54 protein-coding genes and 1 rRNA gene (1 of these 55 running past the window's edge) are annotated in these 56,558 nt (G+C 65.4%); 32 read left to right on the forward strand and 23 right to left on the reverse strand.

The window, feature by feature from the left end:
- Positions 1-274: 274 nt before the first annotated feature.
- From rrf to J7I84_RS19525, 10 genes are all read left to right on the forward strand, one after another.
- Positions 275-391, forward strand: a 5S ribosomal RNA gene (gene rrf, locus J7I84_RS19480).
- A 143-nt stretch (positions 392-534) separates the two neighbouring features.
- Positions 535-1,389, forward strand: coding sequence for a phosphotransferase (locus tag J7I84_RS19485; protein ID WP_214946168.1), 855 nt, complete (start codon positions 535-537; stop codon positions 1,387-1,389).
- Between the two features lie 199 nt (positions 1,390-1,588).
- Positions 1,589-2,347 (forward strand): LamB/YcsF family protein, encoded by a 759-nt coding sequence (locus J7I84_RS19490; RefSeq protein WP_214946169.1) that lies wholly within the window; start codon positions 1,589-1,591, stop codon positions 2,345-2,347.
- 2 nt (positions 2,348-2,349) lie between these two features.
- The gene (locus J7I84_RS19495; RefSeq protein WP_214946170.1) at positions 2,350-4,023 is read left to right on the forward strand and encodes a 5-oxoprolinase/urea amidolyase family protein; all 1,674 of its coding nucleotides are present in this window, start codon (positions 2,350-2,352) and stop codon (positions 4,021-4,023) included.
- Positions 4,016-5,764, forward strand: a complete 1,749-nt coding sequence (locus J7I84_RS19500) for a biotin carboxylase N-terminal domain-containing protein (protein WP_214946171.1) — start codon at positions 4,016-4,018, stop codon at positions 5,762-5,764. The genes J7I84_RS19495 and J7I84_RS19500 overlap by 8 nt, the downstream gene beginning before the upstream one ends.
- A gap of 49 nt (positions 5,765-5,813) precedes the next feature.
- The gene (locus J7I84_RS19505) at positions 5,814-6,491 is read left to right on the forward strand and encodes a GntR family transcriptional regulator (protein ID WP_214946172.1); all 678 of its coding nucleotides are present in this window, start codon (positions 5,814-5,816) and stop codon (positions 6,489-6,491) included.
- 211 nt (positions 6,492-6,702) lie between these two features.
- The gene (locus J7I84_RS19510; protein ID WP_159632746.1) at positions 6,703-7,416 is read left to right on the forward strand and encodes a DUF969 domain-containing protein; all 714 of its coding nucleotides are present in this window, start codon (positions 6,703-6,705) and stop codon (positions 7,414-7,416) included.
- Complete coding sequence (locus J7I84_RS19515; RefSeq protein WP_214946173.1) at positions 7,413-8,384, forward strand: DUF979 domain-containing protein; 972 nt, start codon at positions 7,413-7,415, stop codon at positions 8,382-8,384. The genes J7I84_RS19510 and J7I84_RS19515 overlap by 4 nt, the downstream gene beginning before the upstream one ends.
- Positions 8,385-8,405: 21 nt before the next feature.
- The gene (locus J7I84_RS19520; protein WP_214946174.1) at positions 8,406-9,485 is read left to right on the forward strand and encodes a DUF2891 family protein; all 1,080 of its coding nucleotides are present in this window, start codon (positions 8,406-8,408) and stop codon (positions 9,483-9,485) included.
- A 174-nt stretch (positions 9,486-9,659) separates the two neighbouring features.
- Positions 9,660-9,923, forward strand: a complete 264-nt coding sequence (locus J7I84_RS19525) for a hypothetical protein (RefSeq protein ID WP_214946175.1) — start codon at positions 9,660-9,662, stop codon at positions 9,921-9,923.
- A 130-nt stretch (positions 9,924-10,053) separates the two neighbouring features.
- Here the strand turns inward: J7I84_RS19525 and J7I84_RS19530 are convergent, their stop codons facing one another.
- The 3 genes from J7I84_RS19530 to J7I84_RS19540 form a co-directional block, all read right to left on the reverse strand.
- Positions 10,054-12,882, reverse strand: a complete 2,829-nt coding sequence (locus tag J7I84_RS19530; protein WP_214946176.1) for an FAD-binding and (Fe-S)-binding domain-containing protein — start codon at positions 12,880-12,882, stop codon at positions 10,054-10,056.
- An 18-nt stretch (positions 12,883-12,900) separates the two neighbouring features.
- The gene (locus J7I84_RS19535; protein WP_214946177.1) at positions 12,901-13,653 is read right to left on the reverse strand and encodes an FCD domain-containing protein; all 753 of its coding nucleotides are present in this window, start codon (positions 13,651-13,653) and stop codon (positions 12,901-12,903) included.
- Positions 13,654-13,722: 69 nt separating this feature from the next.
- Positions 13,723-15,468, reverse strand: coding sequence for an L-lactate permease (locus J7I84_RS19540; RefSeq protein ID WP_214946178.1), 1,746 nt, complete (start codon positions 15,466-15,468; stop codon positions 13,723-13,725).
- 193 nt (positions 15,469-15,661) lie between these two features.
- Here J7I84_RS19540 and J7I84_RS19545 point away from each other — a divergent pair, with 193 nt between their 5' ends.
- The 5 genes from J7I84_RS19545 to ppsA all read left to right on the forward strand — a co-directional run bounded on the left by J7I84_RS19545 (position 15,662) and on the right by ppsA (position 22,049).
- Positions 15,662-16,465: a (Fe-S)-binding protein gene (locus J7I84_RS19545; RefSeq protein ID WP_214946179.1), complete on the forward strand. Its 804-nt coding sequence runs from the start codon at positions 15,662-15,664 to the stop codon at positions 16,463-16,465.
- Positions 16,462-18,012: a LutB/LldF family L-lactate oxidation iron-sulfur protein gene (locus J7I84_RS19550; RefSeq protein ID WP_214946180.1), complete on the forward strand. Its 1,551-nt coding sequence runs from the start codon at positions 16,462-16,464 to the stop codon at positions 18,010-18,012. The genes J7I84_RS19545 and J7I84_RS19550 overlap by 4 nt, the downstream gene beginning before the upstream one ends.
- The gene (locus J7I84_RS19555) at positions 18,009-18,644 is read left to right on the forward strand and encodes a lactate utilization protein C (protein ID WP_214946181.1); all 636 of its coding nucleotides are present in this window, start codon (positions 18,009-18,011) and stop codon (positions 18,642-18,644) included. Before J7I84_RS19550 ends, J7I84_RS19555 begins: the two co-directional genes overlap by 4 nt.
- 9 nt (positions 18,645-18,653) lie before the next feature.
- Positions 18,654-19,472, forward strand: coding sequence for a pyruvate, water dikinase regulatory protein (locus J7I84_RS19560; protein ID WP_214946182.1), 819 nt, complete (start codon positions 18,654-18,656; stop codon positions 19,470-19,472).
- A 147-nt stretch (positions 19,473-19,619) separates the two neighbouring features.
- Positions 19,620-22,049 carry a phosphoenolpyruvate synthase gene (gene ppsA, locus J7I84_RS19565; RefSeq protein WP_214946183.1) on the forward strand — a complete coding sequence of 810 codons (2,430 nt, stop codon included), beginning with the start codon at positions 19,620-19,622 and terminating at the stop codon, positions 22,047-22,049.
- A gap of 113 nt (positions 22,050-22,162) precedes the next feature.
- Here the strand turns inward: ppsA and J7I84_RS19570 are convergent, their stop codons facing one another.
- Together J7I84_RS19570 and J7I84_RS19575 are read right to left on the reverse strand one after the other, a co-directional pair.
- Positions 22,163-22,669: a DinB family protein gene (locus J7I84_RS19570; RefSeq protein ID WP_214946184.1), complete on the reverse strand. Its 507-nt coding sequence runs from the start codon at positions 22,667-22,669 to the stop codon at positions 22,163-22,165.
- Between the two features lie 41 nt (positions 22,670-22,710).
- Positions 22,711-23,601 carry a potassium channel family protein gene (locus J7I84_RS19575; RefSeq protein WP_214946185.1) on the reverse strand — a complete coding sequence of 297 codons (891 nt, stop codon included), beginning with the start codon at positions 23,599-23,601 and terminating at the stop codon, positions 22,711-22,713.
- Between the two features lie 51 nt (positions 23,602-23,652).
- Between J7I84_RS19575 and J7I84_RS19580 the strand changes: the two genes are divergently transcribed.
- The 10 genes from J7I84_RS19580 to J7I84_RS19625 all read left to right on the forward strand — a co-directional run bounded on the left by J7I84_RS19580 (position 23,653) and on the right by J7I84_RS19625 (position 34,078).
- Positions 23,653-24,165, forward strand: coding sequence for a GNAT family N-acetyltransferase (locus J7I84_RS19580; RefSeq protein WP_214946186.1), 513 nt, complete (start codon positions 23,653-23,655; stop codon positions 24,163-24,165).
- Positions 24,162-24,836 carry a DUF1214 domain-containing protein gene (locus tag J7I84_RS21945; RefSeq protein ID WP_214946187.1) on the forward strand — a complete coding sequence of 225 codons (675 nt, stop codon included), beginning with the start codon at positions 24,162-24,164 and terminating at the stop codon, positions 24,834-24,836. Before J7I84_RS19580 ends, J7I84_RS21945 begins: the two co-directional genes overlap by 4 nt.
- Positions 24,833-25,405 (forward strand): DUF1254 domain-containing protein, encoded by a 573-nt coding sequence (locus J7I84_RS19590; protein ID WP_214946188.1) that lies wholly within the window; start codon positions 24,833-24,835, stop codon positions 25,403-25,405. The genes J7I84_RS21945 and J7I84_RS19590 overlap by 4 nt, the downstream gene beginning before the upstream one ends.
- Before the next feature lie 127 nt (positions 25,406-25,532).
- Positions 25,533-26,342, forward strand: coding sequence for a slipin family protein (locus J7I84_RS19595; RefSeq protein WP_214946189.1), 810 nt, complete (start codon positions 25,533-25,535; stop codon positions 26,340-26,342).
- Between the two features lie 167 nt (positions 26,343-26,509).
- Positions 26,510-27,895: an OFA family MFS transporter gene (locus J7I84_RS19600; RefSeq protein WP_214946190.1), complete on the forward strand. Its 1,386-nt coding sequence runs from the start codon at positions 26,510-26,512 to the stop codon at positions 27,893-27,895.
- A 1-nt stretch (position 27,896) separates the two neighbouring features.
- Positions 27,897-28,043 carry a hypothetical protein gene (locus J7I84_RS19605; protein ID WP_214946191.1) on the forward strand — a complete coding sequence of 49 codons (147 nt, stop codon included), beginning with the start codon at positions 27,897-27,899 and terminating at the stop codon, positions 28,041-28,043.
- A gap of 500 nt (positions 28,044-28,543) precedes the next feature.
- Positions 28,544-29,413, forward strand: coding sequence for a DUF1295 domain-containing protein (locus J7I84_RS19610; protein WP_214946192.1), 870 nt, complete (start codon positions 28,544-28,546; stop codon positions 29,411-29,413).
- 527 nt (positions 29,414-29,940) lie between these two features.
- A complete protein-coding gene (locus tag J7I84_RS19615) occupies positions 29,941-30,867 on the forward strand; it encodes a hypothetical protein (RefSeq protein ID WP_214946193.1) in 927 nt (308 codons plus the stop codon).
- Positions 30,864-32,744 carry a hypothetical protein gene (locus tag J7I84_RS19620; RefSeq protein WP_214946194.1) on the forward strand — a complete coding sequence of 627 codons (1,881 nt, stop codon included), beginning with the start codon at positions 30,864-30,866 and terminating at the stop codon, positions 32,742-32,744. The genes J7I84_RS19615 and J7I84_RS19620 overlap by 4 nt, the downstream gene beginning before the upstream one ends.
- A gap of 470 nt (positions 32,745-33,214) precedes the next feature.
- Complete coding sequence (locus J7I84_RS19625; RefSeq protein WP_214946195.1) at positions 33,215-34,078, forward strand: DUF1524 domain-containing protein; 864 nt, start codon at positions 33,215-33,217, stop codon at positions 34,076-34,078.
- Between the two features lie 183 nt (positions 34,079-34,261).
- Here J7I84_RS19625 and J7I84_RS19630 read toward each other — a convergent pair whose 3' ends face one another.
- Complete coding sequence (locus tag J7I84_RS19630) at positions 34,262-34,663, reverse strand: hypothetical protein (RefSeq protein WP_214946196.1); 402 nt, start codon at positions 34,661-34,663, stop codon at positions 34,262-34,264.
- Between the two features lie 241 nt (positions 34,664-34,904).
- On the opposite strand from J7I84_RS19630, the gene J7I84_RS19635 reads away from it, so the two are divergent.
- Both J7I84_RS19635 and J7I84_RS19640 read left to right on the forward strand, forming a co-directional pair.
- Positions 34,905-35,339, forward strand: a complete 435-nt coding sequence (locus J7I84_RS19635) for an SRPBCC family protein (RefSeq protein ID WP_214946197.1) — start codon at positions 34,905-34,907, stop codon at positions 35,337-35,339.
- A gap of 75 nt (positions 35,340-35,414) precedes the next feature.
- The gene (locus tag J7I84_RS19640; RefSeq protein ID WP_214946198.1) at positions 35,415-35,681 is read left to right on the forward strand and encodes a hypothetical protein; all 267 of its coding nucleotides are present in this window, start codon (positions 35,415-35,417) and stop codon (positions 35,679-35,681) included.
- A gap of 41 nt (positions 35,682-35,722) precedes the next feature.
- Here J7I84_RS19640 and J7I84_RS19645 read toward each other — a convergent pair whose 3' ends face one another.
- From J7I84_RS19645 to J7I84_RS19660, 4 genes are all read right to left on the reverse strand, one after another.
- Positions 35,723-36,121: a nuclear transport factor 2 family protein gene (locus tag J7I84_RS19645; RefSeq protein ID WP_214946199.1), complete on the reverse strand. Its 399-nt coding sequence runs from the start codon at positions 36,119-36,121 to the stop codon at positions 35,723-35,725.
- Between the two features lie 67 nt (positions 36,122-36,188).
- Positions 36,189-36,791 (reverse strand): TMEM175 family protein, encoded by a 603-nt coding sequence (locus J7I84_RS19650; RefSeq protein WP_214946200.1) that lies wholly within the window; start codon positions 36,789-36,791, stop codon positions 36,189-36,191.
- Positions 36,792-36,828: 37 nt separating this feature from the next.
- The gene (locus tag J7I84_RS19655; RefSeq protein ID WP_214946201.1) at positions 36,829-39,462 is read right to left on the reverse strand and encodes a PEP/pyruvate-binding domain-containing protein; all 2,634 of its coding nucleotides are present in this window, start codon (positions 39,460-39,462) and stop codon (positions 36,829-36,831) included.
- Positions 39,459-40,163, reverse strand: coding sequence for a DUF998 domain-containing protein (locus J7I84_RS19660; RefSeq protein ID WP_214946202.1), 705 nt, complete (start codon positions 40,161-40,163; stop codon positions 39,459-39,461). The genes J7I84_RS19655 and J7I84_RS19660 overlap by 4 nt, the downstream gene beginning before the upstream one ends.
- A 289-nt stretch (positions 40,164-40,452) precedes the next feature.
- Here J7I84_RS19660 and J7I84_RS19665 point away from each other — a divergent pair, with 289 nt between their 5' ends.
- Positions 40,453-40,773 (forward strand): GYD domain-containing protein, encoded by a 321-nt coding sequence (locus tag J7I84_RS19665; RefSeq protein WP_214946203.1) that lies wholly within the window; start codon positions 40,453-40,455, stop codon positions 40,771-40,773.
- 453 nt (positions 40,774-41,226) lie between these two features.
- Here J7I84_RS19665 and J7I84_RS19670 read toward each other — a convergent pair whose 3' ends face one another.
- Positions 41,227-41,544 carry a hypothetical protein gene (locus J7I84_RS19670; protein WP_214946204.1) on the reverse strand — a complete coding sequence of 106 codons (318 nt, stop codon included), beginning with the start codon at positions 41,542-41,544 and terminating at the stop codon, positions 41,227-41,229.
- Positions 41,545-41,853: 309 nt separating this feature from the next.
- On the opposite strand from J7I84_RS19670, the gene J7I84_RS19675 reads away from it, so the two are divergent.
- Positions 41,854-42,117 carry a hypothetical protein gene (locus J7I84_RS19675; RefSeq protein WP_214946205.1) on the forward strand — a complete coding sequence of 88 codons (264 nt, stop codon included), beginning with the start codon at positions 41,854-41,856 and terminating at the stop codon, positions 42,115-42,117.
- Positions 42,118-42,357: 240 nt separating this feature from the next.
- Here the strand turns inward: J7I84_RS19675 and J7I84_RS19680 are convergent, their stop codons facing one another.
- A complete protein-coding gene (locus tag J7I84_RS19680) occupies positions 42,358-42,834 on the reverse strand; it encodes a MarR family winged helix-turn-helix transcriptional regulator (protein WP_214946206.1) in 477 nt (158 codons plus the stop codon).
- A gap of 99 nt (positions 42,835-42,933) precedes the next feature.
- Here J7I84_RS19680 and J7I84_RS19685 point away from each other — a divergent pair, with 99 nt between their 5' ends.
- Both J7I84_RS19685 and J7I84_RS19690 read left to right on the forward strand, forming a co-directional pair.
- Positions 42,934-43,665 (forward strand): hypothetical protein, encoded by a 732-nt coding sequence (locus tag J7I84_RS19685; protein ID WP_214946207.1) that lies wholly within the window; start codon positions 42,934-42,936, stop codon positions 43,663-43,665.
- Entirely contained in the window at positions 43,647-44,474 is an 828-nt protein-coding gene (locus tag J7I84_RS19690) for an SDR family NAD(P)-dependent oxidoreductase (RefSeq protein WP_214946208.1), read from the forward strand. Before J7I84_RS19685 ends, J7I84_RS19690 begins: the two co-directional genes overlap by 19 nt.
- Before the next feature lie 227 nt (positions 44,475-44,701).
- On the opposite strand, the gene J7I84_RS19695 is transcribed toward J7I84_RS19690, so the two are convergent.
- The 11 genes from J7I84_RS19695 to J7I84_RS19745 all read right to left on the reverse strand — a co-directional run bounded on the left by J7I84_RS19695 (position 44,702) and on the right by J7I84_RS19745 (position 55,476).
- Positions 44,702-45,574 (reverse strand): HAD family hydrolase, encoded by an 873-nt coding sequence (locus J7I84_RS19695; RefSeq protein WP_214946209.1) that lies wholly within the window; start codon positions 45,572-45,574, stop codon positions 44,702-44,704.
- A complete protein-coding gene (locus tag J7I84_RS19700) occupies positions 45,571-48,138 on the reverse strand; it encodes a phosphoribosyltransferase domain-containing protein (protein ID WP_214946210.1) in 2,568 nt (855 codons plus the stop codon). The genes J7I84_RS19695 and J7I84_RS19700 overlap by 4 nt, the downstream gene beginning before the upstream one ends.
- Positions 48,135-49,322 carry an HpcH/HpaI aldolase/citrate lyase family protein gene (locus J7I84_RS19705; RefSeq protein WP_214946211.1) on the reverse strand — a complete coding sequence of 396 codons (1,188 nt, stop codon included), beginning with the start codon at positions 49,320-49,322 and terminating at the stop codon, positions 48,135-48,137. The genes J7I84_RS19700 and J7I84_RS19705 overlap by 4 nt, the downstream gene beginning before the upstream one ends.
- Positions 49,323-49,352: 30 nt before the next feature.
- Positions 49,353-49,823 carry a hypothetical protein gene (locus J7I84_RS19710; protein WP_214946212.1) on the reverse strand — a complete coding sequence of 157 codons (471 nt, stop codon included), beginning with the start codon at positions 49,821-49,823 and terminating at the stop codon, positions 49,353-49,355.
- Positions 49,824-50,118: 295 nt separating this feature from the next.
- On the reverse strand, positions 50,119-50,661 hold the full coding sequence (locus tag J7I84_RS19715) for a TerD family protein (protein ID WP_251046868.1): 543 nt from the start codon (positions 50,659-50,661) through the stop codon (positions 50,119-50,121).
- Positions 50,662-50,669: 8 nt separating this feature from the next.
- Positions 50,670-51,185, reverse strand: a complete 516-nt coding sequence (locus J7I84_RS19720; protein ID WP_214946214.1) for a hypothetical protein — start codon at positions 51,183-51,185, stop codon at positions 50,670-50,672.
- Positions 51,186-51,215: 30 nt separating this feature from the next.
- Positions 51,216-52,412 (reverse strand): toxic anion resistance protein, encoded by a 1,197-nt coding sequence (locus J7I84_RS19725; RefSeq protein ID WP_214946215.1) that lies wholly within the window; start codon positions 52,410-52,412, stop codon positions 51,216-51,218.
- Positions 52,413-52,438: 26 nt separating this feature from the next.
- Positions 52,439-53,020, reverse strand: a complete 582-nt coding sequence (locus tag J7I84_RS19730) for a TerD family protein (RefSeq protein WP_214946216.1) — start codon at positions 53,018-53,020, stop codon at positions 52,439-52,441.
- A gap of 70 nt (positions 53,021-53,090) precedes the next feature.
- Complete coding sequence (locus J7I84_RS19735) at positions 53,091-53,672, reverse strand: TerD family protein (protein ID WP_214946217.1); 582 nt, start codon at positions 53,670-53,672, stop codon at positions 53,091-53,093.
- 22 nt (positions 53,673-53,694) lie between these two features.
- Complete coding sequence (locus J7I84_RS19740; protein WP_214946218.1) at positions 53,695-54,285, reverse strand: TerD family protein; 591 nt, start codon at positions 54,283-54,285, stop codon at positions 53,695-53,697.
- 21 nt (positions 54,286-54,306) lie between these two features.
- The gene (locus J7I84_RS19745; RefSeq protein WP_311381173.1) at positions 54,307-55,476 is read right to left on the reverse strand and encodes a DUF475 domain-containing protein; all 1,170 of its coding nucleotides are present in this window, start codon (positions 55,474-55,476) and stop codon (positions 54,307-54,309) included.
- A 330-nt stretch (positions 55,477-55,806) separates the two neighbouring features.
- Here J7I84_RS19745 and J7I84_RS19750 point away from each other — a divergent pair, with 330 nt between their 5' ends.
- Positions 55,807-56,558, forward strand: partial view of a VWA domain-containing protein gene (locus J7I84_RS19750; RefSeq protein WP_214946220.1) — the 5' portion only. It continues 19 nt past the right edge of the window; only the first 752 of its 771 coding nucleotides appear in the window; it begins with the start codon at positions 55,807-55,809; its stop codon lies off the right edge, out of view.

A 56,558-nucleotide genomic window follows, 5' to 3' on the forward strand; every position in this document is an offset into this window, starting at 1 on the left:
GAGAGGCCCACAGCGAGACCACTGGGGTGATAGGCCGGATGTGGAAGCGAGGACTAACGACTCGTGAAGCTGACCGGTACTAATAGGCCGATAACTTACACCACACAGATACATACAAACTCTGCTTGCGTCCACTATGTGGTTCCCAACCAACAACCCCCAACACACGGGGGCCTGGTACGGAACCAACAACTGAATACACAACACCACAATGTTGTAACCACAAAGTTTCCCCACCCCAGCCCATGATGGCTGGCCGGTGCGGGGCAAGGGTTACGGCGGTCATAGCGTGGGGGAAACGCCCGGTCCCATTCCGAACCCGGAAGCTAAGACCCACAGCGCCGATGGTACTGCACCCGGGAGGGTGTGGGAGAGTAGGTCACCGCCGGAACAACTATTACGCAGGGCCCTGACAACGAACGTCAGGGCCCTACGACTTTAACCACACAAACCCAAGGCCGCCCCGGCGGGAGTCTCCAGAGCGTGACGGGGCATTGGAGGCCGGAAAGCCCGCCGGGCAGGTATTCTGCCGGCATGGAGTCTTGGCATCGCAACCGGCTTAGCATGAGGCAGGCTGAGCTCGTGGAGTCCTGGCTTCCCGGACTCCGCCTGCTGAACGATCTTTCCTGGAACATCGTGGATACCGCGGTACTCGAGGTTGAACATGAACGCCGCAGGTATATCGTCAAAGCCGCCGGGCCTTCCAGCCACCACCACATCGGGCGTGAAATCGAAGCCCATCAATCCTCGATCCGTGTCTTGGCCCGCAGGAACAGTGCACCCAATCTCATCCACTCGGACCGTGCCCTGAACCTCGTGGTCACCGAGTATCTGGAGGGCTGCCTTGTCGAGGGCACCGGAGCCGAATATGCGACTGATACGTACGTTCAGGCCGGGATTCTCCTTCGCGCATTTCACGAGCAGGCTGGGTACGCCGACCCCGACTATGAGGCGGTTGCCACAGCCAAAGCTGTGGCTTGGCTGGACACACCTCACCGCATTGAGGACCTGGTCACAAAAAGAGCCAGGGCCATCTTTGGCACCTATGAACCGGAACCGGTAATCGTCGTGCCGACCCACGGAGACTGGCAGCCGCGCAACTGGCTCATGCATGGGACGCAGCTAAGGATCATCGACTTTGGCAGGTACGCCCTAAGGCCGGCTGCCAGCGATTTCTGCCGCCTCGCCGTACAGCAATGGCGAGCGGCTCCCCAGTTGGAGCCAGCCTTTTTCGAGGGGTACGGTGCGGATCCCAGGGACAGTAAGGGCTGGAAGGTGATGCTGCTACGGGAAGCAGTGTCCACTGCTGCATGGGCATACCAGGTTGGCGACCAAAAGTTCGAGAAACAAGGCCACCGGATGCTCCGTGACGCCCTGGCCAGTTTCTGAAGTCTCCGCTGCAGTCAGCATTGGGTCAAGGCCACTCACGCATGTTAGCCGCCCTGCGCAACCCGGCCAGATCGTCGTGAGCGTAGGCGGGGCGCAAACTGTGCCCCATTCAATAGCCCTTAATTGCGTGCCCGGATTGTTGAACAATCTGGACTTTTAGGGCATCCTTAAAGGACACCAATCCGAGACGGAGATCACAATGTCCAGCATCGACCTGAACAGCGACGTCGGCGAGTCCTTTGGGAACTGGTCCTTCGGCGATGACGCCGCCATTTTTGAGAGTGTCTCCAGCGCCAACGTGGCCTGCGGCTTCCACGCGGGTGATCCCGTGGGCATCATGGCCACGTGCCTGGCCGCGGTGAAGGCCGGCGTCACGGTCGGCGCCCACCCCGGCTACCGCGACCTGGCCGGATTCGGCCGCCGCTTCGTGGACATGACGCCGGAGGAGCTGACGGCAGACGTGGTCTACCAGATAGGCGCAGTCCAGGCAGTGGCCCTCGCTGCCGGAACGGCCGTCCGCTACGTCAAGCCCCACGGCGCCCTCTACAACACGATCGTGAACCACCCCAAGCAGGCCGGCGCCGTGGTTGCCGCCATCCTCGCTGTGGACCCCACCCTGCCCCTTATGGTGCTCCCGAACTCCGAAATCCAGCGCCAGGCGGAAGCCGCGGGACTCCGGACCGTTGCCGAGGCATTCGCGGACCGCGCCTACAACCCGGACGGGACCCTGGTGTCCCGGCGCGAACCCGGCGCCGTCCTGCACGAGGTGGAGGACGTCGTCGAGCACGTCCTGCGGTTGGCCGTAGACGGTGTGGTCCGGGCCATCGACGGCTCCCTGGTCCCGGTCAAGGCCGAGAGTATCTGCCTGCACGGTGACACTCCCGGATCGGTGGCGATGGCTGCGGCCGTCCGCGCCGCACTGGTTGACGCCGGCATCCAGATCCAGAGCTTCGCGTAGCCATGACCACGCAGCAGCACGCAACCTGGACAACCGCGCACGCTGGCCTGACCGGGATCAGAGCCGCCGGTGACCGGGCCATTCTGGTGGAGCTGCCGTCCCTGGACGCCGTCCTCAGCCTCCAGGCGCAGCTCACCGCACATCCGCAGCCGGGCCAAACTGACGTCATCGCGGCCTCACGCACGGTCCTCATCACGGCGGAATCGCCCCAAGCGGTGCAAGCCCTGGCCGCGTACGTCCGGAGCCTGGACCTGGACGCGCCTGCGGAAACCGAGAGCACGCTGGTGACCATCGATGTGGTGTACGACGGCGAGGACCTGGATGAGGTGGCGGCCCTCACCGGTTTGGACCCTGAAGGAGTGGTGGCAGCGCACGCGGGCCAGCTCTGGACCGCGGCCTTTGCCGGTTTCGCTCCAGGCTTCGCCTACCTCACGGGGCAGGATTCACGTCTCGAGGTCCCGCGCCGCCGCTCGCCGCGCACGGCCGTCCCCGCTGGAGCTGTTGCCTTGGGCGGCGCCTACTCCGCGGTCTACCCGCGGCAGTCGCCGGGCGGCTGGCAACTGATCGGCCGGACCGATGCAGCAATGTGGGACCTCGGCCGCGACAGCCCCGCACTGATCCGCCCCGGCGACACCGTCCGGTTCAACGCCATCCGTGCCCAGGCCTCGGTGACGCACCGGGAGCAGGCAAGTACCAGCAAGAACCCGGTAGGAGAGCACCCCACCGAGGGCCTTGTGGTCCGCAAGCCGGGACTTCAGTCCACCATCCAGGACCTTGGCCGCCCGGGTTTCGCAGCGCTCGGCGTCAGCAGCGCCGGCGCCATGGACCGCGGAGCGCTTCGCCGCGCCAACCGCCTGGTGGGCAACGGCGAGGACGCCGCCGGGATGGAACTCCTCTTCGGCGGACTCGAACTTGTTGCCCTCAGCGACCAGGTCCTCGCCGTCACCGGAGCAGCCGTTCCGCTGGAGATTACGCCCCCCGAAGAAGAACGGAGTCCGGAAGAACAGCGGACGACGGCGGGGCGCCACCCGGTGTGCGACGCCCCCTTCGCGCTACTGGCAGGGGAGAAGCTCACTGTAGGAAAGCCCACGGCTGGACTCCGGTCCTACGTAGGTGTCCGCGGCGGGCTTGGCGGACCCGAGGCCCTGGGCAGCCGGTCCACCGACACCATGTCCGGCATCGGCCCCGAACCGCTTCAGGCCAGCACCATCCTTTCGGTACGAACCCCCAAACCCGGTAGCGTCGTGGGCCACCCTGAGATGTCGCCCCTCCCGGACCAGGACGTAGCCACCGTGCTGCGCGTGGTCCCCGGACCCCGGCAGGACTGGTTCAGCCCCGAAACACTACAGAACTTCCTGTCCCAGGAGTGGACCGTCACGCCCCAGTCGAACCGGATCGGGCTGAGACTCAACGGCCTTGCACTCACCCGCAGCCGGGACGGCGAATTGGCCAGCGAAGGAACCGTCCGCGGCGCAGTGCAGGTGCCCCCGGAAGGCCAGCCCGTCCTGTTCCTCTCCGACCACCCGGTGACCGGCGGGTACCCGGTGATTGCCGTCGTCGTCCACGCCGACCTGGACAAAGCCGCCCAACTTCCCCCGGGCACCGCTGTGCGCTTCACCGCCGCAGCGCCTCCGGCAGAACTGCCCGAAACACCTAAGGAAAGCTCCCATGCGTAAAGTCCTCATTGCCAACCGTGGCGAGATTGCCGTCCGGATCGCCCGCGCCTGCGACGATGCAGGCCTGGACAGCGTCGCCGTCTACGCCGATCCCGACGCCGATGCGCTGCACGTCTCCGCAGCCACCGAGGCGTACTCGCTGCCTGGGTCCAGGCCCCAGGAGACCTACCTGGCCATCGACAAGATCCTCGCCATCGCCGCGAAAAGCGGCGCCGACGCCGTCCACCCCGGCTACGGCTTCCTGTCCGAGAACGCCGGCTTCGCACAGGCAGTCATCGACGCCGGCCTGACCTGGATCGGCCCCTCCCCGGAGACCATCCGGCTCCTGGGCGACAAGGTCAGTGCCCGCGAAGTGGCCGTACGCGCCGGCGCCCCGCTGGCCCCGGGCAGCGACGGTCCGGTGGCCAGCGCCGCCGAGGTCCGCGCGTTCGCCGAGCAGGTGGGCCTCCCCGTCGCCATCAAGGCTGCCTTCGGCGGCGGCGGCCGCGGCCTGAAAGTGGTCCGGAACCAGGCCGACATCGAGGAAAGCTTCGACTCGGCGGTACGCGAATCCCTGGCCGCCTTCGGCCGCAGCGAGTGCTACGTGGAGAAGTTCCTGGACCGGCCCCGCCACGTGGAGGCCCAGGTCATCGCGGATACGCACGGCAACGTGGTGGTGGTGGGCACCCGCGACTGCTCCCTGCAGCGCCGCCACCAGAAACTGGTGGAGGAGGCCCCCGCGCCCTTCCTCACTCCGGAGCAGCGCGCCGCCATCCATGCCTCGGCGAAGGCCATCTGCCGCGAAGCCGGCTACGTGGGCGCCGGCACCGTGGAGTACCTGCTGGACGGCTCTGGTTTCCTGAGCTTCCTGGAGGTAAACACCCGGCTGCAGGTGGAGCACCCCATCACGGAAGAGACCTCGGGCGTGGACCTGGTGGCCGCCCAGCTGGCGATCGCGGCGGGGGAGAAGCTTCCCATTTTGGAGGACCCCGAACCGCGCGGCCACGCGTTCGAGTTCCGGATCAACGCCGAGGACCCAGGCCGCGGCTTCCTGCCGTCCCCGGGCTCCGTCACCGAGTTCGAGGTCCCAACCGGGTCCGGGATCCGCGTGGACACCGGTGTCCGGGCGGGTTCAGTGGTGCCGGGGCAGTTCGACTCCCTGCTCGCCAAGCTGGTGGTCACCGGCGCCGACCGGCAGCAGGCCCTCCGACGCGCCCGCCGCGCCCTGCGCGAGTTCCGCATCGGCGGGCTGGCCACCGTGCTGCCGTTCCACCGGGCCGTTGTGGAAGCACCGGACTTCATCCGCGCTGACGGGCTGGACATCTACACCACGTGGATCGAGAGCGAGTTCGCCACGGTACTGGAGGCGGACCCTGCCTTCAGCCCCGCCGCTCCGGAGGAGCCCCGCCGGACCATCGGCATCGAGGTGGACGGCAAGCGGATGGAACTGGGACTGCCCAAGGCCCTGCTTGATTCATTGCTCGACGGCGGGGGCCGGCGCGGTGCGGACGTTCCGGACATCCAGGCTGAGACCCAGGCAGAAAAGAACGACGGCGACCTGCTGGCCACGATGGCCGGCACCGTGGTCAAGTGGCTGGCTCAGCCCGGGGCCCCGGTCGAGGAGGGCGAAACAGTCCTGGTGCTCGAAGCCATGAAGATGGAGACGGCTGTCGCCGCCCACCGCGCGGGCACGCTCGGTGAGCAGTTCGCTGCGGCGGGGGACGCCGTCGCTCCCGGCCAGGTGCTTACCAGCATCGCGTAAACCGGGCTGCCGGCACGTTGTCACAGGTCCGGGCCGATATCGTGGTGCCATGACGTTTGACGAGGTGCTGGCCGATCTCCAGGCCCAGGCCAGGACCACAAAACACGCCGAAACCGGGCTTTGGGTGGCAGCCCAGCTCCGCAGCCGCATTGAGGCCGGCAAGCTCAAGCCCGGCTCCAAGCTCGCAGAGGAAGCCCTCCGCGAGGCCCTCGGCGTATCCCGCAACACCCTGCGGGAAGCCTTCACCGCGCTTCACGCGGAGCACATCGTCACCAGGATCCCCAACCGCGGCGTGTTCGTTGCCCATCCCACGCCGGATGACATCCGCGAGATCTACCGCGTCCGCCGCTTCCTGGAACCCGCGGCGGTGCTGTGGTCAGGCGACACCTCCATCGAGCCGCTGCCGGCCATCATCAAGGCCGCCAGAACCGCCGCCGCGGAGGGGGACATTCCCGGCATGGCCGGCGCCAACCAGCACTTCCACCGTGCCATCGTGGACCGCGCCGGGAGCGAACGGCTCAACAGCCTCATGGACCAGGTCCTGGCCGAAATGCGCCTGGTGTTCCACTCCATGGCCGCCAACCCTGCGTTCCATGAGCCCTATGTGGAGGACAACGCCCGGATCGTGGAGCTCCTGGAGGCCGGGGACAAAGCCGCGGCAGCGGACTTCCTGGCCACTTACCTGGACCGCGCGGAATCGCAGCTGCTGGACGCCGTCGGCCGCTGAGGCCAAGCCCTTCCCAACAAGGGGTTGCGGGATTGTTGAACAAAACGCTATGCTGTGGATCACACCGTTGTTCTGCAGCTCACTCAATCCTGCAGCTCTGACGTAACCGGGGCTCCCGCCCCTCGGCGCCGCCCAACCACTGAACCGGGGCACGGACGCGCCGGCCCCCACTTTGAAAGACCCGTCACGGGTCCCCTGGGAAGGGATAATCATGCTTGTACTCATTGGGGTGCTGCTGGTGATCGTTGGCTTCGCCATCCGCCTGAACCCCCTGATCGTCGTCACTGTCGCCGGCATCGTCACCGCACTGCTGGGCGGGATGAATCCCGCGCAGATCCTAGACTCATTCGGCACCGGCTTCGCCAGCAGCCGCTCGGTCACCATCTTCGTGGCCGTCCTGCCGGTGGTGGGCATCATTGAGTACTTCGGACTGCAGGAGCAGGCCAAGGTCCTCATCGGCCGCCTGGCCAAACTGACGGCAGGCCGCGTCCTGATTGGCTACCTGGCCGTCCGCCAGATCACCGCCGCCGTGGGCCTGAACAGCATCGGCGGCCACGCCCAGACCGTCCGCCCGCTGGTGTTCCCCATGGCCGAGGGTGCAGCGCTGCGCCGCTATGGGCACGTGCCGGAAAAGATCAGTGAGAAGATCAAGGGCCACTCCGCCGGCGCTGACAACGTAGGCGTGTTCTTCGGCGAGGACGTCTTCGTGGCCGTCGGCTCCATCCTGCTGATCACCACGTTCGTGGACACCACTTACCACCTGCACCTGGAGCCGCTCCAGCTGGCCCTCTGGGCCATCCCTACCGCCATCGCGGCCTTCCTCATCCACGGCTTCCGGCTCCTGCGCCTGGACAAGCAGCTGGACAAGGAATACCGCGAATATGAGCTCACCGCCCAGAAGGAAACCGCAGGAGAAGCCAAATGATCAACGTTGAAGCCGTCTACTGGCTGATTGGCATTCTGTTCGTCGCCTGGGCATCACTGATTGCCGCCGACAGCAACCACCCCCGACGTTGGGGCAGCTCTGCCTTTTGGGGCCTGCTGGGCCTGTGCTTCTTCTACAGCACCTGGGTCCAGGCCGGCACCGCGCCGGGCTGGATCCTGGGCGTCGCTGTCCTGGTCCTGGTAGTGCTGGCCTCCACCGGCCTGCTGGGCCACGGCAAGCACCGCACCTCCACCGGCCCCGAGCGCGAGGCCTTCGCGAAGCGCTTCGGCAACAAGCTCTTCATCCCGGCCCTGACGCTGCCGCTGGTCACCGTGATCCTGGTCCTCGTCGCGCCCGTGCTGAACATCGGCGGCACCCCGCTGCTCGACCCCAAGAACACCACGCTGGTAGCCCTGGCCATCGGCGCTGTGGCCGCCGTCGTCGTCGCCCTCCTGATCCTCAAGCCCAAGAACCCGGCGACGCCCATCTTCGAAAGCCGCCGCATCCTCGAGTCCATCGGCTGGGCCGCGCTGTTGCCGCAGATGCTCACCACGCTGGGCATCCTCTTCACCAAGGCCGGCGTGGGCACCGCCGTCGGCACGCTGGCCTCCGGGCTGCTGCCCAAGGGCTCGCTGATCGCCGGCGTCCTGGTGTACTGCATTGGCATGTTCCTGTTCACCGTGCTGATGGGCAACGGCTTCGCAGCGTTCCCCATCATGACAGCCGCCATCGGCTGGCCGGTGCTGGTGCAGACGTTCCACGGAGACCCCGCCATCATCTTCGCCATTGGCATGCTGGCCGGCTTCTGCGGCACGCTTTGCACGCCCATGGCCGCCAACTTCAACCTGGTGCCGTCCGCGCTGCTGGAAATGAAGAACAAGTACGGCGTCATCACGGCGCAGGTGGGCACAGCCATCCCGCTGCTGGCGGTCAACATCGCGCTGATGTACTTCCTGGCCTTCCACTAAACCCCTTCGCAAAGGAGCACCATGGACAACGATCTTCGCGCACAGGCGGCACCGGACTACGCGGCCGTGGTGCTGGGCAACCTTTCCGAGCCTTTCCCGCACTCGGCCCACCACACCCAGGCTTCCGCCGACGACCGACCCACCCCGGAGCAGATCCACCCTGCCTTCTACACCTCCTTCGACTGGCACTCCTGCGTGCACATGCACTGGCTCGGAGTCAGCCTGCTGGCTAGTACTGCCGGGTCGCCTTTGGAAGCGTCCGACGGCGGCACGGCGGCGTGGGTGGATGCCCCCACCGCTGCGTCACTCCGGGAAGCACTGGGCGCCAACCTGACCACCGCCAAGCTGGCGGTGGAGCGGGACTACCTGATGGCCAACCCCTCCTGGGAGCGGCCGTACGGCTGGGCGTGGCTGATGCGGCTGGCGGCCACCTGTTCAGCGTCCTCCGATGCGCAGATCCGTGAATGGGGCACTGCCCTGGAGCCGCTGGTGGATGCCGTGGCGGAGCTCAGCGTGGCGTGGATGGCCAAAGCGCAGTACCCCGTCCGGCATGGGCTGCACACCAACGCCGCCTTCGGCGTGGGCTACATGCTGGATGCCTTCCGGTCACTGGGCCGGGATGATGCCGCGAAGGCGTGCGAAGAAGCAGTTCTCGGCTGGTTCGGCAACGACCGCGGCTGGCCGGGCGACTGGGAAATCAGTGGCCAGGACTTCCTCTCTGCCGGCCTGAGCGAGGCGGACCTGATGCGGCGCATCCTGTCAGCCGACGAGTTCGCCGCCTGGTTCGCGGACTTCCTGCCCGGGCTCTCGACGGAGTCGCGGATCCTGCAGCCGGTGAGCGTGACCGATGAGACCGACGGGTACCTGGTGCACCTGCACGGGCTCAACCTGACCCGCGCCGGGCAGGTGGCGCGCATCATTACCGCTCTCCGCGGATCTGGCAGCGTCGAAGCCTCGGCCGCCGTGGCCGTGCTGTCGGAGGCACTGGATCCGCTGCTCAAGGCCGGGCTCTCCGGCTTGGAAAGCGGCGACTTCATGTCCACCCACTGGCTGGCCAGCTTCGCCTGGGACGCGCTGGGATCGGTTGCGGCGCTGGACTGAGCCGGCCACCAATTCGCGGGATGAACCAGTCACACTCGGTTTGAACGGACGCGGCGGTGCCCATATGGGCGCCGCCGCGTTAGTCTTTTCCCACCACGCCCCAGTGCGTGACCTGGGAGCAGCGGGCAGGGTTGTAATGAGCTGACCGTCCGCCCGCGAGCCCGAGGAAAGCCGATGCCCCAGCACATCACCACCTGCCCGTCTGGCCCTGCCGCAGCAGGGCAAACCGCCACGCTGAAGCCCAGGAGGAAACGGACCAGGCACCCACGGATCGCCGTCGGGGACAGGGTCCGCTTCGCCGAGGGAACCCTGGCCGGGACCGGCGTGGTGGACGCTGTGACGTCCGACTACTCCATCATTTGGGTCTGGGCCGACGAAGGCCAGGGCCGCCGCATGTTCCTGCAGGGGTACGGAAGCATTGTCACCCCGCTGGTTTAGGTTCGACGGCGGCCAGGCGGCGGCCGGTCACTTTACCCATTGCTGACCTCCTCCGGCCAGTACTGCTGAACGGACGCCGCCCCTCTGGATCCCCCAATCCGTCCTTGCCCGCCCAGTCTAACGGCGTGCCTCAGGGCCTTGTGGCCTCCTCGAGGATTTCCAGCAGGTGGCGGTAGGAGTGGCCGGTCGCCTTGGACATTCCCAGCTCGCAGGTGCGGTTGGTCGAGGCGTAGGCATCGAACTCCCGCTCGTTGATCTCGCGGGCCTGCCGGTCCGTCGCCGAATCCGTCAGTTCCGGATGGAGCAGGCCGCGGTCGCCCGCGAACGCGCAGCAACCCCAGCTGGGCGGGACGAACACATCATCCGTGACGGCCCCGGCGATCCCGAGCAGGGCCGGGTTTGTTCCCAGCTGCGTGGATGAGCAGGTGGGGTGCAGGGCGACGGAACCCAGCGGGGCAGTTACCGTGAGCTTGCCCAGGACGTGCTGGTGCACGAACTCCACCGAGTCAACAAAGCGCAGTCCCGCGTACCGCTCTCCGTCCGCAGCTGCAAGGCGCTTCATGGTGTCCAGGCCTTCGGTGCAGGAGGCGGCATCGCACACCACGGGCAGCTCGCCCCGGCCGCTGGCCTCGTACAGCCGGTCCAGGACCTTGGCACTCATGGCGTCGTAGCCCTGGGAAAAGCCCTTGGACTTCCACGGCGTGCCGCAGCACAGGCTCTCGATGCCTTCGGGAACGGTGATGGGCACGCCGGCGCGTTCGCAGAGTTCCAGGAACGCCTGGGCCGAGCCCTTCGCAGCGCCCCCTGCAGCATCCGCCGGGCCGAACATGGTGCCGATGCAGGCGGGGAAGAACACCGCGATGCTGTCCGGGTCCCGCCGTGCGCTGCGCCTGGAACCACCGCCGGGCAAGGCGGCGGTATAGGCGGGCACTGCCTCCGGTCCCAGCAAGGCACGGCCGACGGCGGTTGCGGCCTTTGGCAGCACAGTTGGCATGGCCTTGGCTACAGTTAGGGCCAGCCCGCCGGCGGCGGTCACGGTGCCCCAGTTTTCAGCGGCCTTGTTCCAACCGGCCGCGGCGACGGTGTTGGCATTTTCCTTACGCAGCCGACGTACCAGGTCTCCGGTGTTAATCAGCACCGGGCAGGCGGTGACGCACATGCCGTCCGCCGCGCAGGTCTGCACGCCGTCGTAGTCGTAGTCCTTGCGCAGGTTGGCGGCGAGGGCGTCATCACCACGTTGCTCAGCGGCAGCAATGTCGCGCCGAAGCACGATGCGTTGCCGGGGAGTAAGCGTGATGTCCTTGCTGGGGCAGACCGGTTCGCAGTACCCGCACTCCACGCACCGGTCCACTTCCTCCTCGACGGTGGGAGCCACTTTCAGGTTGTCGATGTAGGAGAGCGGCTCATCGGCGAGCAGCACACCCGGGTTCATGAGGTTGGGCAAGTCGATCAGCCGCTTGATCTCCTGCATGACTTCATAGAGTTCGTCGCCGTACTGGCGGCGGACGAAGGGCGCCATGATGCGGCCGGTCCCGTGCTCGGCCTTGAGCGAGCCGCCCGCGCCGAGGACCAGATCCACCATCTCGTCGGTGAAGGCCTGGTACCGCGACAGTTGGGCCGGATCGTCGAAACGCTCGTTGAGCATGAAGTGGACGTTCCCGTCCTTGGCGTGCCCGAAGATCACGGATTCCTCGTAGCGGTGCTCGCGGAAGAGCCGCGTCAGTTCGGCGCAGGTGCCTGCAAGGGCCGGTACCGGGACCACGATGTCCTCCAGCAGCGCGTTCGTTCCCGAGGGGCGGGCGCCGGCCACGGTGGTGTAAAGACCTTTGCGCACGTGCCATAGGGCAGCCCGGTCTTTCGGGTCCGCAGTCAGCGCAAAGGGTGCGGCCAGGTCCAGGGAGTCGAACAGCTGCTGCGAGCCTGCCCGCTTGCCGGACAGCTCCGCCGCGTCCGCGCCCTGGTGTTCAACCAGCAGCGCGGTGTGCCCCTGGACCGGCAGCGTCCGGAGGGCTGCGGGGGCGTCGGCGGCCACCTGGGCCACCTTCAACGCCGCCGCGTCCATGAGTTCGATTGTTGCAAGGCCGGTGGCGACCAGATCCGGCAGGGCTGCCGTCGCCGCGTCGAGGGTGTTGAAGACCAGCAGCCCGGTGGCGACGGCCGGTTTGACCTCGACGGTCCGGAAAACCGCCTCGGCCACGAAGCCGAGGGTTCCCTCGCTGCCGATCATGAGGTGCATCAGGATGTCCACGGGGCGTTCGTAGTCCAGGAAGGAGTTCACGCCGTAGCCCATGGTGTTCTTCATCGAGAACAGCGAACGGATGATGCGGACCGACTCGTCGTTTCCCACCACCCGGCGGCGCAGCCTCAGCAGCCCTTCATGGAGTTCCGGTTCCATTGCACGCAGCCGGTTGTCCGCGTCGGCGTCCGCGGTGTCGATGACCGTCCCCGAGGGCAGCACCAGCACCATTGATTCCAGCGTCCGGTACGTGTTGAACTCGGTGCCGCACGCCATCCCGGAGGAGTTGTTGGCGATGACACCGCCCACGGTGCAGGCGATCTCGCTGGCCGGATCCGGGCCGAGTTTACGGCCAAAGGGGGTGAGCCGGGCGTTGACGCTGCGCACCGTGGCGCCGGGCTGGACGCGTACCCGGGCGCCGCCGTCGAGGACCTCGATGCCCCGGAAATGCTGGCGGGTGTTGATCAGCAGGCTGTCACTCAGGGCCTGGCCCGAGAGGCTTGTGCCGCCGGACCTGAAGGTGGCGGGAATCCCGAGCTCCCTGCTGCGCCGCAGCAGGGCACCGACGTCGGCGGCATCGCGCGGGGCGGCTACTCCCTGCGGGACCAGGAGGTAATGCGAGGCATCGTGTGCCATCGCATGGCGGTCCAGGTCCCGCGTGCTGACGGTATCGAGGCCCAGCTGGTCGATGGGTGTTTCGGCTCCTGCCGTTGTGGTTGGCATGCGTGTAACTCCAAAAATTTAGGTAACGGTGCGGGGCTGGGGCGCGCTAACGTCCCCGGCCCGCTGGTAGAACCATTCGATGTGCTCGCGCAGCAGGCGTGCGGCGAGTTCGCCGTCCCGGGACTGGACGGCATCAAAGATTCCGTGGTGTTGGGTGCGCAGGACTTCCAGGACGGCCGGCCAGTCCTCCATCGCGTCCATGGCTCCCTTGACGTAGCCGATGATCGAAACGCTGAGGGACTCCATGATGGTCGCCATCACTTCGTTGCCCGCGAGCGAACTCAGCGCCACATGGAACCTGGCGTCCAGCTCGTGGAAGGTTGCGCGGTCCAACCCGGGGTGGTCCATGGCCTCCAGCAGCTGGGCGGCTTGTTTCCGCTCCGCGGCGCCGTCTTCGCGCGCCGCGCCGGCCCGGGCAGTCCAGGTTTCCAGGAGGATACGGGTTTGGACGATGTCCTCGACCGGCAGGCGGCTGCTGGCGACGTGCAGCCGGAGGGCTGACGAGAGCCCGGCGGACGGATCGGAAACAACGATGGCACCGGAGGTGGGTCCAGAGCCCACCGAACTGCGGACCACGCCCATGGCGTCGAGGACACGGATTGCCTCGCGGACGGACGCCCTGGAGATTCCGTAATTCTCCGCCAGGGTCCGTTCGCCCGGGAGCCGGTCGCCGACCTTGATCCTGCCGGCCCGCAGGTCCGCTTCAATGTCTTTCAGCAGCGCGTCATGGGTTCGACGGCGGGGGGCTGCTCCGGCTGCGGCGGTTGTCACGGGCGATCCTCTGGGGTGGGGGAGTGCGGGCCGGGTGGCCCGCACGCCGGGTTTAGCGCGGGCAGTGGGCTAGGGGAGCATCCAGCCCAGGACTGGGGTGGACTGCAGGTAGACGATGGTGCACAGCACCACCAGCAACCCCACGCTCCATCCGACAACCTTACGCAGGAGCACCGACTCCTGGCCGTCAAGGTTGACGGCGGTGGCGGCAATGGCAAGGTTTTGCGGGCTGATCAGTTTGCCCACCACCCCGCCGGCGGTGTTGCCGGCCACGAGCAGGTTCGGGTCGATGCCTGCATTCACGCCGGCGGTCTGCTGCAGCTTGGCAAACAGGGCGTTCGCCGAGGTGTCCGAACCTGTCACTGCCGTGCCCAGCCAGCCGAGCACGGGGGAGAGGAACGCGAAGAAGCTTCCGGTGCCGGCAAGCCAGACGCCGATCGAGACCGTCTGGCCGGAGTTGTTCATGACGTAGGCAAGGGCAAGCACCGTGATGATGGTGAGGCCGGCCCAGCGCATCTTGATGATGGTCCGCCCGATTTCGGCCACGGCGTCGCCAACGGTCATGTGGAAGCGGCCGCGGTCATCGAAGCGGGCGTAGGTGATCGCCACAATCAAACCTGTAATCAGCAGGAGCGTGCCGGGGCTGGACAGCCACTGGAAGACGTAGACGGTGGAGGACAGCGGCTTGCCGTCGGCACCCACCAGGGCGTCGTGGAGGACCGGCCACGGGACCTTGATATCGGTGGCGGCAAGGGCCGCGGGAAGGTCGACGCCGAGCTTCCAGAGTTTGGCGATACCGAACACCACGATGACGAGGAAGTAGGGAAACAGTGCGAGCCAGGTCCGTGCGGGGGTGAGGCGTTCGCCGTCGGCAGCCTCAACGGTGGCCACGCTGCCTTCGCCGGCGCTTCGCGTGCCCGGCTTTCCCGGCGTGGCGCCGGCGGCGACGGCCTCCACGGCCACGCCCAGCCGGTCGCGGGCCGCCGTGGTGCCCTTGGGCTTCCACAGGCGGAAGAACAGGACAGCCGCGCCCAGGCCCACCAGCGAGGCCATGATGTCTGTGAGTTCGTAGGAGAAGAAGTTGGAGCAGAGGAACTGCGCTGCGGCGAAGGAGAATCCGACCACCAAAGCGGCAGGCCAGCAGTCCTTCAAGCCTTTGCGGCCGTCCAGGATGAAGAGCAGGATCAGCGGGACGAAGGTTGCCAGCAGCGGCGCCTGGCGGCCCACCATGGCGCCGATGTCCGTCGCGTGCAGGCCGGTGAGGCCGGCAGCGGTAGTGATCGGGATGGCCATGGCACCAAAGGCGACCGGAGCGGTGTTGGCCACCAGCACGGCGGCAGCGGCGCGCAGCGGGGGAAGGCCGAGCGCCAGCAGCATGGTGGCGGTGATGGCCACCGGTGCGCCGAACCCGGCAAGGGCCTCAAGCAGCCCGCCGAAGCAGAACGCAATCAAGACACCCTGCAGGCGGACGTCGCCGCCGCCGATGACATCGAAGACCCGGCGGAGATCCTCGAAGCGGCCGCTGAGCACCGTCACCTGGTAGAGCCAGACGGCCATGACCACGATCCACAGCACGGGGAAGGCGCCGAATACCCCGCCCTGGGTTGCGGACAGGAGCGCCAGGCCGGCCGGCATCTTGAACGCCAGGATGCCCACAACCAGGGCTACCAGCAGGGCAAACCCTCCGGCCACGTGGGCCTTGGTCTTGGCGATGGCGAGAAGGAGAAAGAAGGTCAGCAGCGGCAGCAGGGCAATGATGGCCGACCAGGCGACGCTGTTCAGCACCGGGTCGGTGCTGGGGGTGAAGTGGTCCACGGAGTTCCTCCACGATGAGGGCGATGGGGATGGCTTTGGTCAGACCACAATGGTCCGACCACGGAAGTGTAGCCCACATTGCGGTGGTGTTGTGAGCCGCTTCACCATCAGCCCCGGGGTTGTACGTGGCAGCCGTCACGTGGTCTACTGTGGTCAGACCATACGCATAACCCCCCATTCCCGGAAGGCTGCCATGAGAATTGCCTTGTTCGCCACGTGCATTGTGGACGCGATGTACCCGGCCACGGCGAAGGCCACCGTCAAGATCCTGGAGCGCTTGGGACACGAAGTAGTGTTCCCGTCCGGGCAGGCCTGCTGTGGCCAGATGCACGTCAACAGCGGCTACCTCAAAGAAGCCGTCCCCGTGGTGGCCAATCACGTGGCAGCCTTCGACACCGGGGATTACGACGTCGCCGTTGGCCCCTCCGGCTCCTGCGTTGCCTCCGTCAAGCACCAGCACCCCATGGTGGCCCGCTCGTGCGGAGACACGGCGCTCGAAGCCCGCGCCACCGCCGTCGGCGCCAAAACCTACGAACTGTCCGAACTGCTGGTGGACGTACTGGGCGTGACCGACGCCGGCGCCCAACTGGGCTCCTACTTCCCGCACCGGGTCACCTACCACCCCAGCTGCCACGGCATGCGCCTGCTCCGGCTCGGGGACAGGCAGTCCCGCCTGCTCCGGACCGTGCACGGGATTGACCTCGCCGACCTGCCCGAGGCGGACCAGTGCTGCGGCTTCGGCGGCACGTTCTCCATGAAGAACGCCGATGTTTCCTCGGCCATGCTCCAGGACAAGGCGGCCAACGTCGAGGCCACCGGCGCCGAACTCTGCACCGGCGGGGACGCCTCCTGCCTGATGCACATCGGCGGCGGCCTGTCCCGCCAGGGCAGCGCCACCACCACCCTCCACCTGGCTGAAATCCTCGCCAGCACCACGGAAGAGCCGGCGTCCGTCACCGGCGACGTCCGCGTCTCTGCCGGAAAGGCCCTCCGATGACCACCTTTTTGGGAATGCCCGCCCTCCCGGCATTCGGCTCGGGCAACCTGTTCGCAGGCGAGTCCTTCCCCAAGGCGGCCCACCGCGAACTGGGGAACGCCCAGCTGCGCGCCAACCTGGGCCACGCCACCCACACCATCCGCGACAAGCGCCAGGCCGTGGTCTCCGAACTGCCCGACTGGGAGCAGCTGCGAGACGCCGGATCGGCCATCAAGGAGTCGGTGATGGCCAGGCTGCCCGACCTGTTGGAGGAGTTCGAAAAGAACTTCACTGCACGCGGCGGCGTGATCCACTGGGCCCGCGATGCCAGGGAGGCCAATGAAATCGTGGCCGGGCTGGTCCGGGACACCGGCGAAACCGAAGTGGTCAAGGTCAAGTCCATGGCCACCCAGGAGATCGGCCTCAACGAGTACCTCGAGGAGCAGGGAATCGCGGCCTTCGAAACGGATCTCGCCGAGCTCATCGTCCAGCTGGACCACGACAAGCCCAGCCACATCCTTGTTCCGGCCATCCACAAGAACCGCACCGAAATCCGGGACATTTTCCTCCGCGAAATGCCGGACGCCGACCCGGCGCTCACCGACGACCCGTCTGTCCTGGCCATGGCGGCCCGCGAGCACCTGCGCCGCAAGTTCCTCACCGCCAAGGTGGCAGTGTCCGGGGCCAACTTCGCCCTGGCCGATTCCGGCACCTTGGCCGTGGTCGAATCCGAGGGCAACGGCCGCATGTGCCTCACCCTGCCGGAGACGCTGATCACCGTGATGGGCATCGAGAAGCTGCTGCCCACCTGGCAGGACCTGGAAGTGTTCATGCAACTGCTCCCGCGTTCCTCGACGGGTGAGCGAATGAATCCGTACACCTCGCTGTGGACCGGCGTCACGGAGGGGGACGGGCCGCAGAACGTGCACCTGGTGCTCCTGGACAACGGCCGCAGCGCCGCGCTCGCAGATGAGATGGGCCGCTCCGCGCTGCACTGCATCCGCTGCAGCGCCTGCATGAACGTCTGCCCCGTGTACGAGCGGACGGGCGGCCACGCCTACGGCTCCACCTATCCCGGCCCCATCGGCGCCATTCTCTCCCCGCTGCTGACCGGCATCCAGGCGGAGGAAAACAATTCCCTGCCGTATGCCTCCTCCCTGTGCGGGGCCTGCTACGACGCCTGCCCGGTGAAGATCAACATCCCGGACATCCTGGTGCACCTGCGCAGCGTCGACGTGGACAGCACGCGCGGGACGAAGAAGGTCCCCAGCCAGATGGACGTGGGCATGAAGGCGGCGTCCTGGGTGCTGTCCTCCGGCAAGCGCCTGGGCCTGGTGGAAAAGGGACTGCCGCTGGGACGCCTGGCCGCCGGGCCGGACCGGAAGATCACCAAGCTGCCGGGCATCGCGGGCGGCTGGACGCAAAGCCGCGACATCCCGGCGCCCCCGGCGCAGTCCTTCCGGGACTGGTGGGCCAAGGAGCACCGGGACGCCGGCAACGCCCCGGCCCAACCGGATACTGAACAGCCAGGCACGCCGTCACGAGACGAAAAGGAAGCCCAGCAATGAGTGCACGCGAAGACATCCTCTCGCGGATCCGAACCGCGCTGCAGGACAGCCCCCAGGCGCCGCAGATCCCCCGGGAATACCGGTCGGCATCGGGCATGGGCGCAGACGAGCTGATCGACCTCCTGGTGGACCGGCTGGTGGACTACAAGGCGCAGGTGGCCGTGGTGCCGGAAGCTGAGGTGCCTGCCCGGATCGCGTCGCTCCTTGAGGGGACGGGGACCTACGCGGTGCCCGAAGGGCTCGACGCCGGCTGGCTGGCAGGGATGGACGACGGCGACGGCGGCTCCCGCCGTCGGGTGGACTCTCCGGCCCAGCCGCTCAGCGTCGCTGAGCTCGACGGCATCGACGCCGTGGTCACCGGCAGCGCCGTGGCCGTGGCCGAGACGGGAACCATCATCCTGGACGGCAGCGCCAACCAGGGCCGCCGGGCCATCAGCCTGGTCCCGGACCACCATATCTGCGTGGTGAAGGCTGCGGACATTACCGGCATCCTGCCCGAGGCGCTGCGCCGGATCGACGGGACCCGGCCCATCACCATGATCAGCGGGCCCAGTGCCACCAGCGACATCGAGCTTGAACGCGTGGAGGGGGTTCACGGCCCGCGCAGGCTTGACGTCATCATTGCCCGCTAAAGTTCTGCCATGACCACTGCTGCTCTACGGCCTGTCTACTTCCTGTCAGACAGCACCGGCATCACCGCGGAAACCCTTGGGAATACGCTGCTGACGCAGTTCCCCGTGGACAACTTCGACCGCGTCACCATCCCCTTCATCACCACCGAGGAACAGGCGCGGTCCGTGGTGCGGACCATCGACGGCCTGGCCGCCACCGGGCCGCAGCCACTGGTCTTTTCCACCGCAGTCAGCAGCGACATACGCCAGATCCTGGCAGGCTGCAAGGGCGTCATCGTGGACCTGATCGGCACGCATGTGGGCGTCCTGGAACAGGCGCTGGGTGCGCCGGCCAGCGGCGAGCCGGGGAGGGCGCACGGGCTGGGGAACGCCGCGCGCTACCAGTCCCGGATGGCGGCGGTGGAGTATGCGATGGAGCACGACGACGGCCAGAGCCTGCGTGCGCTGGAGAAGGCCCAGGTGATCCTGGTGGCCCCGTCCCGCTGCGGGAAGACCCCAACCACCATGTACCTGGCCCTCCAGCACGGAATCTTCGCCGCCAACTTCCCGCTGGTGGACGAGGACTTCCAGCGGGACGGGCTGCCCAAGCCGCTGCAGCCGTTCGTGTCGAAGTGTTTCGGCCTGTCCTCCAACCCGCTTCGGCTCAGCCAGATCCGCACCGAACGGCGGCCCAGCTCCCCGTATGCGTCGCTGCGGCAGTGCGGGTTTGAGCTGCGCAGCGCGGAACAGCTGTATGTCTCGCACCGCATCCCGTACCTGAACTCGGCCACCGTCTCCGTGGAGGAAATGGCGGCCACCATCCTGCAACGGATGAACCTCAAGCATTAGCCCGCAATTTCACAAACGTGGCATAGCGCACATCAAGTGGAAACTCCGGGAAAGACCTGAAACTGTTGTCACGGTCTTCCTTCCGGCTCGCCACTACCGTGGCCGGCCAGCAATGCCTACGCCACCCTCTGCAAAGGAGCAGTAAACATGACGACAGACGTTCTGTGGTTCTCTGAACTTGGACTCAAGGACCTGGACAAGGTGGGCGGCAAGAACGCCTCCCTGGGCGAGATGGTGCAGAACCTGACCTCCGCCGGCGTCCAGGTCCCGGACGGTTTCGCCACCACGGCGGACGCGTACCGCCGCTTCCTGTCCGACTCCGGCCTGGACCAGAAGATTGCCGACCGGCTGGTGGGCCTGGACACGGACGACGTGACGGCACTGGCCGCGGCCGGCCAGGAAATCCGGGCCCTGGTCCGGGAGACCCCCTTCCTGCCCGACTTCGAGGCGCAGGTCCGCGAGGCGTACCAGCAGCTGGTGGACAAGCACGCCGGCTCCGCTGACCTGTCCTGGGCGGTCCGGTCCAGTGCCACTGCCGAGGACCTGCCCGATGCCTCCTTCGCCGGGCAGCAGGAAACCTTCCTGAACGTCCGCGGGATCGGAAACATCCTGCAGGCCATCAAGGACGTCTTCGCCTCGCTCTACAACGACCGCGCCATCGCCTACCGGGTGCACCACAAGTTCGAGCACGCCGAGGTGGCACTCTCTGCAGGCATCCAGCGCATGGTGCGTTCCGACGTCGGCGCTTCCGGCGTCATGTTCACCATGGACACCGAGTCCGGCTTCCAGGACGCCGTGTTCGTCACCTCGTCCTACGGGCTGGGCGAGGCCGTGGTGCAGGGTGCGGTGAACCCGGATGAGTTCTACGTGTACAAGCCCGCCCTGGAGGCCGGCCGCCCGGCGATCCTCAAGCGGGGCCTGGGCGAGAAGGCCCTGCAGATGACGTACACCAACAACAGCGAGATCGGCCGCACCATCGACTTCGTGCCGGTGGAGGAGTCCCAGCGCGCCCGCTTCAGCCTGACGGACGACGACGTGGAGCAGCTTGCGCGGCACGCCGTCGCCATCGAGAAGCACTACGGCCGCCCCATGGACATTGAGTGGGGCAAGGACGGGACCGACGGCCGCCTGTACATCCTTCAGGCCCGGCCGGAAACCGTGCAGTCCCGCCGGGCCCCCGGCAGCACGAGCCGGTTCCGCCTGAACGCCGCCGGCCCGGTGCTGGTGGAGGGCCGTGCCATTGGCCAGCGGATCGGTGCCGGCAGGGTCCGGATCCTTACCGCCATCGACCAGATGGCCGCCTTCCAGACCGGTGACGTCCTGGTGGCAGACATGACGGACCCCGACTGGGAACCGATCATGAAGCGTGCCTCGGCCATCGTCACCAACCGCGGCGGGCGCACCTGCCACGCCGCCATCATCGCCCGTGAACTGGGGATCCCCGCCGTCGTAGGCACCGGCACCGCGACTGATGCCCTGTCCGACGGCCAGGAAGTCACCGTGTCCTGTGCCGACGGGGAGACCGGCCTGATCTACGAAGGGCTCCTCGACTTCACGGTGGAGGAAACCGAAGTCACCCAGCTTCCCGAGGCCCCGGTCAAGGTCATGATGAACGTGGGCACCCCGGAGCAGGCGTTCACGTTTGCGCAGCTGCCCAACCACGGCGTGGGCCTGGCGCGGCTGGAATTCATCATCAACCGCCAGATCGGCATCCACCCCAAGGCCCTGCTGAACCTGGACGAGCAGCCGGCGGACGTGGCCGTGGAAATCCGCGAGCGCATCGCGGCCTACGACAGCCCGCGGGAGTACTACGTCAAACGCCTGGCCGAGGGCGTTGCCACCATCGCCGCGGCTTTCGCACCGAATCCGGTGATTGTGCGCATGTCCGACTTCAAGTCGAACGAGTACGCCAACCTCATCGGCGGGCCCGCCTATGAGCCGCACGAAGAAAACCCGATGCTGGGCTTCCGCGGCGCCTCACGGTACCTGGACCCGTCCTTCCGCGACTGCTTCGACCTCGAGTGCGAGGCCCTGTCCTTCGTCCGCAACGAGATGGGCCTGACCAACGTCAAGCTGATGATTCCTTTCGTGCGGACCCTGGACGAGGCCCGCGGCGTCATCGAACTGCTGGGCGAGAACGGACTGAAACGCGGCGAAAACGGCCTCGAGGTGATCATGATGTGCGAGATCCCGTCCAACGCCCTGCTCGCCGACGACTTCCTGGAATACTTCGACGGCTTCTCCATCGGCTCCAACGACATGACCCAGCTCTCCCTGGGCCTGGACCGGGATTCGGCCATCATCTCCGGCGGATTCGACGAGCGCGACCCCGCCGTCAAGAAGCTCCTCACCATGGCCATCAAGGCCTGCAAGGAGAACGGAAAGTACGTGGGCATCTGCGGCCAGGGCCCCAGCGACCACCCGGACTTCGCCGAGTGGCTGGTGGGGGAGGGCATCGATTCGGTCTCCCTGAACCCCGACACCGTCGTGGACACCTGGCTCCGGCTTGCCGGGGCGTCGGAGGATGCTGCGAACGGCGACGCGAACAGTGCGGCGGTTGCCGCCGTCGGCTCCTAGCCAGTAGCCTGCCGGGTTTCCCTGGGGCGGGTCCGTCGTGGCTGAAAGGCCACGCCGGACCCGCCCTTTCGCGTACGCCTGAGAGGCTGGGGGCTGCCGAGGTCCTCACCGCCTCAGTCCGCGCTCTCCTCCGTAAGGATCTGCTCGCGCAGGATGTCGGCGTGGCCGCAGTGCTGGGCCAGTTCCCGCAGCATATGCAGGTAGACCCAGCGAAGCGGGACCGGTCCCCGCCGGTTGCCGCTCACCACATCGTCCAGGCTGAACGGGCAGGCCGCGGCCCGGGACTTCGCGCAGGCTTCCCGGTGGGCAGACCGGACGGAGTCGATCGTGTCGCCGCCGTCCAGGATGAATGATTCGTCCGGTGTGGCCGGAATGCCGATCTCGCTGCGCGGACGGCCGGTGATGGCCTCATCGAACCAGACCTTCTCCACGAAGGTGCCATGTTTCACCAGACCCAGCAGCGTGGTCCGGGAGGGAACCAGCCGGCGGCGGGCCTGTTCCTCGGTGAGCCCGTCCAGGCAATCGTTGAGCGTGGCCCGGTGCTCGTCCAGGAAGAACTCGAACTGGACACGCTCAGGTTCGTTGATGACGTCGTCCATGGAGTGGAAGTGGGATGCCATACGCAGACCCTAGCAAGCCGGCACGGATGCACAACGGCTGGTCACCGTCGCGGTTCCGGGGGCCGCCGGTGCCGGTGGTGGAGTTCGTAGTGGTCGAACACGTCGGAGGAGGTGTCTCCCACGTGGCCGAACTTGCCGCGCAGCACCTCGGCCAGGTCATCCAGCGCCGCGTACAACATCCGCCCGGCAAACCGTAGTTCGGCGTTGTCGCTGACTTGGGCCTCCGACGCCAGCTGGTGGGCGTAGGCGACGGTGGCGGGAAGGGATCCGCGCTGCTCCACCTCGTGGAAGTAGTAGGTCTCGTGGAAGGACAGGAGGTCGATGCTGACGGACGCCACGTTTTCGGCCATCGATTCCAGCAGCCCTGCCGCATGCCGGGCGTCCAGGGAGGCGATGCCGGTGGGCCCTGCCGCCTCCCGGAACAGGTTGAGCTGGTGGGCAAGAGCCCGCCGGCGGCTCAGCGCCGGGTAGGTCTGCAGGATCCAGGAAACCGTGGCGGTCAGGAGGCCAAAACCCGCCACGGCCTGGAAGGCCATCACCAACCGGAGGACCGGATGGATGGCCACAATCTCGCCGAATCCCGCGGTGGAAAGGGCCACCAGCGAGATGTAGAGCGCTTCCGCGAAGTCGGCCTGCCGGGGGACATTGGTCGAGTACGCGAACCCATCCGGCAGGTGGGGGAGGTACAGCAGCGCCCAACCCACGGCTGCCAGGGCGGCCCACGCGGCGATGACAGCAGCCATGGCCAGCGGCGCGGTGATGGAGGAGGCTCCGCCCCTGACCTTCCTGGACAGCAGCCAGAACCCGCGCATGATGGTCCGGCCCACGGGACCCGAGCCATGCGGATAAAGCAGGGTGTGGAAGACGTCGGCGATCATCAGCAGAATCAGTGCGGCGCCAGCCACCGTCAAGAGCGCGCCCTCGAAGTCCATGCCTCATCTTAAAGCGCCGCGGAGTGCCGGTCCGCTGGCTAGGCTGGCGGCATGGACTTTGAACTGCGCCAGGCCACCCCGGAGGACGCCGAGGCTGTGGTGCTCATGCAGACGCTGGCGCACGAGGAGTGCTACGCGGACCTGCTCTCCCCGGATTTCTTCCGCCACCGCAGGGCCAGTATCCCGGAGCGGGTGCAGCGCCGGCGGGCCTTTCTGGCCACGGAGGAGCCGCGGATCCTCGCATATGACGCCAACAACGATCTGGTGGGCTACGCCGACGCCGGCCCTGGCCGGGAGGATGACGCTCCCGAGGCGCTGGAGCTTTACTCGATCTATACTCTCCGGCGCACCTATGGCACCGGCCTCGGGGCAGCATTGGTGAGCGCCGCCGTCGGCTCCGGCCCGTCGTATCTCTGGGTGCTGGAGAACAATCCGCGGGCCCTGGCCTTCTACCTGAAGCAGGGTTTCCGGCCGGACGGCAAGCGCAACACGTTACCGCCGGAGTGGGAGGCGCTGCCCGAATTCCGGCTGGTCCGCCGGGCTTCGGCAGGAGCACCACGGTGAGCAGGACCTATGCCTACTTCGCCGGTCTGGTGGGGACTGTCTGCGTGGCGTTCATCCTTGCCATGCTCTTCCTCCCGCTCACGCGGACCATCCGCAGCGACGTGCTTCAGGGCTTCCTGATCGGCTTCGGCCTGGCCTTCGTCACAGCCCAGGTTTACGCCAGGATTAAAGCAGTCCGGATCAACGGGTGGACCACCCTGCCCCGCCTGGGGAACCCGGGCAACGGCATGCTGATGCGCGCTGCCTGCGCGCAGCTGTTCCCCGGCCCCGTGAACGCAGCGGAGGAGGCGGTGTACTGGTGGGCCAACTCCGACGGTGCCGGGGCGGCGCTGACCGGGCAGCAGGAATACGTCCTGCATTTTCCCGCGGGCGGCCTCCCTCCGAACAATGCCTTCTGGTCTCTGACGATGGGTGACGCGGGAAACCGGTTCGTCGCGAATTCCCTCCGAAGATACAGTGTGGGCGACAGGTCCGGGCTCGTCCCCAACCCGGACGGCTCCGTTGACGTCCATATCCAGAACGAGCCTCCGGCAGGCCGCGAATCCAACTGGCTGCCTGCTCCGTCCGGGAAGTTCATCCTCTGGCTGCGCGTGTACCAGCCCCGCGCGGCCATACTGGACGGCAGCTACAGGGTGCCGCCGGTGGCCAGGGTGGAAGGCGGGCAACGGTGAGGCTCGAACACCTGCTCATTTTCGGTTCGGTCATGGCTGCGACCTGGTTCGTGGCCATCTACTTTTGGCCCCGTATGCTCCTGTCCGTGTTCAAGCGGGCCATCCTGGTGAAAGGGTTCGGCGATGGGCCCATACCCGTGAATACGCTGTACACCCAGCGGGAGGACCTATTCGCGGATCCCCTTCACGTGCCGGCCGGTGGATCGAAGGTGGCTTCCGCGGGCGTAAACCGCGACACGCTTCTTACCCTGGGCTGGCTGGACCTCTCGAAAGGACCGCTGGTCCTGCAGGTACCGGACATGGCGGACCGGTACTACAGCGTGCAGTTCACGAATCCGTCGAACAACACCAACTTCGCGTATGTGGGCAGGCGCACCACCGGCACCGCGGCAGGTGGCTTCCTCATCACCGGGCCGGGCTGGGACGGTGAAGTCCCCGCCGGAATGGGGCACATTGCGTCGCCCAAACGGTCCGTCCTCCTCATTGGCCGGGTGCTGGTCTACGGCGACGGTGACATCAAGGCGGCCTACCACCTCTCCAAACAGATGCGGTTGACCCGGCAGGCCTAAAGCGGGCCCGAGGTCATCCCGCGCGGAGCTCTCCTTCGCGGTTGGTGGGAGAATGGAGCGAGGAAACCTGTCACGGCGCCGGCCCGGCAACGGCAGGTCCCGCCCAGCAAACCAGGAGGGGATCCTGATGGACCCCACCACACTAGTTGTCATCGTCCTCGTCATCCTGCTGCTGATCGTGGCCAAGATGTCCATCCGGATTGTGCGCCAATTCGAGAAGGGCGTGCTCTTCCGGCTTGGCCGGGTCATGGGAGTGAGGGAGCCCGGGCTGCAGCTGATCATCCCGGTCATCGACCGGCTGCCCCTGGTCAGCCTGCGGATCGTCACCATGCCCATCCAGTCCCAGGGCATCATCACCCAGGACAACGTGAGCGTGGACGTTTCGGCGGTGGCGTACTACCGCGTGGTGGACGCCGTGAAGTCCGTCATCGCGATCGAGAACGTGGCCGCGGCCATCGACCAGATCGCCCAGACCACGTTGCGGAAAGTGGTGGGCCAGCACACCCTGGACCAGACCCTGTCCGAAACGGCACGGATCAACGCTGACATCCGCGAGATCCTCGATGTGCTCACCGTCGAATGGGGCGTTGAAGTCACCCTTGTGGAGCTGAAGGACATCCAGCTGCCCGAAAGCATGAAGCGCGCCATGGCGCGCCAGGCTGAAGCCGAGCGCGAAAAGAGGGCAAAGATCATCGCCGCGGAAGGTGAAGCCATCGCCGCGACAGCCCTCGGGGATGCCTCCGACACCATGATGGCCCACCCGCTGGCGCTGCAGCTCCGGAACCTGCAGTCCCTGGTGGAGATCGGCGTAGACAAGAACACCACGGTGGTCTTCCCCGCCCCGCTGATGAGCACCATTGGTGAGCTGTCCGCCTTCCTGGCCCGCGAAGGCCACGCGGCAACGTCCGGCAGCACTTCGCCCATCAAAGCGGCGTAAACGCCGCCGCTCGCCGTAAATTCCCCGCCGTTCGGCGCGTCAACAGTACGTTTACTGATGATTTTGCATGATGATTGCCGAAGGCAACGGGCCCCTGCTAATTACAAGGCCTTTCGCCCCTGGATCGATCGGACATCGACGTCTTCGACAAGCAAAGGGAATCAACCATGGGCTTCCTGGACCGTGACCACTCCATCGCCCCGCCGGGCTTCAACCGCTGGCTGGTGCCGCCCGCGGCGCTTGCAGTCCATCTCTGCATCGGCCAGGCCTACGCCACCAGTGTCTACAAGACCGCGCTGGTCAAGCACTTCGGGGCAAGCCTGACCGAGGTCGGCGTCATCTTCTCCATCGCCATCGTGATGCTGGGCCTCTCCGCCGCGGTGATGGGCACCTGGGTGGACACCAACGGCCCGCGCAAGGCGATGTTCACGTCCGCGATGTTCTGGGTGGGCGGCTTCGTGATCGGCTCGGTGGGCATCTTCACCCGCCAGCTCTGGCTGGTGTACCTGGGCTACGGCTTCGTGGGCGGCATCGGCCTGGGCATCGGCTACATCTCGCCGGTGTCCACGCTGATCAAGTGGTTCCCGGACCGGCCGGGCCTGGCCACCGGCATGGCGATCATGGGCTTCGGCGGCGGCGCCCTGATTGCCAGCCCGGTCTCCCAGGCCCTGCTCAAGGCGTACGACCCCAACTCCGGCGCCCAGGGCTGGGTTGCCAGCGGCGATGCCGTGGGAAAGCTCTTCCTGACCCTCGCCGTCGTCTATCTCGCCTACATGCTGTTCGGCGCGTTCACCGTCCGGGTGCCCGCTGACGGGTGGCGCCCCGCAGGGTTCGACCCCGCCAAGGTCAAGGCCGCCAAATTGGTGACCACGGAGAACGTCTCGGCCAGGAACGCCATCAAGACGCGGCAGTTCTGGCTGGTGTGGGTGGCGCTGTTCTGCAACGTCACGGCGGGCATCGGCATCCTGGAGCAGGCCGCTCCCATGATCCAGGACTTCTTCCGGCAGTCCGACGGCAAGTCCCTGGTCAGTGCCGGTGTGGCCGCGGGTTTCGTGGGGCTGCTGTCCATCGGCAACATGTCCGGCCGGTTCGCCTGGTCCGCCACCTCCGACGTCACCGGCCGCAAGCGGATCTACATGGTCTACCTGGGCGTGGGTGCCGTGCTGTACACGGTGCTTGCGCTTGCGGGGTCCTCCGCCACTGCCCTCTACGTGGTGCTCGCCTTCGTCATCATCTCGTTCTACGGTGGCGGATTTGCCACCGTCCCGGCCTACCTGCGGGACCTGTTCGGGACATACCAGGTGGGCGCCATCCACGGCCGGCTGTTGACCGCGTGGTCAGCCGCCGGGGTGGCCGGACCCTTGATTGTCAACGGCATCCTGGACGCGCAGGGCAAACCCGGCCAGCTGAATGCCGCGTCCTACCAGCCCGCGCTGCTGACCATGGTGGCGCTGCTGATCATCGGGTTTGTGGCCAACCTGCTGGTCAAGCCCGTCGACGCCCGATTCCACGAACCCCGCCCCGAGCGGCGCACATCTTCCATGGAGGCCTGACATGAGCAGCACCGCACACACCCACGGCGCCCACGAGCCGGTCAAAAAGTCCACCGGCCGGCTGGCCCTGGCCTGGGTCCTGGTGGGCATACCGCTGGCCTACGGCGTCTTCCAAACATTGACGCAGGTGGCCGCGCTGTTCGGGTGAGCCTTTGGCCGACTTGGTGTCAGACTGGCCCAGTTTTGGCGGCCGCACGGGCTCCGCTGCCCGGTGTTTTCCGGGCTGTCCGGTGAAAACTGGGCCAGTCTGGGGCCCCGGCGTCACGCCTGGCATGCTTTCAGGGGAACGGCCGACGCCGGGACCCGGGTTTCCGGGGTTTCGTCGGTGCAGGTGCGCGGAAAGTGTGCCCGGCGTGACGCCCGTGCGACAGCTTTTGGCCGCCGCGGCAGTGACGAGCCGGCGGCGCAGGACAGTTGCCGTAACCCACGTGACCAGGCTGCACCCCGCGGCACCCCAGAGAATGTCCGTCACAGCCACCAGCGCCGTGAACGTGCAGTTCCACCCATACAACCTGGCCCCCGCTCCGAACACTAGGTGGACAAGGCCGGCGCGGCTGAGTTGTTGTTGGATGCAACCGTGCCCGGAGGGGTGCGGACGCGGCCTGTCGTGCGGCAGCGCGCGGCGGACCAGGGGAAAGGAATCTGTCCGTGAACGAAAAGAGCCGCAAGGCCCTCATCAGCAGCGTCATCGCCGTGGTGGTGGCGGTGCTCATCGCCCTCGCCGGAAGCCAGGGCGGATCCAGGATCGGCGGGTTCCCGGTCTTTGCGCTGGGGGTTGCCATCGCCTTCGTGATCCAGTGGCTGGTGTTCATCCCCTCCTACAAGGCGCAGACGGAGAAGTTCTACGACCTCACCGGTGCCCTGACCTACATTTCCATCACGGTGTTGCTGGTGCTGGCATCGCCGGGCGTAGACGCCCGCGGCATGATGCTGGCGGCCATGGTGGTGCTGTGGGCCGCGCGGTTGGGCAGCTTCCTGTTCCTGCGGATCAGCAAGCACGGCAAGGACGACCGCTTTGATGAGCTCAAGCCGGACTTTTTCCGCTTCCTGAACACGTGGACCATCCAGGGCCTGTGGGTGGTGCTCACCGCGGCACTCGCGTGGGTGGCCATCACCTCGGACAAGAAGGTGGGCCTGGACGGGTTCTTCTGGGTGGGCCTGCTGGTGTGGCTCGTGGGCATCACCATCGAAACCTTGGCGGACCTGCAGAAGAACCGGTTCAAGGACGTTCCCGCCAACAAGGGACGCTTCATCAACACGGGCCTGTGGTCCGTGTCCCGCCACCCCAACTACTTTGGCGAGATCACGCTGTGGGTGGGCGTGGCCATCATCGCCCTGCCGGTGCTGCAGGGCTGGCAGTGGGCGGCCCTGATTTCGCCGGTGTTCGTGGCGCTGCTGCTGACCAAAGGCAGCGGCGTGCCGCCCCTGGAGAAGAAGGCGGACAAGAAGTGGGGCGGCCAGGCGGACTACGAGGAGTACAAGAAGAACACTCCGGTGCTGGTGCCCAGGTTCAGGTAGGACTTCTTCGGGCAAGGCGTACGACGGCGGCACGCGGGTTGGGTGCCGCGGTGGTACCGGCCGCTGGGGACCTGAGGGATATCCAGAACAGTTGTGTTAGGGAGGTACGGTGCATGCGCGGAAGCAGGTATCTGTTACTCGTGACTTCCCCTTGCCCTGACTCCTAGTCTCAAACGACAGTGCGGCCATGCGAATGGCCGTCTGCCATGTAAATGCTGCTGGGGCAGGGATTCCAACTCTGGGGAGCAACTATGCGAGACGGTGGATTAGGTCGACAAGGCGGTCGGGGCAGCAACGGCAAGATTTCGTGGCTTGGCTTACCGCGGGGAGGAGATCCCTCCGGAGGTCATCATCCACCCGGGTCCCGTGACTTGCGGCCTCAGGCGATGCTGACGGCGCTCCTGCTTGCGATTGAGGGTGGCATGGTGCTGATGCCGGTTGCTGCGACGGCCGCAGGACCGGAATTGCCGCCTGCCACGAACTGCTCGGTGCGGCTTTTTCCGGGCCTGGGCGGCAGGGGCAGCAACGTGACCGCAGCTACCGGTAACGGCCTGGCGGTCGGACTCGCCGATAACGCGGCGGGTGAGTCCGCGCCCGTGCTGTGGCGTGACGGTCAGCCGGCACCTATCAACGTCCCACTTGACGCGGCGGCGCCTGCGTCGGTGAACGCGGCTGGAGTGGTCGTGGGTACCGGGTACGACGCCGCCAACCAGGCCCTCGTGGGCTGGTGGTGGCAGGACGGGCAGTACCATCTGCTCCCCGTCAGCCCGGGTGATATCGCCCTCCCGTCAGTGATTTCGGACAACGGCGTTGTAGCCGGGGCCTTGGTCGCTGACGAGGAGCACTCCGACGGACCCGGCGCTGACGAGGACGAGCGACCCGCCGTCTGGTCCACCGTGACCTCCGCCCCGCGGGAGCTAACGCTGCCGTCCGGTGCACGCGGCGGTCATGCATTCGCGGTCGGCCCCGACGGCACTGCCGGCGGAGTGGCCCTTGGCGACGACGCAACTCCGGTCCTGTGGTCGCCGACCGGCGCCCCCCGGGCCTTGCCAACCGTTGCCGGGCGGGGCGGTGTAGTACTCGGGATCGACTCCGCCGGGCAGGCGCTGGGCCAGAGTGCCGTACCGCAAGGAACCCACGCAGCCACATGGGACGCTTCCGGCGTCACGGACGTAGGCACAGCGGCCGCCGGTCCCTCTTCAAGCGCGCAGGCAGGCGCTGCGGGGATCGCCGTGGGAACGGGCAGCAGTCCGTCCTTCCGCGGGTCCCGGCCCCAAGCGGTGATGTGGATGGGCAAGAGCGCGCGGATCCTGCCCCCAGGTACCGACAGCCAGTTCGCTGGAGTGTCGGGGGCGGCAACCTCCGTTTCACGTCAGGGTGCCACCACCGTGGTCGTCGGTTACTCCGCGGCAGTTGACGGACTTCGCCGCGCAACCGAATGGAGCTGCAAGTGAACGGCCACGGGCCCATGCGCCATCCACTGCGCAGAGTGCTGGCAGTTCTGCTGGGCACCGCCCTTGTCCTCGCAAATGTTTACTTCCTCGCCACCTCACGGGAGCAGGCTACCGCCGCGACTTCGGTGAGCCTGGGTTTCGCCGGCGACACCGGTGGCAACACAGTGACTGGGAAGGTGATCGACGCCGCGCGCAACGCAGGGGTCGGGGCAATGATGAACCTCGGTGATCTGTCATATTCCCAGATCACCCCGGAGTCTGCCTGGTGCTCGTTCGTCTCACAGCATGCCGGAACCATGCCCTATGAATTCATCACCGGCAACCACGAGGACGACGGACCCGATGGGCTGTGGTCCAAGTTCGCTTCCTGCCTCCCGGACAAGCTCGGCTCAGTCGGGAACTATGCCCAGCAGTTCTACACCGACTACCCGGCCAGCAGCCCCCTGGTCCGGATGATCATGGTTTCCCCGAAGCTGACATACAGCGGTTCGGGCCTTGACTGGTCGTACAAGTCCGGCACCCAGGGCTACAAGTTCGTGACGTCGGCAATTGACTCGGCGCGCGCTGCCGGGATCCCGTTCATCGTCGTGGGGATGCACATGTACTGCCTGTCCATGGTCAATTACCCCTGCGCCGCCAGCCCTGACCTGATGAACATGCTGGTGTCCAAGAAGGTGGATCTGTACCTTCAGGCACACGACCACGCCTACGCGCGCAGCTATCCTCTCGCGTTCAAGGGCAGTTGCACGGCAATCCCAGTCAGCAGCTTCAACCCTGACTGCGTGGCTGATACGAACCCCAACGGGCAATTCGCCGCCGGAACCGGGACTATCCTGGCCACGGTGGGGTCGGGCGGCAGGTCGATCAACAGCGAGAACAACACCACGACGGCGCCGTACTTCCAGAGTTTCATGGGCAGCAACAACAACCCAACGTACGGCTTCCTGAAAGTGTCCGTAACGAGCACTACTTTGACGGGTTCATTCGTCCGTGCCTCCGGCGGGACCTACACGGACAGTTTCACAGTCACCAGGTCGGCACCTGCACCGAGCCCGACGCCGACACCCACGCCAACACCCACATCGACGCCGACGGCCACAGCCACACCCACGCCGACCCCGACGGCCACAGCCACACCGACCCCAACCCCAACGCCAACGCCCACACCGACTCCTACGCCGACAACGACCTCGCCGACGCCGACAGCGGTCTCGGTCCGGTCGACGGCAACCGGAGCCGGCGAGCTGACTGCATCAGGCTCGTACACGCCCACCCTGCCGGCAGGCTGGCAACCGGGGGACACAGTGTTCCTGTTCTCGCAGGTGACTGTTTCCAGCTCGGCGAACACCTCTGCCCCAACGGGATGGACGCAGGCAGTGGGCGACTTCACCAGCGCCGGATCCACCTCGGCACACCAGGCGGTCTGGTACCGGGTGATGCAGGCAGGGGACAGTGCGCCCAACGTGCCTGAACCCGCCTCCCGGTATGCTTGGTCGACGGTTGCGGTACAGGGCGCAAACACCACCACGCCACTGGACGTCACACCTGCCACTGACACCAACAGTGGGGTGGCATACCCGGCAGTCCGGGCGCCATCGATCACGCCCGTAACTCCGGGGGCGTTGTTGCTGACGGCACACGGGGCGCGGAACGGCACCAACTCGGCAACCACGTCATTCGCGCCACCGACGGGGATGTCCGAGCTCGGCGACGCAACGTCCGGCATTGCATCCAAGTCGAACGCGGCCATCGAGGTCGATTCGCTCCTGCTGACCGCTACGTCCGCCACGGGCACGAAGACCGCCACCGCGACCTCAAGCTCCGGCACTACCGTCAACCAGTGCGGCTCGGCCATCGTGGTTCGGCCAGCAGGGTGACCCGAGTGATTAACGGGTAAGGCCTGCCCGAAGCAGGTCTCGATCAACGACGGCGGCACCCGTTTGGGTGCCGCCGTCGCCCGTTCATCAGAGACCATTTAAGCCATCAAGGGGAGTACTCCCGTCCGTGAGGGACCCGTCAATACGGATGCAAGGCCATCGCCGTGACGATCCTTTTTTCATCTATGAGTTCTTCGCCCGCGTCCGCAAACCCCACGAGCCGTCCATCGGCGAATCGGCGCCCTGACAGGCAGCGGTCTGAGTCTGGTAGCAACGCTTTGCGGGCGCGGGAGGCCCTCGCTGCGCCGTCATAGCTTCCGCCGCAGGTTTCGCGCAGGAGTCGGGAAGGATTGCCCCAGATCGGGGAAAACCGGTAATTCGAGTGAGGCGGCACCGCTAGGCTCGTTCGTGGCGTCAGCATAATGGGGGCTGACGCACCCAACTTTTCATGCACAACCCGGGGGAATTGCATGTCCAGCCACACGTCCTTGCCCAAGACAACGCCCGCACCTCGCACCCGCTGGGCGGCCGCCGTCGTCGTTTCCGTGTTGCTGGCCCTCTTCGGTGCCAACCTGCCGGCGGTGGCTGCCGACACGGGCACCACCGCGACGGCTACAGTCCAGGCCGCGGACCTGCTCGAAACCCTCCCAATCAAGGGCCGGGCGCCTAAGACCGGGTACGAGCGGTCCCTGTTCGGGCCCACATGGGCGGACGTGGACCAGAACGGCTGCGACACCCGCAACGACATCCTCAACCGGGACCTGACGGACATCACCTACGTCAACAGCGTCCCGTGCACGGTCAAGACCGGCGTGCTCGCCGACCCCTACACGGGCACCGTCATCGACTTCGTCCGCGGCACCACCACCAGCAGCGCGGTCCAGATCGACCATGTGGTTGCACTCAGCGACGCCTGGCAGAAGGGCGCCCAGCAGCTGACCACGGAGCGGCGGACTGCGTTCGCCAACGACCCGCTCAACCTGCAGGCGACGGACGGGCCCACCAACCAGCAAAAGGGCGACGGCGACGCCGCCACCTGGCTGCCTCCGGTCAAGGGCTTCCGGTGCGAGTACGTGGCACGGCAGGTTTCGGTGAAGGCGCGCTACAGCCTGTGGGTGACGCAGGCGGAGCACGATGCGATCGCGGGCATCCTCGCCAACTGCCCGGGCCAGCCTGCGCCGACCACCGTGCAGCCTGCTTCCGCTGCCACCACCGTTTACTACGCCAATTGCGCCGATGTGGTCGCCGCCGGAGCAGCGCCGCTCTACGCCGGCACCCCGGGGTACCGCGCCGGCCTGGACGGCGACGGCGACGGCGTGGCCTGCGAGGGCTGAGTACGCCCGGTCACGGCTCTTGCGCGCGTCCAGCGCCCACCGTTCGGCCGGGGGATTAGGGCTTACGACGGCGGCATCCTGCCCGGGTGCCGCCGTCGCTGGGGAGGGCAACCAGCGACGGCACTGGGGCGATCTTCCTGGTGAAGGTGGTCGCGCGCCGGGTGCGGCGATTTCGAGGGGAGGTTAACGCGGCGTCCCCGGTTGCGCTGGCGGAGGGGCGTCTTTCTGCAACGCCACACCTGCGATGATAGCGCCGGCTAAGAGTAGTACTAACGGTGTTTGGACAATCGAGCCCAGAAGTGAGAGCCCGGAATCCGCGATGGGTTTCGACGCCGCGATGAGGCATGCGATGTCTATTGCGAGGGCCACCAGATAACCGGCGATGAAACAGACTATGAGCGCGGGCGGCCTGTAATTCCCGGATAGAGCCCGCACCGCCGAATCGTAGGCCAAATACTTGAGCCCGATAAAGGTCGGCGTGAAGGTCAGGAGGAAGAAGACGTCCACCTTTTCCGGAAACTTGAAGAGCGGGACGTTTGCGCGGCCCTGGTAGACGCCCTCGGAAAAGAACCACAGGCTGCCCAAATGAATCCCGATCAACAGGACTGAGACCAGTCCATACCGCAGCCACGTTCCACGCCGTGTCATCCCCATCGCTCAGTATGGCAATATCACGCAAGGAATTTTCAATGCATTTGCGGCAATTTTGAGGTGGTGGCGGCGGTGCAGGCCCTTTATGCCCTTCCCCGGAGGGGCCGCAGATGGCAGATTGTTACCTTGGCAGCGGGATATTCGAAACAGGAACTCGCACACTTAAGGGGCAGCCGTGGCGCACGCCGAGAACCAGATCACCATCAGCCGTTCGCCCGACGAGGTGTACCGGTTCCTGGCCGACGGGTTGAACAACACCGCGTGGCGGACAGGCGTTCAATCCATCTCGTTGAAGAGCGGCACGGCCGGAATGCTGGGCGCCGTGTACAGGCAGACGCTGAGCGGGCCGGGTGGGCGGGCCATCGACGGCGACTACGAGATCACCGCAGCGGAACCCGGCAGGCTCCTCGGCTTCCAAGTAGTGGCGGGTCCTGCCCGTCCGTCCGGCGCCTACCACCTCAGCACGTCCGACGTCGGGACAACCGTTCGCTTCACGCTGGACCTGCAAACCAAGGGATTGATGAAACTCCTCGGGCCGATGGTCCAGCGCACCATGGACCAGGAGGTCGCCCAGTTGGCCAAGCTTAAGGCAGTCCTAGAGGCGCGGTAGCTGAGGGTTGCGTGCCGCCAGTCGGGCGTTGTAAGGCAAACTTGAGTCTGCTCACACGAACGAAAGCAGGATCCCGTGATCACTCTCCAGCAGGACGCCGACGGTTTTGTCCGGATGAACCGGCATTACCCGGCCAGCGTCCGCATTCGAATCGCCTTCAATGACGGCAGCACCGGGGAGTTTTCGGGCCGGACCCTCAACAACGCCTACGACGCTGCCCTCGCCGAGTTCCGCGCCAGGAACGGGCTCGACGCGCGCGGGTTCAACCGCGTCCCGGCGAGCCGCACCAACTCCGGCAACAAGGTGGACTTTGTTCCCGTGCACCCAGGCATGGGGGAGTAGCCCGAACGCTCCCGGAAGTTGGGGCCTCGGTTGGTGACGGGTCACACTGAAACTACGTCGGCGTGCCGGTGGGCCACCTTCCACTGGCCATCCTCGCGCCGGTAGACCTGGGTTGCCCGGAGCGTGAGGTTGGTCGGATCGCCGTCCCTGCGGAAGGAAATGCGCTCGATGCCCGCGGTGTACGCCATATCCCCGATGACGTCGCACGCCTGCAACTCCAACTCCCGCGACGTGCAGTTGGAAAAGCTGTTTTCCAGGAACCTGAAGGTTTCTTCCACTTCTTCCAGTCCGTAAGCGTTGCGGAACGCTCCCAGGATGCTCACGGGCTCGTTGCGCGACCAGATGGCGCGCCGGGGGTTCGCGTCGCCGTTGTGCAGGGCCACTTCCGCGTCATGCAGCGTGGTGCTGACCCACTGAAGGAAGTCATCGCGGTCACTCATGGCGTCAAGGTACGCGCGCCGTGCGTGCCCGGCAAGGGCTGAAGGTCCACGGTGCAGTAGCCCGCGTTTACAGCTGGCCGGCGCTGTCCTGGTGGGCTTTGACGACGAAGTGTTCCACACGCCGGTCCGGAACCAGCCAGATCAGCGCGACAATGGTGAAGACGGCCACTCCCAGCAGCGGCTGCACCAGGGTGAGTGCGATGCCGGTGAGGTAGATCAGTGGCGAGGCCTTGCCCTTCCAGTCCCTCCCCACAGCCTGGGCCAGGGCCCCGTCCTTCCCCTGCACGGCGATCAGCCGCCGTTCCAGGATGAAGTAGGCGATCGCGGCGCACAGCAGGTTGATGCCGTACAGCAGCACGGGGACCTGCAGGAAGCCGGACTCATCCATCCACCGGGTGGTGAACGGAAACAGGGACAGCCAGAACAGCAGATGGAGGTTGGCCCACAGGACACTGCCGCTGACGCGGTTGGCGAGCTGGATCATGTGGTGGTGGTTGTTCCAGTAAATCCCCACATAGACGAAGCTCAGGAGGTAGGTGAAGAGCATGGGCAGGATGGCGGCGACGCCTGCCCATGTTGGTTCCTCGGGCGCGTGCAGTTCGAGCACCATGATGGTGATGATGATCGCCAGTACGCCGTCGCTGAAGGCTTCAAGCCGGTTTTTGTTCACCCGAATATCATGCACGCAAAGCCACGCGGGCAGGATGTCACATGATGGTGACCGTGCCCGCGTCGCCATCAACGGTGACTTTCCGTCCACCGGCCAGCCGCTGCGTCGCCACCCCGGTTCCCAGGACGGCCGGAATTCCGTACTCGCGGGCCACGATGGAGCTGTGGCTCAGCGGCCCGCCCACATCGGTCACCACGGCCGATGCCATCGCGAACAGCGGAGTCCAGGCCGGCGTGGTCATGCGGGCCACCAGCACCTCGCCGGCCTGCATCTGGCCAAAGTCCTCCGGGCCCCGCAGGACCCGGGCCGGCGCGGTCACCCGGCCCGAGCTCGCGCCGGTACCCTTGATGACGTCGCCGGCCTGCTGCTGGGGGCCTCCCGGCATCATCGAGCCGAAGGCCTTCTCCATCCACGCCTTCTGGGGGAGTATCTGTGGGGCCAGGGCCTTCGCCTGTCCCCGCCACAACATCCTGCGTTCCTCCACGGCCTCGGCTCGGACGGGACGGGCCGCCCCGGCAAGGGCCACGCCGGCTTCCGGTTCCGCCAACCCAAATCCAGCCGCACTCTCAAGCTCCTGGAAGCGCAGCCAGAACACGTCGTCCGGCGCAGCGATGACCCCCGAGAGCACCAGCCGCCGGCCCAGCTCCAGCAGCATGCGCCGCAGCAGCGGCCAGGCAAGGCCGACGTCGGCCAGCGCGTCCTCGCGGACCGGCGCAGTCTCCTGCGCCCACTTCAGCAGACGTAGGAACAACCGTCGGCGCCGCGGTCCCAGGCGGTCAACGACCTCACGGGTCAGCGATTCCCGCCGCTCCGTCAGCAGCCGCTGCCGCTCATGCGGGTCCGTGCCCTGCCCGCGCAGGTAGAACTTCACCGTCTCCAGCTGGGCGGACGGGTTATCGGCCGGCACCGGGGTGGCAAAGTCCAGGTTGTAGACCGCGTGGCCGTAGAGGGCCAGATGCTCCTGGAAGGTGAACCGCCATTCCTGCCACAGGGCGTCGTCCACCCCTGCCGGTGCCGAACCGGTCCGCAGGCCCTCGGCGAGCTCCGCCGTCGGCCGTTCCAGCAAAACGGAAACCAGCGATGGATCGCTGCGCGCCCAGCCTGCGAGGTCGTACAGCGACTTCTCGGCCCGGATGGGTTCGCTGTCGAAGCCGAGCAGGAAGTCCTGTGCGGGTGGACCGCCGTCGCGCCGGACGGATTTGTAGAAGCCCCGGAAGGAGAGTTCGCTCATATCGGCCAGCGGAATGATGGACTGGACCGCGGTGTAGTACACGGTGCCGGCGTCCAGCAGGGCCTGAACGCCCGCCAGCAACTCCCCACCGGAAAGCTCTGCCGGCGGTTTCACAGACCAGTCCCTGATCACTCGTTCGTAGCGCGGATGAGAGTAGTCGCGCCAGCCGCTTATGCCCATGTGCGCCGTGCCGCGGAACAGCGACCCCATGGCCGGGACCGTCCGGGCCGTCATCCGCAGCATGGGCCAGGTGCGGTAGTAGTAATAGGCGTAGCCGTTGACGGCGGGGAAGCTGACGTCGCCTTCGCGGAGGGAATGCTGGCCCAGCGCGTCGTTCATCAGGGCCGAGATAGAGCGGGACACCGAGCCGTCGATGAGGTCGGCGAAGAGCGGGGAGAGCGGCTCCGGCATCTGCTCCACGATGCTCGCCCGGAAGTAGAGGCCCTTGGGGTAGGGAACAGGCCATTCCGTCGGGACGTCGGCCGCGGGTTCCGGCAGCGCGGTGATGGGCCGGGACTGGAGAAGGAAGAACCTCCCGTCGGCGTGCGCCCACTCGATGTCCTGCGGCGCCCCGAAGTGGTCAGCGATCCGTTGGCCGTAGGCGGCGAGCTCGGCTGCCGCGGCATCGTCCAGGACGGGCGCACGGCGGCGGGCTTCCGCCACCTTCTCCTCGGCCGTTCCGTTCTCCGTGGGGACGGTCATGAGTTCCTTGTCGGCTGTCTGGCGGGAGAGGACCTTGCCGGTTGAGGAGTCCACGGTCAGGTCGTCCGTGGTGACCGCGCCGCTCACCACGGCCTCACCCAGGCCCCACGCGGCGCTGATCACGGTCTGGTCGCGCCGGCCGTTGGCGGGGTTGGCGGTGAACATCACCCCGGCTGCCTCGGCCTCCACCATCTGTTGGATCACGACGGCGAGACGCACCTGGCCGGGCAGCACGCCTTCGCGGGCACGGTAGGCCATGGCGCGCGCCGTCCAGAGCGAGGCCCAGCAGTCAATGACGGCCTTGGTCAGCGCGTCCGCGCCGCGGACGTTCAGGTAGGTTTCCTGCTGGCCCGCGAAGCTGGCGGAGGCGAGGTCCTCGGCGGTGGCGGAGGAGCGGACGGACACCGCCGTGTATCCACCGCCGAGGCGTTCGTAAGCGTCCTTCAGGTCGGCTTCGATGTCCGATGGCATGGCGCCCTTGCTGAACAGGGTCCGGATCAGCGCGGAGGCGTGCTCATAGTCCTCCGGCGTTGTCTCCGGCGGGAGCGCGGCCAGTTCCTGGATGGCTTCCCCGAGGTTGTTTTCGCTGACGAAGTCCGCGTACGCGTCCGTGGTGAGGACCACTCCCGGCGGCACCGGCAACCCGGCCTGAATCAGGCCGCCGAGGCCCACGGCCTTGCCGCCCGCCCCGGCGATGTCGCCGGGCCGCACGTCCCCCAAGTCCCTGACGTATGTCATGACGCTGCCTCCTTGCTGCCCGCCGCCGTCGTCCGTTTCCCCAGCGCTGGCCGTTTCCACAACACAGTCGCGAGGACCGCGACCCACAGCAGGAACGCCCCGATGCTGATGCGCTCGCCGACGCCCAATACGAGGTTCGGTCCCGGTGCTGCCATGAAGGCGACCATACCCATGAGCGCCGACATTGCGAGCGAGACGATGGAGTACACGCGCATCCGGCCGTGGAACCCGGCGGCGGCGAAACACATCGCGGCGACCATGAGCGCGAGCTGGATGTTGGTGGCCACGATGTGCATGGGAACGGAGGTGTCGTCCCCCAGACGCAGCGGGAAGAGGGCGCCCATGATGTTCCACAGCCCGTAGGCGGTGAGCAGGCCGGCGGCGATGCGCAGTGCCCGGTTCCCGCGGACGGACGTCCAGACGCCCACCCCGAAGGCGGTGAACAGAACTGTGTAGAGCCAGGTGAACGGGGCCAGGACCTGGTAGCCGGGGGAGCCGACGGCGAACAGTTCGCTCACCATCTGCCCGGTGCGGCGGTAGCCGGCCCACTGGGAGGCCGCGATGCCGTCGGTGAACACCACGTACAGCAGCGACGACTGCGGCCCGGCGGCGAGGAGGCTGGCGCGGAGGACGTCAGTGCGGCCGTTTTCGAACGGTACGGCGCGCCGGCGCCGCGGGAGCCGTCCTCCTGCAATTGACATGTCCGGATGTCCTTCGAGCCCGCGGACCAACAAGCGGCCCCGGCGCCGGGCACGCGGGCGTAGGCCCTGGCGCCTGCCTGTTCCAGCGTGTGCCGGGCCGCCGGACCTTGGTAGGGCCGAACGGCCTTGGGGTTCGATGGCGCAGGAGTGTTGTCCCCCTACTTCTGCCATTAGGTATCCCGGCATATTGACTGCCTTCACGCCGGGGAATACGTTCCGCCTTACCGGTGGCAAACACCCCGTAGTCCACGGAGTGGGGCGCCGCGCTGACCATGCCAGGAGGAAAGACATGCCAAAATACCTGTTCGAAGCGACGTACGTGGGCCAGGGCATTAAGGGGCTCATGCGGGAAGGCGGCACCGCACGGCGTGATGCGGTGACTGAGGCCGTCAAATCCGTGGGCGGAACGCTGGAAAGCTTCTACTACGCTTTCGGTTACTACGACGTCCTGGGCGTCTTCGACATACCGGACGATGCCAGCGCCGCAGCACTGTCGCTGTTGATCAATTCGTCGGGGAACGTCAATGTCCGGCTCAAGCCGCTCCTCACCGTGGAGGACCTGGACGAAGCCGCCAAGAAGACGCCGTCCTACCGGGCGCCGGGACAGTAGGGGAGTCAGTCAGGTTGGGCGCGGGCCGTCGTCGTAAACGTACGACGGCGGCCGGCTGGCTTTGGGCGACTTACTGCGGGCACTGCCTGGTTGCGAGGAGGGCGAGATCGTAGATCAGTTGCTGGACTTCGCGCTCGCGGCCGCTGGTCCTGGGGATCGGTGCGTGGGCGGCTGGGATCCTTTTGTGGGGAGGAGCGGGAACGGGCCGAGGGGCCGGCCTTACGGACTTCAGTTCTTCGGCGCCCCCGTTGCAGCCAGCGCCTGAAGATGCATCAGCGGTCATCGCAATCGTCCCCCTAGCCGAGCTTGTGTCACCACCTTAGGAAACGGGAATGCCATCCCCAAGCGGTTTTGTCCATGGTGGAGACTAATTGCCGCAATCTTGAGGGAAACCTGCCTTCTCCGGGCCGTGCAGGTACATGGAGGGCGTCTTACGGAAGCCCCGCCCTGCTCCTAGCCGTTGTCTGCAGCCTGTCCGGTGTCCTCCCACATGACATCCAGGTTGTGGAAGATCACGGGCCCGTCGCAGAGTTCCGCCATCTTCGCAGCGAACTCCGACGTTTCCGGCCGGCCGGAGTTCTCCATTGCCGAGTCAAAGGAATCGAAGTCCACGATGGTGAAGTAGTGCCCGGGGTGGTCCCTGTCCGCCGTGGCGAGAATGCGGCGGAAGGTGGCGGGGGTACTTCCCCCGATGCTGGAGGGGCGGCCCAGCTCCTCGATCTCCTTGATGCGGGACGACGTGAATTCGATGATCTGCACAAACCCGGCCATGATGGCTCCTTTGACGGCGGCGGACGTTGATGCGGATCACGGTAGACCCGGCGGCGGGCGGGGCACAGGGGAGAAGTGCCCTACTTAAGTGCCTGGCCGGCCCGCCTGAGTCGCGTGAGTCCGGCCACGTTATTTTGAGTAGCTCTAAATAACGCCGTAAACTTGTATGTAGGCCACCGTTGCCCTCGAGTACCGCGCAGGTGAACATCCCCGGCGGGCAGGGCAGCGAACCGACCCCCGGAACCCCCTTTCCTGCTCGAGCGGCACCGGAACCCCACTGGCCCTGATCCTGAACCCCAAGGAGAATCCATGTCTTTGCTGGCAGAACGCCCCACAACCCCCGAGGATGCTTCCGGCGCCACCGTCGCCGGCACGGCACGGGCAGGGGGCAGCTATGTAACCCACCCGGACGGCAGCGCCGCGGCCCGCACTGAAGGCACCTATGTCACCGTCGCGGGCAACCGGGTCCTGCGCTCCGTCACCCACGGCAGCTATGTCACGGCAGCCGGGGCTCCCGCAGTTTCCGCCGGCTCTGTCGAGGGCAGCTACGTAACGCTTCCGGCGGCAGCTTAGGCCCAGCGCCTTGGGTGCATGGCACCGTGCGGCGTAAGTAGGGAGGCGGACGGCGACACTCGCGTGTCGTCGTCGGCCTCCTTTGTTATTAAAGCCGGCCGCCCTCGGCGCCCGGAACGGCCCCGGCGCCAGCTATACCTTGGATCCGTTCCCCTTCCGGGGGCGGATGGTGCGGAAACAGGGGGCGTGGTTCCGGTCCTGCCATACTGCGCCGGAAGGCCGTCCGGCAGTGTCCCGGCGTCAGCTCTGCTGACTCACGCTGCCGCGGTGGAGGTCCCGGTCCAGCCCGTGGCCCGCGGCCAGTTGCGCCAGCAGAAAACCCAGCTGTGCTGCCTGGTCGCCGGTCAGGGGCGCGAGGAGTTCAGCTTCGTGTTGTTCGGCGATGCCGCGCAATTCATGCAGCACCCGCTCGCCGGCGTCCGTGAGGTGCAGTTCGTAGTTCCGCCGGTCCGAGCTGCTGCGGACTCTGTTCACCAGCCCGCGCCCCTGGAGCGAGTCGATCAGCGGGACCACCCGGCTGGGAACGATGCCCAGCTTTTCCGCCACCGACCGCTGGCTCAACCCGGGCGAGCGGGCCAGCAGGCGGATAACGCCCGCGTCGCTTGGCGTGAGGCCGATTTCACGGGTGCGCTCGGCAAACCGGGACGATGCCACGGCGCCGAGCTGGGACAGGAGGAAAGCTGTCCGCTTCGACTGGCCCTGGGTGGCTGGATTCATGGCTCCAGAATACATCCTTGACAGAATAATTCTGTAGGTGAACCATTTTGTAGTCAGGCAATTCCCAGACAGCCACGGCCCTAGTGGAAGGGTGCAGCCATGACCGATAGTGCAGTTTCAAATGGACGCAGCGGAGCCCGCTCCGGCGGCCCGCATCCCGGCGTTCTTGCCATCGTGAGCCTGGGAATCTTCCTGGCCAGCCTGGCTGCAACAGCCGTGATCACCGGCGGCCAATGGTTCGTTTCCCTGTTCGCGCCTGCCGCTGATGTCACCGGGCTCCTCCGGCAACACGGCCTGGCCGCGGAGCTGGCCGGCATGCTGCAGTTCGGTTCGGCCGTGCCCCTGGGGATCCTTGCCGCCACTGTTTACGCCCGGCAGCTTCGGCTCGGGGTGCGGGTCCCCGGACCGGCCATTGGCTTCTTCGGCGGCATCAGCGCGGCGGTGTTCCTTATGCTCTCCGGCCTGGTCTCGTGGCTGCTGGGCCGGCCCGAGGTCACCGCGGACACGGCCCTTGCACAGGCGCTCGCTTTCCTCGCTTATCTCACGGGAGGCGTGGGCTTCGTTGTGGGGCTTGGCCTGCTGGTGGCCGGCATCGCCGTCCCGTCACTCATCCTTGGTTTCATACCGCGGTGGCTTGCCTGGGCCGGCCTGGTCATCGCGGCACTGTCCGAGCTGAGCTTCCTCTCGATGGTCCTCGAGCCGTTCCAGTTCCTCCTCCCGGTCGGGCGCTTCGGTGGACTCATCTGGCTGATTGCCGCCGGGTTCCTGCTGCCCAACCGGCGCGCGGCAGCCAACCAGGAACGGCGCACCCAGTGGACAGCACGGCAATGACGACGGCGGGGCACGCCATGGCGGGACAGGACAGGCCAATGACCGGCAAGGTCGCGCTGGTCACCGGGGCGAGCAGGGGCATCGGCGCCGCGATTGCTGCCGTATTTGCCGACGCCGGCGCGCAGGTGGTGCTGGCTGCCCGGGACGGCGACGGCCTGGCCAGGCAGGCGGAGGCCATTCGCCGGTCCGGGGGCAACGCGTTGCCACTGCCTGTGGATGTGGCCAGTGAGGACTCGGTGGGAGCACTCCTGGCCGAGGTCCAGCACCGGTTCGGGCGGCTGGACGCGGCCGTCAACAATGCGGCAGGCGGCGGGCGGCCACCAGCTCCGCTCGTCGACTGGACCAGCGCCGAGTTCGACAGTGCCATCGCCGTCAGCCTGCGCGGGGTGTTCCTTTGCCTGAAGTACCAAATCGAACTGATGCTGGCAGGCGGGGACGGCGGGGCGATCGTGAACATGTCCTCCACGGCCGGCGAACAGGGCGTGGCCGGGCTGAGCGGATACGTTGCCAGCAAATTCGGCGTGGGAGGCCTGACCCGGGTGGCGGCCCTTGATTACGCCGCCCGGGGTATCCGGGTCAACGCGATCGCACCCGGGCCCATCCTCACGGACCGCCTCGCGGCAGCGGGGGATGCCGCGCAGGACCGGGTGGCCGCGTCAGTGCCGGTGGGCCGCATCGGCACCACCGCGGACGTTGCCGCCGCAGCATTGTGGCTGTGTTCCGAGCAGTCCAGCTTTGTCACCGGTACGGTGCTGGCCGTCGACGGCGGCCGGCTCGCGGGGACTCCAGCGTTCAACACAAGGACCTAGGATGCTTTGTCTTTCTCCATGCAGTGGATGCCGCGTGTAATCCAGCGCTCCTGTCGCCGTGGCACTGGCAGCAGGAAGTGTAAGGGCACCATCCGGCAATTGCATTCCGGCATCCCCAGACCCCTCACGCCGATAGGGGAGGGCAAACGCTGTTGACGAGGGGACCAGCTGAACCAGAGAACTACCCGGTGGTCCCGTTGATGTCCATCTTCCTGGACGTGGCTGGACTAAGTCATCACTTGGGAACGGATGTAGGCGGCAGCGACGCGCAGAATCTCCTCACCCGCCACGATCCCGGAGGTTGACGTCACACAGAGGTTTGCAAGATGGAAAGCTGCTTCGTCTAGCTCGCCATGGGCAGGGCGGATTGCTGCGTCAGCCAGCTGCAGAATACCGGCGTCCAGCTTAGAGTCGCCGGCTGCCACTAGCACGTCCACAGGGTGACGGCGACGGATCTCAGCGAGAGCTGCCTCCTTGCTGACGGGTGATGGTACGCAGTACAACTTTCTACCCTGCATGGATGTCTTCCATCCCCGTTCGTGACACCATGCACTTAGTTCTTCGAGATAACCGACCGACAATTCATTACGTTCGACGATGCAGTATACAAACGTGTTTTCAGCTACCCGGCCGCGGAGAACTGCTGCTGGCTTGGTCGGGCCCAGGAGATGGTCATATACCTCCTCCAAGGGTGCGCAATTATCAGCGACAGCGCCCTGTATGAGGTAAGTCCACCCCGCATCCGGTACTCCGTCGTGTAACAGGACTGCCCCGTTCGTAGTCACCGCATAGCCTCTGTTACGGCCAGGGATATTCACTCGACGGAATTGCTGCACTGTTCGCGTGGTGACGGGAACGAAGATCGCGCCGTGCACAAGGCGTTCCAGGACATTCCACGCTGTGCGCGTCATGAACGATATAGGTGCTCCCTCATATACCTCGGCAACAACCAGTGCAGGCGCAGCGTTGTCAGAACACCGCAGTGCCATGGAATTGGCCGAGTAGATAAGCGTCTGGTCAAGGTCGCACGCCACCATCACCGAATAGTTTTCGGTCGGGCGGATGGCGGGGAATTCCAGCCCTGCAGACAGAGTAGTCACGATACCGCTGACTTCTGCTCGATTTCGGGCATGGACCGAGTACCGGGTAACGGATGGATCAGGCCGACACATGTGTATGGAAGGTCATCCACGTAGACCACCTCTACGTCCCGGAGCCTTGCCAGCAGAAGCACGTGCTGCACGTCTTCCCTAGACGTGGATCTCACCAGGATCTTCCAAGGTACCCGGCGCAGGAGTACCCGAGTAGTTTCGCCAACCCCGGGCTTCACCAAGTTTGTGTTGTTGATTCCGAAGTCCTTGCTGATCCTCTCGACAGCGGCCCACCCTGACCAGTCTGAGGCTCTGTTCCCGACGGCCTCCGCTGTGTTGGCTTCCGTCGATGTGATGACGTTGTCCTGGACGTCAGCGAAGCGTTCGGACACGGCGTTGACGAAGGCCTCGGAAACGTCCCTGGGCGCCAGTTCCCGGTAATACTTTGCCCCATGAAAATCGTTGGGGAAGATGAGGTCCCGGTTGAAGACTGTGCGTGACACCAGTCCGGATACGGTTGAGTTCAGGCAGGCAGACGGAATCAGGAAATCGTCTCTAGTGCCGAATATTTCCGAGCAATGCCCAGGATCAGCAAGCACGGCAAGTTCAGGACTGAACTGTGCTCCGTCGGTGCGCGCGAAGTCGGCCACCGCGGCCTCAAGTTCACGTGCGATGGCGCCTTTGCCGGTCCATCCATCCACGAACATGATCTGTTCCGGCGCGTAGTGGCTGGCGAGGTAGCTCAGCGCTGTCTGGTCAAGCCCAATGCCCCGCACGATGCTGGCCGTGTAATGGGGGAGATCGACGCCGTGGACCTGCGTGGCCCACCGCTTCATCAGGATTCCAGCCGGCGTCCCCGCGCGGGCCAGGGAGACAAGGACGGGAGCGCCCGCCCTGACTGCCAGCACCTGTTCGGTGACACGTCCGACAGCAAATGCCACCCGCGAAGCTGACCTTGACAGAGCGGCTTTATATAGTTCCTCATACTCGCTTGAGGGCACATATTCCTGGGGAAGGGACTCCGCATAATTGGCCCGGCCTGACTGGATGGCGGCCTCCCTCACAGCTGTGGGAGCCTCCAGTTCCGCGAAGCTCAGGTCCTTGATCAACCACCGCACTTCGCTGGCTGCGTAGGAGCCAAAGGAGGGCCCCTGGCCGAACTCGGGGAACGGCCGCTCCGCTGGAAGCAAAACAACCTGCACGCTGGCCCCCGTCGTCGAAACGGCCTCTGCAATGCATCCAGGTCCCGTCAATGCGGCTGTTTGTGTTCCCGGTTCCGCCAAGATCACCACCCGGTCAAACCGCTGGCCGGCGTGGTTGAAGTTATAGGCATACCGTCGGCCGGGACCGTCCGTGGTTGCATCGTGGCTGTTGAAGGTCACGGCCGAACGAACCGGATATCCTTCACGGTCAATCACGGTAATGGGGGAGCGGGTGCTGGTGGAGTATCTGACCGATACCCCAGGTAGCCGTTGCTGCAGAGCGGACGCGATGGCCAACGGCAGCGCCATAAATTCCTCGGTGGCCAGGATCAGCAGCCGGCCTGTCGCCGGCACCACGGTGGCCATTTTCTCGGCAACGCGGTCAGCGGCACTGCAGACCGTGGCGCCGGCGCTGTTCCCGAACCGGGCACTTCGGATCGGTTCCACGCTGCGGGTGAGGTCCAGCACGGACACATGGCCACATTTCGGTGCGGGGACCGGCTCGTTGGCGAAGCGGCTCACAAACGAGGCTGCCTTGGCGGGCAGGTCGCCGGGCACAGCGATGTCGCCGTTGGCAAGACTCACTACGGTGATTCGGCAGTCCAGCTTGAAGGCCAGTTCGTCCAGCCGGTTCCGGTCCTCGGCCGGCCGCAGGTCAATCAGGGAAGCAACAATGTATTGCCGGTGTGGGGCCGTGGCGTGGAGAGCGGTGATGGTGTTGACAACAGTTGCGCCGGTGCTCAGCTCATCGTCCACCAGCACAATCGTGCCGGTACCACTGAGTGCCGAATGCCGGGTGGGGAGTAACTGGTGGGATGTTGCATGAGAGTGCGATTCTTCGAAGGCCGCGTAGGGGCGAACTGCATCCGTGCCGGCGGCCACATGGCGGGTGGAATGAATGTAGTAGGACCCTAGTGAATCGGCCACCAGCTGGCCCAGGCCTGTCGCGGTCTCGGCATAGCCGATGGTGGCCACGTCAGGACATGCTGGCTGGACGTGCAGGTCTCGGCACAGGTCAGCGATTGCGACTGCCCGGTCAGCCTCTGCAATTGGGTTCCCCGCCAGTAGATCCTCTAACCGGGACGCCGCGTCTGCGATGCGGCTGTCGGTGTCGGAGAGTGGGCTGAGAGCATGACGCACCTGCAGGCCCAACAACAGACCCGCCGCCACCGCGATTCCGGGCTCGGTAGGCACATGTTTTGCCAAGATCCGCGAGACCAGCAGGTGGGCCCGCTTGGGGTTCCGCCGCAGGGCCAAGTCCACCAGGGCCGTGACCGGCAAGAGGCCGGGACGGGAGCTGGGCGAGACCGCGAATCCCCATTCAGCGAAGCTCGCTTCGTGCTCCGTAAGTGTGGATTTGGCGACTGTCATTTCATACTCGCTTCCAGGAGCTCTGCAAAACTGATCCCGTGGTTTGCCACCCCGAAGGCCCTGGCCCGCAGCAGGGTTCGTTCAGCCCAAGATCGGTGGGGCTTGTGCTCGTTCATCTTGTTTCCATAAGAGGAGGCCTGCACCCCGCCGGAAAGTCCGGCCGCGATGTCAGTTGCGTCCAGGTACTCCTCGTGGCTGACAACGGACATCGAATGCACCACAGGGACGTGGCTTGGGTGAATGACGGTTTTCCCCAGCAGGCCATTTGCCTGGTCGAGCTCGATTTCGCGGATCAGCCCATCGAGGTTCTCCAACAGCAGACGCTGGCGGAGTGCCTCCTCGTTGACATTGCTGAACGGCGTCACCCGCAGAAGGGGGCGCAGGACGCGCTCTTTGTTGGAGAAGTGCTCCCACACGGGGCCAGTTATGACCCAACTGCTGCCTGTCCGGCCGAAAACATTCACGACGTCGCCAATCACGTTGGCTACCACATTGACGTCGTAGATGGTCAGGTCTCGTGACCTTCGAAGCCCGAATGCGCCGGACATGTCTGTGGCTCCAACGCGGATGCACAGAACCAGGTCGCGGTTGGTGGTGATCACGGTCAGTGCGCTGTGGAGGGCAGCCGTTCTTGTCTCGAGATGAGTGGTGACGGGGTCCTCGATGATGGGCATGGCCAGGAGCGGCGGCAGTTTTCGCGTAGGTTCCGTTCGACCGGCCTCATGGTTAAGCTGGCGCAGAGCCTCAAAAAAGGCGAGTCCCTGGCCCGTTTCGTTCTCAAATTTGGGCAGGACGAAGCCCGCCAGGACGTCGAGCGTGGACCCTGCGCGCCGCCCGATATTGAGCAGTTGTTCGGGGGTCCGGCACCTGATGAACAGGAGCGGGAGCACCGCACCAGATGGCTGGGCGGCAAGTTCAGCAAGCGCGTCAAGGAGATTTGCTTCGGCTTCTGCTACGTCGTCGTCCGCCACGGAGTCCTCTAAGCAGAGGACGAAGCTGATGCAGCCGCGTTCCGTCTGTTTGAGCACAGCCTTCGCCAGACTCGGTCGGTTCGCAGGCGCGTAGAGGGTCGCGCCGAGGGCGACGGCGAGCAGGTTTGGGTGGGAGGTTCGAAATAGTTCTTCGGGAGGTAGGAGGAAGAGCCGCTCGCGTTCCGACTGGCTCAAATATCTGAAGTGTCTCATGTGTTCCCCAAATGGGTCGCTGACCAGACGCTAGCGGCGACCAGTATGCATGTGCGACGGAGTGGTCATGGTGAAACCGAAGGCAGCCCAGATGGTCTGGTCGTTTGCGGCCTCGACGTACTCCGCACGAAGTTCAAGGAGGCTGTCGATGCGGGAGATATAAAGGACAGCACTCTTGCCGTCCGCGGTATTGGGTGAGACGGCCAGCGCGGCCTCCCCAAATATGCTGACAACCAGTGGCACGTCCTGCGCGATGAAGATCGCGCGCCGAAACCGTTTGACGTGTCGGAGAGTGATGGCAGCGGACCCCTCGTGGAATGCTACCAGTTTTCGGTTTCCGGCGGTCGGGCAGGCAACCCCGGCTGTCTCTCCGTGGACGCTTTCAGCACCGGTCACCTGGTCGACATCCTCCCAGGCTGTGGACCGCGCGCCGTGTACCAGTAGCGTACCTATGCTGGACTGCCGTGCATTGAGCCGCACAATTGGCGCATCTTCCGCCATCTGGCGAGTGTCCGTGAATCCCGGTGCGCTGAAAAGCCAGGCGGATTCAAGGACCGGCGCAAGCGGGGTGGGACCCGTACTCTCGTGGGCGGAAGGCCCTCCGGTGCCAGAACCGACGGTGCCCGCCCGGGGGCGGTCCAAGCTGAGCCCGGAAGACGGCGCAGGGCGCAATGTTTCGTCTGTGCGTGTCGCGGGGATGCGGTGGGGGCTAGGCCCGGCGGCCACGGAGTCGGGCCGGCGGCGGCGGGACAGGTAGGTGATGTCTGGGCGCGGGCGTCGCGCGGAGTGATGCATGTCAGAGCGCCAGCTTGTAGTCGGTGGCCACACCGGTAAGCCCGTTCTGGTAGCCCTGGCCGATGGCCCGGAACTTCCAGCCGCCGCTGTGCCGGTAGAGTTCCCCGAACAGCATGGCTTTGACCTGCATTTGGTTTCCGGACGGGATATCGAAGCGCAAGAGTTCACGATTGTTCTCGTCAGCCACCCGCACGTAGGCGTTCTTGACGGCGCTGAAATTCCCCGGCCCGCGCAGATCTGGGTCGACGTAGACAACGAAGGCAATTTTCCGCACGTCCTCTGGCACCGAGGCCAGGTCGACATCGATTTGCTCCTGGTCGTCAGTCCCGACGAATTCCATGCTGCCCTCGGGGGTCGTCAGCTGGTTGAAGAACACCAGATGGTCGTCGGAGAGGGCCAGCCCGTCCTGGCCGCACATTATGGCCATTGGAACAAGCTCGGCCTGGGGTCCGAGGCTTTGGGTAATGGTCCAGCCGAAGGCGACGAGAACTTTGCGGAGGCCGGGATTCTCGGCCGTCAGGGCAGCGTTGCTGCCCGGGATCATTGAAGCCACTAGCTTCCTTCCAGGTGAAGACTGCCAAGATCGAACTTGTCCTGGAGAAACCGGCCGTGGATCGCCAGTTCGGTGGCGGCCCCACTGCGCACCTGCTGGTTAAGGTTTTGGACAGTGGAATGCAGAGTTGCGAGCTGCGCCAGCAGGGTGGCCGTTTCGTGGGAACCATGCACGCGGACCGATTTGGGCAGCATCAGGTAGGTCCTCAGAGAAGTGGGAAGGTAATCGCAGATGATCGCCCCGGCGAGGACCACCTGCTCGGTGGCGGCGCCGGTCTGTTGCATATGGACCACCAAGGTCGCGAGAAGGTCGTCTATTTGCCGGAACTGCGAGTAGACCCCAGTGGGCACTTCGCCTCCGGCCCGTCGAGTTTCGCTGCGGAGGGCGTCCAGCGCCGCCCCACTGGCACCAAGATCCACGGTGTTCTGGTCGAGCACGGGCGCTGTTCCCTGTTCGGCGTCGGAGCTGCGGGCAGCAGCGGCGCTGAACAGGGACCCAAGGAACTTACCGACCATGCCGCGATCGGGCCAGTCGTTGTGCCTGCACTAGTTGCCTTCTTGTTGACGGACGCGCTCTAGGTAAGGCCTGGCCCGCTCCAGACCCGTCTCGAGGGCATGCACGGTGCCTTCCATGCTCTTGTTGGCTTGGGACCGGAAGGTGTCGATGGCGTCAATGGTCTGGAAGACGTTGTCGAAGGCCCTCTGCAGTGTTTCAACGCTGACCCCGGAACTCGCAGCCTGCTGGTGGATCCTTGCCGTCTGGTCCTTGAGCATCTCGGACGTCTTGAGGATCATGTTGTTCGTCGTCGTGTTGATGGCGTCGATCTGGTCCAGCACCATCTTCTGGTTGGCAAGGGCCTGGGCCACAATCACGGCGGTACGCAGCGCCGAGATTGTCGTAGTGCGGGCCCGCTCGACGCCCTTGATCAGTTCGGTGTTGTTTTTGCGGATCATGTCGATTGCCAGGTAACCCTGTACCGAGACGGCCAACTGGGTCAGGATGTCCTGGTGCCGCTGGCGGATCGGATAAAGCACGTCCGAGTCGAGCTTGCCGGCCTCCTCGATCTGGCCCTGCATCTTCATCTCGTCGATTCGGCTTGCAGTTGCGGTGTCCAGCGCCTTGGCGAACACCGCATATTCGCTCAGTCCCTGCATGGTCTCCCACAGCCGGGTCTTTTCCTCCGCGAGCGAGGCATTGTCCTTGAGTAAGGCGTCTTGGCCTGCCATCAGGGACTTTATGATCTTGTCCAGCTGGGTCTGGGCGCTCTCGTAGCGTTGGAAATACTTCGCGAGCTTGTTACCGCCCGGGATAATGCCCAAGATCTTCCTGCCCACGCCCAAATCAGCATTGTTCGGCGTCAGGTCCTCCACTGTCGAGCGGAGCTCACCCAGTGTTGAGGCAACCTGCACTTGAGCGTTGTTGCCGGACTTCTTCGCCCCGGCCAACGATGTGGATGACCGCTCCAGCAGCCGGCTGGAGGTGTTGGCGGAGGCCACAAGTTGCTGGCCGCCAAGCCGGTTGATGCCATCGATCTTGCTGGAGTACTCGGGGCTGAACGGGCTCATTGCCGCCACCTCGCTGACGAAGGCGCGAGCCTGGGCATTGATCTCCTGCTGGCGTTCGGCCGGCACCGGGACCATGCCGGGGGCATCGTCGACCTTGACGATGTCGACGGTTTCCGGTGCGTTCAGTACCAGCGGCGTCGATGCGGCGGCCTCCGGCGGTGTCAGTTGCATACTCATGGTCCGTCTCTCTTTCTGTGGGGTACTTATCCGAGCTGTATGCCGAAGTCGCCGGCGACTCCGGCGAGCCCGGTCGCGTAGCCTTGGCCGACGGCCTTGAACTTCCATTCGCCGTTGTGCCGGTACAACTCCGAGAAGATCATGCAGGTCTCGGGGGCCGCGTCTTCGCTGAGGTCGTAGCGGACTATTTCGGTGTCGTTGTCCTGGTTGACAATCCGGCAGTAGGCGGCGCGGACCTGGCCGAAGTTCTGGCGTCGCTCATCCGCCTGGTCGATGGAAACGACGAAGACAATTCGTGAGACGTCTGCGGCCAGGGTAGAAAGGTCGACAGCGATGATCTCATCATCGCCATCACCAACACCCGAGCGGTTGTCACCTTGGTGGACGACCGTTCCGTCCGGCGTGGACGGCTGGTTATAGAAGATGAAGTCCGCCGAGGAGCGGACCTTTCCGTCTTCGCCCAGCAGCAGCGCCGAGGCGTCGAGGTCGAAGGCGTCTCCGGTGGTGGTGCGGGGATCCCAGCCGAGTCCGACGTGTACTTTCGTCAGTCCGGGGGCCGACTTTGTCAGCGACAGATTAGCGCCCTTGGTCAGGGTAAGTCCGGCCATGCTCCTGCTCCTTCAAATGGGTGGGTGGTGGCAGCGCCGCCGCAGCCAGTGGTTGCGGCGACAGCACTGCTTAGTCGAGGATGATGCCGAAGTCGGTGGCGATTCCGTGGAGGCCTGTGGCGTAGCCCTGACCTACGGCACGAAACTTCCAGTCACCGTTGTGCCGATAGATTTCGGCGAAGATCATGCAGGTCTCGGAGGCAGCGTCCTCGGTAAGGTCGTAACGCACAATTTCGGTGTTGGTGTCCTCGTTGACGACACGGCAGAAGGCATCCCGTACTTGGCCGAAGTTCTGACCGCGGGCGTCGGCTTGGTCGATAGAAACGACCAGCACAATTTTGTCGATCTCCGCAGATACCGAGTCAAGGTCGATGAGGACCTGTTCGTCATCGCCCTCGCCCTCACCGGTACGGTTGTCGCCCTGGTGGACGATGGCGCCGTCCTTGGAGGCGAGCTGGTTGTAGAAGATGAAGTCGTCATTGGAACGGACTTTCCCGGCTGCGGTAAGCAGCAGGGCGGAGGCGTCCAAATCGAACTGTTGTCCCGCCGTCGTACGGGGATCCCAGCCTAGGCCGATCATGGCCTTGCGGAGGCCGGGGTCTGCTTTGCTGAGGGAGAGGTTGCTTCCCTTGCTGAGGGTGAGGCTTGCCAATGTGACTCCTTAGGGGGCGGTCTTAGAGGGTGGAAATTGCGGGCTGGACTACGTCATGCGCAGTTTTGCCGTTCGCGGGGGCGCCGATGGCCTGGAAGCTCCAGCCGCCGATGTCCCGGGAGAGCTTCGCCATGATCATGGCCGTGTATCGACCGGATTCGGTCAGCTGGTACTTGGCCACTTCCGGGGCGCCAGCCACAGACTCATCGATGACCCGGCAGAACGCGTTCTCCACCATGTCGAAGGTCTGCTGGCTGTAGCTAGTGATGACGAAAACAATGTGCGCCACACCGGGGGATACGGCACCAAGATCAACGGTGATGGATTCGTCATCGCCTTCGCCTTCGCCGGTGAGGTTGTCGCCGGTGTGCTTGATGGAACCGTCTTTGCTTTTCAGGTTGTTGAAGAAAACCAAGTCCAGTGGCTGCTTGTTTGCGTCGAACAGAATGGCCGAAGCGTCCAGGTCGATCTCGACGGTCTTGGTGCTACCGAAGAAGCCCCGCTTAGCGGGAACAGCGGAGTCCCAGCCGAGTCCCAGCCTAATTTTTGTGAGCGACTCACCGTTCTGCTTGGTCAGCGACAGTGACTGACCCTTCGTAAGACTTAACCCCATCGTCATGCTCCTGTTCTGTGTTTACTTGGAAACTTTTGTAAGTTCGGCGGCCTCGGTTGCTTCCGCGAGCTTGGCCGTCTTCTTGTTGCGCATGGTGGATCCGATGAAAGCAGCAACGATAAAGACGACTCCGATAAGTCCTGTGATGACTTCGTTGATGGAAATCGAGATGGTCATGAGCAGGATGACGGCGAGGGCGCCGATAGCCCAGTGCGCGCCGTGGTCGAGGTATTCAAACTCGTCCAGGGTCCCATGCCGGACGAGGTATACGGTCAAGGACCGCACGAACATCGCGCCGATGAGGCCTAGGCCCAAGGCGATGATGATGGGGTCCGCCGTGATCGCAAAGGCGCCAATGACCCCGTCGAACGAGAAGGACGCGTCGATGACCTCAAGGTAGAGGAAGAGCATAAAGGCGGCCTTACCAGCCAGCTTGGCCGGCGCACTGGGGCCGACGTGCACGGTGGCGGCGGCGTCGTCGAAGTCGACGTCGCCATCGTTGTCCACATCGAAGAGGTTGCCGAGGCCGTTGACGAGGAGGTAGGTGATGATGCCGAGAAGTCCGGCCAGCAATACGATGCCCTGGTGCTCCCCGGAGAGGCTGCCGGCAAGGACGAGTGCGACAAGTCCAACCACCAAGGACGCGCCGTCGAGCTTTCCGATTCTGGCCATAGGAATCTCAAGGAATTTGATCCACTTGATGTCCCTGTCCTCGAACATGAAGTCGAGGAAAAGCATCAGCAGGAACAGGCCGCCGAACGCAGCGATTTGTGGGTGCGCTTCGTGCAGCAGGTATCCGTAGGTTCCTGGCGTGTGGGGATCACCCTTTTGCAGGGCCAAGTTGATGGCCTCAGCGGGGTTGAGCTTGGCGGTCACGCCCACGATCAGGAGGGGAAACAGGACGCGCATGCCGAAAACGGCGATGACGACACCGACGGACAGGAACATCTTCTGCCAGAAAGCGTTCATGCGCTCGAGGATGCGGGCGTTCACCACCGCATTATCGAAGCTGAGGCTAATTTCAAGGACGCCGAGAATCAGACACAAAATGAGGGCTTGCGGCCCCCCGTACAGGAATGCAATAACCAAGGCAGCAGCGGTGATCCCAAAAGACCAACCGAAAGTTTTTAGGAACACTTTGTATCCAACTCCTGTAAAGCGGGCTTGGCCGATTGTCAACGGCCTCACCACGGCGTGCTAGCAGGAGTAAGTCTCCCCCTGACTTGTCCGATAATCCTAGCCCGTCGCTCCTCGGTTTAGGGCAGCTGGTAAAGACGTTGGATTAGGCCTTCGGAAAAACTAACAGCATCTTGACCAAATCCTGAGGATCGGATCATTGACTGATACCAGTACCAGGACGGGTGGCGCTGATGCTGTCGGCCGCCAAAGTCCTGAACACTCGCGGCGGATGTCATCTAGCGTGCGCGTCCGATAGCAAAGCCGGCCAAAGTCGGCCAGCCGAGGTGTCGGAACCAACGACGGGGTGGTTTCGTCGTAAATACTCAACGAATAGGATTGCTAATGGTACTTTCCCTTGAAAAAATCGGCCTGGAAGCGCCAGGTCTTCTGTCACTGGCCAAGACTGCATCCGCGGCCGTCAATCTGTCCGGACTCAACGGGCAGAAAGCCAAAGTTGCGGTCGCCTTGGACTTCTCCGGCTCCATGTCTGCGGCATACAAATCGGGCTCTATGCAACGGTTGGTCGAAAAGACGTTGGCTCTGGCCACCCAATTCGACGACGATGGGGCTATCGACTTCTTCGTTTTTGACTCCTCCGCCGCATACTTGGGTGAAATCAGCATCGCCGACTTTCCCGGATCCGTGGATCGTTTGACCAAAGGACGGCGGATGGGCAGTACAAACTACGCCGATGCATTCCTATCCATCCGGGAACACTTTGGGTTTGCTCCTCCGGTTATGCCCAAGAAGGGCCTCTTCGGACTGGGCAAGGCAAAAATCAGCCCAACACTGCCCGCTACGGCTGCGCCCTCAGAAATGCCCGTGTACGTACTGTTTCTTACGGACGGTGCACCAGATAGCAAGAACGCGGCCCTTCAAGCGCTGGCGGAAGTTTCGACGGCACCCATTTTTTGGAAATTTCTCTCTATTGGCCGTGAGCCCATAGCGTTCCTTGAGCAGCTGGACACAATCACCCAGCGCTTTGTGGACAACGCCAACTACGAGCCGGTTGGCGACGTTGACGGTATCAACGACGCACTGCTGTTCGAGAAGATGCTGAAGGAATTCCCGGACTGGCTCAGCGAAGTCAGAAA

It is taken from the genome of Arthrobacter sp. ISL-85 (assembly GCF_018613675.1).
GTDB lineage: Bacteria > Actinomycetota > Actinomycetes > Actinomycetales > Micrococcaceae > Arthrobacter.

Bases quoted from the DNA above. Each gene is read 5' to 3' on its own strand.
- J7I84_RS19600 (WP_214946190.1), top strand. From the start codon at position 26,510: ATGGGCTTCCTGGACCGTGACCACTCCATCGCCCCGCCGGGCTTCAAC.
- J7I84_RS19545 (WP_214946179.1), top strand. From the start codon at position 15,662: ATGAGAATTGCCTTGTTCGCCACGTGCATTGTGGACGCGATGTACCCG.
- J7I84_RS19580 (WP_214946186.1), top strand. From the start codon at position 23,653: ATGGACTTTGAACTGCGCCAGGCCACCCCGGAGGACGCCGAGGCTGTG.
- J7I84_RS19500 (WP_214946171.1), top strand. From the start codon at position 4,016: ATGCGTAAAGTCCTCATTGCCAACCGTGGCGAGATTGCCGTCCGGATC.
- J7I84_RS19660 (WP_214946202.1), bottom strand. From the start codon at position 40,163: ATGTCAATTGCAGGAGGACGGCTCCCGCGGCGCCGGCGCGCCGTACCG.
- ppsA (WP_214946183.1), top strand. From the start codon at position 19,620: ATGACGACAGACGTTCTGTGGTTCTCTGAACTTGGACTCAAGGACCTG.
- J7I84_RS19725 (WP_214946215.1), bottom strand. From the start codon at position 52,412: ATGAGTATGCAACTGACACCGCCGGAGGCCGCCGCATCGACGCCGCTG.
- J7I84_RS19505 (WP_214946172.1), top strand. From the start codon at position 5,814: ATGACGTTTGACGAGGTGCTGGCCGATCTCCAGGCCCAGGCCAGGACC.
- J7I84_RS19525 (WP_214946175.1), top strand. From the start codon at position 9,660: ATGCCCCAGCACATCACCACCTGCCCGTCTGGCCCTGCCGCAGCAGGG.
- J7I84_RS19710 (WP_214946212.1), bottom strand. From the start codon at position 49,823: ATGGCGGAAGATGCGCCAATTGTGCGGCTCAATGCACGGCAGTCCAGC.
- J7I84_RS19550 (WP_214946180.1), top strand. From the start codon at position 16,462: ATGACCACCTTTTTGGGAATGCCCGCCCTCCCGGCATTCGGCTCGGGC.
- J7I84_RS19685 (WP_214946207.1), top strand. From the start codon at position 42,934: ATGACCGATAGTGCAGTTTCAAATGGACGCAGCGGAGCCCGCTCCGGC.
- J7I84_RS19645 (WP_214946199.1), bottom strand. From the start codon at position 36,121: ATGAGTGACCGCGATGACTTCCTTCAGTGGGTCAGCACCACGCTGCAT.
- J7I84_RS19510 (WP_159632746.1), top strand. From the start codon at position 6,703: ATGCTTGTACTCATTGGGGTGCTGCTGGTGATCGTTGGCTTCGCCATC.
- J7I84_RS19520 (WP_214946174.1), top strand. From the start codon at position 8,406: ATGGACAACGATCTTCGCGCACAGGCGGCACCGGACTACGCGGCCGTG.
- J7I84_RS19605 (WP_214946191.1), top strand. From the start codon at position 27,897: ATGAGCAGCACCGCACACACCCACGGCGCCCACGAGCCGGTCAAAAAG.
- J7I84_RS19700 (WP_214946210.1), bottom strand. From the start codon at position 48,138: ATGACAGTCGCCAAATCCACACTTACGGAGCACGAAGCGAGCTTCGCT.
- J7I84_RS19530 (WP_214946176.1), bottom strand. From the start codon at position 12,882: ATGCCAACCACAACGGCAGGAGCCGAAACACCCATCGACCAGCTGGGC.
- J7I84_RS19740 (WP_214946218.1), bottom strand. From the start codon at position 54,285: ATGGGGTTAAGTCTTACGAAGGGTCAGTCACTGTCGCTGACCAAGCAG.
- J7I84_RS19715 (WP_251046868.1), bottom strand. From the start codon at position 50,661: ATGATCCCGGGCAGCAACGCTGCCCTGACGGCCGAGAATCCCGGCCTC.
- J7I84_RS19670 (WP_214946204.1), bottom strand. From the start codon at position 41,544: ATGGCCGGGTTTGTGCAGATCATCGAATTCACGTCGTCCCGCATCAAG.
- J7I84_RS19495 (WP_214946170.1), top strand. From the start codon at position 2,350: ATGACCACGCAGCAGCACGCAACCTGGACAACCGCGCACGCTGGCCTG.
- J7I84_RS19485 (WP_214946168.1), top strand. From the start codon at position 535: ATGGAGTCTTGGCATCGCAACCGGCTTAGCATGAGGCAGGCTGAGCTC.
- J7I84_RS19575 (WP_214946185.1), bottom strand. From the start codon at position 23,601: ATGGACTTCGAGGGCGCGCTCTTGACGGTGGCTGGCGCCGCACTGATT.
- J7I84_RS19665 (WP_214946203.1), top strand. From the start codon at position 40,453: ATGCCAAAATACCTGTTCGAAGCGACGTACGTGGGCCAGGGCATTAAG.
- J7I84_RS19675 (WP_214946205.1), top strand. From the start codon at position 41,854: ATGTCTTTGCTGGCAGAACGCCCCACAACCCCCGAGGATGCTTCCGGC.
- J7I84_RS19515 (WP_214946173.1), top strand. From the start codon at position 7,413: ATGATCAACGTTGAAGCCGTCTACTGGCTGATTGGCATTCTGTTCGTC.
- J7I84_RS19570 (WP_214946184.1), bottom strand. From the start codon at position 22,669: ATGGCATCCCACTTCCACTCCATGGACGACGTCATCAACGAACCTGAG.
- J7I84_RS19730 (WP_214946216.1), bottom strand. From the start codon at position 53,020: ATGGCCGGACTTACCCTGACCAAGGGCGCTAATCTGTCGCTGACAAAG.
- J7I84_RS19655 (WP_214946201.1), bottom strand. From the start codon at position 39,462: ATGACATACGTCAGGGACTTGGGGGACGTGCGGCCCGGCGACATCGCC.
- J7I84_RS19595 (WP_214946189.1), top strand. From the start codon at position 25,533: ATGGACCCCACCACACTAGTTGTCATCGTCCTCGTCATCCTGCTGCTG.
- J7I84_RS19720 (WP_214946214.1), bottom strand. From the start codon at position 51,185: ATGGTCGGTAAGTTCCTTGGGTCCCTGTTCAGCGCCGCTGCTGCCCGC.
- J7I84_RS19555 (WP_214946181.1), top strand. From the start codon at position 18,009: ATGAGTGCACGCGAAGACATCCTCTCGCGGATCCGAACCGCGCTGCAG.
- J7I84_RS19560 (WP_214946182.1), top strand. From the start codon at position 18,654: ATGACCACTGCTGCTCTACGGCCTGTCTACTTCCTGTCAGACAGCACC.
- J7I84_RS19705 (WP_214946211.1), bottom strand. From the start codon at position 49,322: ATGAGACACTTCAGATATTTGAGCCAGTCGGAACGCGAGCGGCTCTTC.
- J7I84_RS19490 (WP_214946169.1), top strand. From the start codon at position 1,589: ATGTCCAGCATCGACCTGAACAGCGACGTCGGCGAGTCCTTTGGGAAC.
- J7I84_RS19625 (WP_214946195.1), top strand. From the start codon at position 33,215: ATGTCCAGCCACACGTCCTTGCCCAAGACAACGCCCGCACCTCGCACC.
- J7I84_RS19680 (WP_214946206.1), bottom strand. From the start codon at position 42,834: ATGAATCCAGCCACCCAGGGCCAGTCGAAGCGGACAGCTTTCCTCCTG.